The organism is Bacteroidales bacterium (assembly GCA_017521245.1).
Taxonomy (GTDB): domain Bacteria; phylum Bacteroidota; class Bacteroidia; order Bacteroidales; family G3-4614; genus Caccoplasma_A.
Window position 1 is genome coordinate 115,343 of sequence record JAFXDI010000009.1, and the last position, 46,722, is coordinate 162,064.

Annotated in this window: 28 protein-coding genes (1 of these 28 running past the window's edge); 17 read left to right on the plus strand and 11 right to left on the minus strand. The window is 39.9% G+C overall.

Features of this window, described 5'->3' with window-relative positions:
- Together IKK64_02650 and IKK64_02655 are read right to left on the minus strand one after the other, a co-directional pair.
- Positions 1 to 654 carry the 5' portion of a permease-like cell division protein FtsX gene (locus tag IKK64_02650; protein ID MBR4118962.1) on the minus strand. Its footprint begins 228 nt before the window's first position, so 654 of the gene's 882 nt are visible here — the first part of the coding sequence; it begins with the start codon at positions 652 to 654; the stop codon falls past the left edge of the window.
- 186 nt (positions 655 to 840) lie between these two features.
- Positions 841 to 2,040, minus strand: coding sequence for a hypothetical protein (locus IKK64_02655; protein MBR4118963.1), 1,200 nt, complete (start codon positions 2,038 to 2,040; stop codon positions 841 to 843).
- A gap of 166 nt (positions 2,041 to 2,206) precedes the next feature.
- On the opposite strand from IKK64_02655, the gene IKK64_02660 reads away from it, so the two are divergent.
- The 6 genes from IKK64_02660 (at position 2,207) to gyrB (ending at position 13,489) form a co-directional block, all read left to right on the plus strand.
- The gene (locus IKK64_02660; protein MBR4118964.1) at positions 2,207 to 3,562 is read left to right on the plus strand and encodes an NAD(P)/FAD-dependent oxidoreductase; all 1,356 of its coding nucleotides are present in this window, start codon (positions 2,207 to 2,209) and stop codon (positions 3,560 to 3,562) included.
- Positions 3,563 to 3,798: 236 nt separating this feature from the next.
- On the plus strand, positions 3,799 to 5,082 hold the full coding sequence (gene metK / locus IKK64_02665; GenBank protein ID MBR4118965.1) for a methionine adenosyltransferase: 1,284 nt from the start codon (positions 3,799 to 3,801) through the stop codon (positions 5,080 to 5,082).
- Positions 5,083 to 5,111: 29 nt separating this feature from the next.
- Positions 5,112 to 7,256, plus strand: a complete 2,145-nt coding sequence (locus IKK64_02670; GenBank protein ID MBR4118966.1) for a cation:proton antiporter — start codon at positions 5,112 to 5,114, stop codon at positions 7,254 to 7,256.
- 10 nt (positions 7,257 to 7,266) lie between these two features.
- Positions 7,267 to 10,455, plus strand: a complete 3,189-nt coding sequence (locus IKK64_02675) for a hypothetical protein (GenBank protein MBR4118967.1) — start codon at positions 7,267 to 7,269, stop codon at positions 10,453 to 10,455.
- 6 nt (positions 10,456 to 10,461) lie between these two features.
- On the plus strand, positions 10,462 to 11,325 hold the full coding sequence (locus IKK64_02680; protein ID MBR4118968.1) for a hypothetical protein: 864 nt from the start codon (positions 10,462 to 10,464) through the stop codon (positions 11,323 to 11,325).
- 214 nt (positions 11,326 to 11,539) lie between these two features.
- Complete coding sequence (gene gyrB / locus IKK64_02685) at positions 11,540 to 13,489, plus strand: DNA topoisomerase (ATP-hydrolyzing) subunit B (GenBank protein MBR4118969.1); 1,950 nt, start codon at positions 11,540 to 11,542, stop codon at positions 13,487 to 13,489.
- 86 nt (positions 13,490 to 13,575) lie between these two features.
- On the opposite strand, the gene ade is transcribed toward gyrB, so the two are convergent.
- Both ade and IKK64_02695 read right to left on the minus strand, forming a co-directional pair.
- A complete protein-coding gene (gene ade / locus IKK64_02690) occupies positions 13,576 to 15,150 on the minus strand; it encodes an adenine deaminase (GenBank protein ID MBR4118970.1) in 1,575 nt (524 codons plus the stop codon).
- An 89-nt stretch (positions 15,151 to 15,239) separates the two neighbouring features.
- Complete coding sequence (locus IKK64_02695; GenBank protein MBR4118971.1) at positions 15,240 to 17,213, minus strand: glucosamine-6-phosphate deaminase; 1,974 nt, start codon at positions 17,211 to 17,213, stop codon at positions 15,240 to 15,242.
- A 301-nt stretch (positions 17,214 to 17,514) separates the two neighbouring features.
- On the opposite strand from IKK64_02695, the gene IKK64_02700 reads away from it, so the two are divergent.
- From IKK64_02700 to IKK64_02725, 6 genes are all read left to right on the plus strand, one after another.
- Complete coding sequence (locus IKK64_02700) at positions 17,515 to 18,324, plus strand: glucosamine-6-phosphate deaminase (GenBank protein MBR4118972.1); 810 nt, start codon at positions 17,515 to 17,517, stop codon at positions 18,322 to 18,324.
- 36 nt (positions 18,325 to 18,360) lie between these two features.
- Positions 18,361 to 19,371 carry an NAD(P)-dependent oxidoreductase gene (locus IKK64_02705; protein MBR4118973.1) on the plus strand — a complete coding sequence of 337 codons (1,011 nt, stop codon included), beginning with the start codon at positions 18,361 to 18,363 and terminating at the stop codon, positions 19,369 to 19,371.
- Between the two features lie 47 nt (positions 19,372 to 19,418).
- Positions 19,419 to 20,984: an L-aspartate oxidase gene (nadB, locus tag IKK64_02710; protein ID MBR4118974.1), complete on the plus strand. Its 1,566-nt coding sequence runs from the start codon at positions 19,419 to 19,421 to the stop codon at positions 20,982 to 20,984.
- A gap of 255 nt (positions 20,985 to 21,239) precedes the next feature.
- Complete coding sequence (locus IKK64_02715) at positions 21,240 to 23,108, plus strand: type IIA DNA topoisomerase subunit B (GenBank protein MBR4118975.1); 1,869 nt, start codon at positions 21,240 to 21,242, stop codon at positions 23,106 to 23,108.
- The gene (gene coaD / locus IKK64_02720) at positions 23,092 to 23,541 is read left to right on the plus strand and encodes a pantetheine-phosphate adenylyltransferase (protein MBR4118976.1); all 450 of its coding nucleotides are present in this window, start codon (positions 23,092 to 23,094) and stop codon (positions 23,539 to 23,541) included. The genes IKK64_02715 and coaD overlap by 17 nt, the downstream gene beginning before the upstream one ends.
- A gap of 10 nt (positions 23,542 to 23,551) precedes the next feature.
- Positions 23,552 to 25,165: a S41 family peptidase gene (locus IKK64_02725; protein ID MBR4118977.1), complete on the plus strand. Its 1,614-nt coding sequence runs from the start codon at positions 23,552 to 23,554 to the stop codon at positions 25,163 to 25,165.
- Positions 25,166 to 25,221: 56 nt separating this feature from the next.
- Here IKK64_02725 and IKK64_02730 read toward each other — a convergent pair whose 3' ends face one another.
- Both IKK64_02730 and IKK64_02735 read right to left on the minus strand, forming a co-directional pair.
- Positions 25,222 to 26,337 (minus strand): endonuclease/exonuclease/phosphatase family protein, encoded by a 1,116-nt coding sequence (locus IKK64_02730; protein ID MBR4118978.1) that lies wholly within the window; start codon positions 26,335 to 26,337, stop codon positions 25,222 to 25,224.
- Between the two features lie 3 nt (positions 26,338 to 26,340).
- Positions 26,341 to 27,054 (minus strand): rhomboid family intramembrane serine protease, encoded by a 714-nt coding sequence (locus IKK64_02735; protein MBR4118979.1) that lies wholly within the window; start codon positions 27,052 to 27,054, stop codon positions 26,341 to 26,343.
- A 213-nt stretch (positions 27,055 to 27,267) separates the two neighbouring features.
- Between IKK64_02735 and IKK64_02740 the strand changes: the two genes are divergently transcribed.
- A complete protein-coding gene (locus IKK64_02740) occupies positions 27,268 to 27,540 on the plus strand; it encodes an HU family DNA-binding protein (GenBank protein MBR4118980.1) in 273 nt (90 codons plus the stop codon).
- Between the two features lie 233 nt (positions 27,541 to 27,773).
- Here the strand turns inward: IKK64_02740 and IKK64_02745 are convergent, their stop codons facing one another.
- From IKK64_02745 to IKK64_02765, 5 genes are all read right to left on the minus strand, one after another.
- A complete protein-coding gene (locus tag IKK64_02745; protein MBR4118981.1) occupies positions 27,774 to 29,300 on the minus strand; it encodes a peptide MFS transporter in 1,527 nt (508 codons plus the stop codon).
- 30 nt (positions 29,301 to 29,330) lie between these two features.
- Positions 29,331 to 29,759, minus strand: a complete 429-nt coding sequence (locus tag IKK64_02750) for a SufE family protein (GenBank protein MBR4118982.1) — start codon at positions 29,757 to 29,759, stop codon at positions 29,331 to 29,333.
- A gap of 11 nt (positions 29,760 to 29,770) precedes the next feature.
- Positions 29,771 to 30,766, minus strand: a complete 996-nt coding sequence (locus tag IKK64_02755) for a M28 family peptidase (GenBank protein ID MBR4118983.1) — start codon at positions 30,764 to 30,766, stop codon at positions 29,771 to 29,773.
- A 4-nt stretch (positions 30,767 to 30,770) separates the two neighbouring features.
- Positions 30,771 to 32,534 (minus strand): membrane dipeptidase, encoded by a 1,764-nt coding sequence (locus IKK64_02760; protein MBR4118984.1) that lies wholly within the window; start codon positions 32,532 to 32,534, stop codon positions 30,771 to 30,773.
- Positions 32,535 to 32,801: 267 nt separating this feature from the next.
- Complete coding sequence (locus IKK64_02765; protein MBR4118985.1) at positions 32,802 to 33,809, minus strand: aspartate-semialdehyde dehydrogenase; 1,008 nt, start codon at positions 33,807 to 33,809, stop codon at positions 32,802 to 32,804.
- Between the two features lie 239 nt (positions 33,810 to 34,048).
- Between IKK64_02765 and IKK64_02770 the strand changes: the two genes are divergently transcribed.
- The 4 genes from IKK64_02770 to IKK64_02785 form a co-directional block, all read left to right on the plus strand.
- Complete coding sequence (locus IKK64_02770; protein MBR4118986.1) at positions 34,049 to 34,741, plus strand: succinate dehydrogenase/fumarate reductase cytochrome b subunit; 693 nt, start codon at positions 34,049 to 34,051, stop codon at positions 34,739 to 34,741.
- Positions 34,742 to 34,764: 23 nt separating this feature from the next.
- A complete protein-coding gene (locus tag IKK64_02775) occupies positions 34,765 to 36,714 on the plus strand; it encodes a fumarate reductase/succinate dehydrogenase flavoprotein subunit (GenBank protein MBR4118987.1) in 1,950 nt (649 codons plus the stop codon).
- A gap of 6 nt (positions 36,715 to 36,720) precedes the next feature.
- Positions 36,721 to 37,476, plus strand: a complete 756-nt coding sequence (locus IKK64_02780; protein MBR4118988.1) for a succinate dehydrogenase/fumarate reductase iron-sulfur subunit — start codon at positions 36,721 to 36,723, stop codon at positions 37,474 to 37,476.
- Between the two features lie 384 nt (positions 37,477 to 37,860).
- Positions 37,861 to 46,722, plus strand: an 8,862-nt coding sequence (locus tag IKK64_02785; GenBank protein ID MBR4118989.1) for an InlB B-repeat-containing protein, incomplete at its 3' end; no start/stop codon positions are given.

Here is a 46,722-nt window from a genome sequence, read left to right on the forward strand (position 1 = left end):
ATTTTTGATAATAAAAGGTCTTCTTATAAAAGAGGGAGTAGCACCAACAAGTTTCATAGTGCGAATAAGAAAACGCTTAGAGTATATCATCAAACGAATAGTGTTGCTGATAAGAGCAAACGAAATAACCATCAAAAGAGCCGAAATTGAGAGAAGAATAATCTCGGCCTTACGCAAATTATCGTTAATAACCTGAATAACATCCTTTTGGCAAATAACCTCCGAAACAATATTACTATACTGTTTAATATCAGCCTCAATCCAAGCAAGCGAGTCGGTCGAAGCATATTCAGCCGAAAGTTTAACCTCTATCGAAGATTGCAAGGGGTTAAAACCTAAAAGATCTTCAGGATTCTCACCAAGTTCAAGTTCCAACTCTTTAAGAGCATCATCCTTGGATATAAACTGAACAGCCTTAACATAAGGAGCCCTATCCAACTCTCTTTTAACATCCTCAATACCACGTTTTGAAGCAGAATCTTTAATAACAATGGTAAAACCCATATTCTCTTTAATATGCTTAGTAAGTTGAGTGCCAATTATCGAAAGCGACACCACAATACCCAAAAGAAACAACACAAGTGAAATACTAATAGTAGAAGTTACTTTAGCATTCCAGAACGATATTTTATGTTTATTTGACTTTTCTCCCATTATCATTAAATAGTTGTTGAGATAAATATTTTTATAAAAAGGGCATACTAACCCAAATTTTTTGCAAAAATAAAAAATAATTGCGTTTTTTCTTCAAAAAACCTCTAAAACTTTTACCACTTATGCACATAAAAAAAAGAGGTAAAGCCAAAGACCTTACCACAATTCATATAGTTAAATTAGTAATTACTCGCAAATAACCTTTACAACCTCATTGTTTACTTTAACCATTATCACTCCTTTAAGTGTTGTTGGCAATTGTATTTGAACCGAACTACTATTGTAAGTACCAGAAGTTATAACCTTACCTGTTATGTCATAAACCTCAACAGAGTTAATACCATCAGCATTCTCAATATATAGCACCCCATTTGAAACGTATGCTTTGGTGGTGCTCTTCTCTATGGTGCTCTCCTCAATACCTGTTACGGCATCTTTTAGAATAATTCTTGTAAATGAGTTATTCTCAAATTTGCATATAGCATCATCACTCATTAATACCCAAACAATGTTGTTGTCGCAAACGATTGAGCGAGCCTCGTGGTAGCCATAACAGTTCCACCACTTAAAGTCCTTGCCATCATATCGTAACAAGTAGTGCGATGATGTAAACCACACATTACCATCATCATCAATATCACTGCCAAAAAAATGAGCGGCAGGAATATTACTATCAGTGTCGTGCCAATAGCGAGTATGATTATGGGTTGAAGTATCGTAGTAGTATATCGCATCCCTAACAGAATACCATATATTGTTGCTCTTATCAATAGTTATTGACGGAACAAGAGTTGTGCCTTCTATAACACTTTCGCAATATGTATTACCGTTTTTATGACATAAAAGAGTATTGTACTCTCCGTAGATAAGAATCCATAGATTGTTATTGCTATCAAACTCCATATCCATTATGGTGGGTTGCATAGTTGGAGAGTATGTATCAGGAGTATTATATCCAGCAGGGTATTCATTATATTGAGGTCCGGTATAATATCCACCAGCCGACACCCATATTGAATCGTTACAATCAAAGGCAAAGGCATATCTCACATAATCATCTTTATAAACCCCTTTACGATAATATGTTTTACCATCTTGATAATAGTAAACACCTTTATTCTTTACCGAAAACCATAACTTATTACTTTTGTCAATAGCAATGGAGTGGATAACATCTTCTGTGTCAATTCCCAGCTCTCCACACGCATTATATGCTTTATCCTCCTCCTTATTGTACTTTACAATGCCCTTACTCGTTGCTATCCAAAGGTGTATGCCATCATCAGCAATTCTGTTAAAATAGACTGAGGTATCTAATGACTCTCCTCTTGTTGGCAACAATAAAAGAGTTGATATAATTAATAAAAGTAAAAATTTTATCTTCATTCTTTTGGGTGTTTATAAATGCAAATATAGTTATATTCGGATTAGATTCCAATTATATTAAAAAAACAAGAATGAATGTAAAACTATTTCTTTGCTAACTTTAAAATTTTTATATTTGCAACACTTAAAATAAATCTTTTGTTTTTCTACATAAAAGAGGTTGTGTATGAGTGTAAATATTCCACAGAGCAGTAAAAAGCGAGTTGTAATTGTAGGAGGAGGTTTTGGCGGACTATCTCTCGCAAAAAAACTTCGCAATTCAAATTTTCAGGTAGTATTGGTCGATAAAAATAACTATCATCAATTTCCACCACTCATATATCAAATAGCCTCATCGGGAATTGAGCCAAGCAGTATATCCTTCCCTTTTAGAAAGATATTTCAACGCCGTAAGGACTTCTATTTCAGAATGGCAGAGGTACGCTCAATATTCCCTGAACATAAAATAGTACAAACCTCAATAGGTAAAATATCGTACGATTATCTTGTGTTAGCAGCCGGAACAACAACAAACTTTTTCGGGAATAAATCTATCGAGGAGAATGCAATCCCCATGAAAAATGTAAGCGAGGCAATGGGATTGCAGAATGCCATATTATCAAACTTTGAAAGAGCATTAACCTGTTCAAATGAGGTTGAACGACAAGAACTCCTCAACATCGTGATTGTTGGAGGAGGAGCAACAGGCGTTGAGATAGCAGGAGCATTATCGGAGATGAAAAATTTTGTAGTTCCAAAAGATTACCCTGATTTGCCTAAAAGTCTTGTAAATATCTATCTGATTGAGGCAGGAGAGCGACTATTATCATCAATGAGTCGCGAGAGTTCATTAAGTGTCGAAGACTTTCTGCGAAGAATGGGAGTGAATGTGTTGCTCAACAAAATGGTAACAGAGTTTAAAGAGAATAAGGTCTATTTAAAAGACGGTAGCACAATAGCAACACGCACCTTTATATGGGTGAGTGGAGTGGCAGGGGTTAAAATAGACAATATGCCTAAGGAGTCTATTGGCAGAGGCAACAGAATAGAGGTTGATGCCTATAACCAAGTAAAGGGTATGAGCAATGTCTTTTGTATAGGCGACCAGTCCCTTATGCTTGAGGGTGACGAAAATTGGACGGGAGGGCATCCTCAGTTGGCACAAGTAGCAATACAGCAGGGCAGTTTATTAGCCGCAAACCTCAAAAGAATGGAGGAGGGTAAGGCACTTAAACCATTTAAATATAAAAATTTAGGCACTATGGCAACCGTAGGGCGTAATCGTGCAGTTGCCGAGTTTAAGAAAATTAAAATGGCAGGTTTTGTAGCATGGGTAATGTGGTTGATAGTACATCTTCGCTCAATATTAGGAGTCAGAAATAAGATAATAGTATTCTACAATTGGGCAATAAACTATTTCACATACGGGCAGTCGCTTCGCCTAATTCTCTATCCCAAAAAAGCAAAAGAGGTAATGGACAGAGAGGAGCGTTTGGCTTCGTTACATTGGGGCGAGGATTTAAAAACTTTGCCCAAGGATTAAACCTTGTAGTTAAAATAGTGTTAAATACTATATTTTTAACCATTTATAATAGGTGTAATTCCGCAAAAAATAACTACCTTTGCAGAAAATAGACAAAAGGGTGAAGGTTTGCCCTTTTGTTTTGTAAAATTTATGTATAACGTGGAGAGATTTGACTGCTTGCAACCACTCGAAAAAATGCTAAAAATATTTATTGCTGCAAGACCGAAAATCTCCCAATTAAATCAATAAAAATAATGGGTTATCTATTTACATCAGAATCGGTATCAGAGGGACATCCCGATAAGGTAGCAGATCAAATATCAGACGCACTTCTTGACGAATTTTTGGCTCAAGATAAAAATTCAAAAGTAGCATGTGAAACATTAGTAACAACAGGTCAGGTTGTTATAGCAGGAGAGGTAAAATCAAATGCTTATATCGACTTGATGGATGTCGCACGCCGAGTTATAAACCGCATAGGATACACCAAGAGTGAGTATAACTTTGATGGAGATTCATGTGGAGTATTCTCTGCAATACACGAGCAGAGTGCAGATATAAACAGAGGAGTAGAACGCAATAGCGACATAGAGCAAGGAGCAGGAGACCAAGGAATGATGTTTGGTTATGCAAGTAACGAAACCGATAACTATATGCCCCTATCGTTAGACCTGTCACACAAATTGTTGATTGAACTTGCTGCAATACGCCGTGAGGGGAAAGAGATGAGATATCTTCGCCCCGATGCAAAGAGTCAAGTAACAATTGAGTACGACGATAACAACACCCCATTGCGAATAGATACAATAGTAGTATCAACACAGCACGATGAGTTTGTAAAACCGGGGCAAACCATCACACAAGAGCAAGCCGATACTGAAATGTTGGCACAAATCCGCAAAGATGTTGCCGAAATATTAATACCTCGAGTAGTAGCAACCTTGCCCGAGCGAGTAAAACTATTGTTCAAAGATGATTATAAACTGTATGTAAATCCCACAGGAAAATTTGTAATTGGAGGTCCTCACGGAGATACAGGTTTAACTGGTCGTAAAATAATTGTTGATACCTACGGTGGTAAAGGAGCGCACGGAGGAGGAGCATTCTCAGGTAAAGATCCCTCAAAAGTTGACCGTTCGGCAGCATACGCAGCACGTCACATAGCAAAAAACCTTGTTGCGGCAGGAGTAGCCGATGAAGCATTAATACAACTATCCTATGCCATAGGAGTAGCTGAGCCGATAAGCGTATATGTAAATACATACGGAACAGCAAAGAGTGGTTTAAAAGACTCTGAAATTGCGGCAAAAGTAAAAGAGATATTTGACCTTCGCCCATACGCAATAGAGGAGCGATTGAAATTGAGAAACCCCATATACGAAGAGACAGCAGCATACGGACACATGGGACGAGAGCCAAAGACCGTAGTCAAAAGATTTACCTCTCGCTATACACAAGAGATAGTACAAGAGGTAGAACTCTTCACATGGGAAAAACTCGATTACGTAGATAAAATCAAAGAGCAATTTAATCTATAAGGCAACACCCTGTTTTTGAGGGAAAGTATATGGATTGGAGTTTTATAACATCACAATTACCGTTAACAAACTCGGCACTAATATTTTTTATAGTGTTGACCATAATTCTTTTTGCCCCAATTATATTAGACCGCTTACACATTCCACACATAATAGGACTAATATTCTCGGGAATGGTAATAGGTCCGCACGGATTTAATCTGCTCGAGTACGATGCAAGTTTCGAGATTTTTGGTAATGTAGGACTACTCTATTTAATGTTTCTTGTAGGGTTGGAGATGAGTATCTCCGACTTTAATAAGAACAAGAAACGGGGTATAAGTTATGGAATAATAACCTTTCTGATACCACTGCTTTCGGGTTTGGCAGTATCGCACTATATACTGGGTTTGAACTGGATAGCATCAACATTGCTGTCAACCATATATGCTTCGCACACATTAATATCGTTCCCCATTGTAACCCGATATGGAGTAGCAAAATCCCGCTCTGTTTCAATAGCCATTGCAGGAACAGTAATTGCAGTTATAGTTGCATTGACAACAATGGCGGTGATAATAGGAATAGCCGAAGGTGGAGTAGGAGCCTTATATTGGATAAAGTTTGCAGCAGGAGTGATAATCTATGGAGCAGCCATAATATACATCTATCCTCGTCTTACACGTTGGTTTTTTAAGAAGTACAACGATAACGTATCTCAATTTATCTTTATCCTGTCGTTGGTTTTTGCTGCGGCATATCTTGCCCAATTGGTAGGCTTGGTAGGAATAATAGGAGCATTCTTCGCAGGAATTATCCTAACTCGTTACATACCTGCTGTATCGCCCTTGATGAATAGGTTAGAGTTTGTAGGAAACGCACTCTTTATCCCCTACTTTTTGATAGGAGTAGGAATGATGATAAACCTGCGAGGATTTACCTCATGGCATAGTATATGGGTAGCACTACTTATGACGGCAGTAGCCATAATATCAAAGTGGGTGGCGGCATATATAATGCAAAAAATCTTCCGATTGAACTCTTCCGAAGGTCGTATGCTATTCGGACTGAGCAGTGCAAAAGCGGCGGCAACATTGGCAGTAGTTCTTATAGGATATGAGATGCAACTCTTTGATGCCTCAATACTCAATGGAGCAATTTTGATGATATTAATCTCATGCACAATAAGTGCGTTGTTCACTGAACGTGCGGCAAAAGAGATAGCACTATCATCAATGAGCGAGGAGGAGAATCCCCAAACCGAGAAACTGCCACAAAAGATATTGGTCTCAGTCTCAAATCCCATGACGGCAGACCTCTTGGTAAATATGGCAATGGTGATGAAGAATCCAAAAGTAAAGCAACCGCTATACTTCTTGAATGTGGTAAATGAGGCACGTCACGACAATCCTGCATCGGCCAAAATATCAAACAATCTGCTCACTCACGCATCAAAGATAGCGGCGGCAGCCGACATTCAGGTAGAGACAATCACCCGTTTCTCAATGAACGTAGCAAGTGGAATAGTTCATACCATGAAAGAGAAAGGCATATCAGAGTTGCTTATAGGTATTCACCATAAGGCAAACATAGCCGACTCATTCTTTGGCTCAACAACCGAGGCAATACTTAAAGGAACAAACAAAACAGTACTTATTGCAAAGAGTATAATACCAACAAATACCCTTACCCGAATAATAGTATATATACCCGAGAAAGCCGAATACGAAACAGGATTTGGAACGTGGGTAAGCCGAGTAGCAAACATGGCAACCCAATTGGGATGCAAAACCATATTCTATGGTCATCACGATACCTTAGGGCAGATAAAGGGCAGACTAATACGCAAAAAACAGAACATCCGTGCTGAGTATCATATAATGGATAAGTGGAACGATATATTAATGCTGACGGGAGTTGTCTTAGAGGACGACCTCTTTATCGTTGTATCGGCACGACAAGCATCGGTATCATACTCGCCCAACTTAGACAAATTGCCATCGTTCCTGTCAAAATATTTTGCCAATAATAACTTGGTAATATTGTACCCCGAGCAGTTTGGAGAGGTGGGGGATGTTACATACTTTAGTGATCCATTGTCAATATCGGTGCATCAAAACCACGCCTATACAAATCGTATAAAGAAATATTTGACCTCACTCTTTAAGTCCTCTCGAGCAGGAGAGTTACAATAAAACAGATACTATGAAAAGAGGCGTTATAGTCATACTCCTTCTCTATTTACTAATAAATACCCTCCCCATATCGGCACAAACAGGGTACGGAGGAACACCTCCGAGTTGGAATATCCCAAAATCAAAACTAAAATCACAAGAGGAGTTAAAAACAAATATAATATCCAATCCCTTCACCATTGAGCAACTCTTAGAAGATGAACTACTGAGCCAAGACCTGCCCGAAAGAGTAGGAATAAATCTTGCCACCCAACTATCACTAATTGAAGATGGCGAGTGGAGCAACATAGGGGGTGGCGAGAGAATATGCAGGCTAAAGATTGCATCACCCAAAGCAACGGCAATATCGGTATATTACACAAAGTTTAAGATACCTCAAGGGGCAAAACTCTATATATATAACGCTGACCATACCCACTTGTTAGGAGCATATACCTCACAGACCAACCCCACAGGAGGCGAGTTTGTAACCGAGTTTGTAGCCGGAGACAATCTGATATTTGAGTATGTTCCATCAACATCACAAACAGAAGCACCGCAGATTGATATTGAAAAAATATGCTACGGATATAAAAACTTAAAGGTCTCAACCTCAGAGTTAATAAGCTGTATGGTTGATATTATGTGTAGCGAGGGAGATATGTGGCAAAAAGAGAAAGACGGAGTAATAAAGATGGTAACTCCCATAGGAAACTACACATACCTATGCTCGGCAACATTTTTGAATAACACCTCAGAAGACTTTACCCCATACATATACACCGCCTTTCACTGTTTAGAGGGAGACGGAAAGGTGGCCTCCGAGACAGAATTACAGCAGACACTCTTCTATTTTAACTATGAGGCAACAGAGTGCGGGAGCAGCGAAGTAAAAGAGACAAAGGCATTAACAGGTTGTCACTTTTTAGAGGGAAAGAGTTTAAATAGTCGTGAAGGATTAGACCAAGCACTGCTATTGTTACGTTCCAGCCTTCCCACATCATTAACTCCCTATTTTAACGGATGGGATAGGGGAGTTACACCACCTAAGTCGGGAGTATCTATTCATCATCCAAAGGGAGCGGTTAAGAAAATATCAACATATATCTCGCCGGCAGTTAGTGACACTTGGCCAAGCATAGGAACAGGAGAGGGCGTAAACGGTTACTGGACAGTTGAATTTACATCCACAGCAAACGGATTTTCGGCAACCGAAGGAGGCTCATCAGGCTCACCCCTATTCAATCAGAACAAATTGGTAGTAGGCTCATTAACAGGCGGAAACTCTTCGTGTTCGCACCCCACAGGCTCAAACTATTATGGCAAGTTACAACGTTTCTGGAAATACATATCCCCCTATCTTGATCCAACCAATAGCGGAGCATTAACACTAAATGGTATTCGCAAAGGCGAAATAGTACCTGCACCAAGAGCATTAAACGCAAAACTTGTCAATGATGCAACAAAAGTAGAACTTACGTGGTTACCATTAGAAGAACAACCCTCAAACTATATAGTATATCGTAATGGCGAGATAATTGGGCACCCCACCTCAAATAGTTTTGTCGATGAGGGAGTCTATACAGGCAAGCACACCTATCAAGTGTCGGCATACTATTCTGATAGTGATTATGAGACAGCCAAAAGCAATCAAACTATCATAGCAAAGCATCCGGTAGTAACCCCCAATATAAGCAATGTAGAACGAATATCAGAAGATGATTTAGTATTAGACTGGACAATACCTCAAAGTGAACAAACAATATTCTGGGGCAATAAAAGAGCGGTGCGAAAATTAACCTTTAAGACCTCGCCCCCGCTATATTTAGGGCAAATGTGGAGTGAGTCTGACCTCTCGGGAATGGATGGTTATGTAATTAAACGAATTAAAACAAATTGCTTTCCTGATGTAAATTACACCCTTTATATCAGGCAAGGAGCAAACATATATACACAGCAACTCTCACCCTCAGCAACAGAAAATGAGACAGAGATAACACTTGACAAAGAGTTTGTTATAAATAGCAAAGAGCCACTCTATTGCATGTTAAGAGTAAACTCTGGCTCGGGATATCTGATAATGACAGACGGAGATAATATAGTAGAGGGAAAAGGAAATGTAGTATCTATAAATGGCTATGATTGGCAGAGTGCCGACACAAAAGGGAACATCTCCATAAAAGCAGTCATCTCTCCACCCTCAGCAACGTTTAAGGGGGTAGAAGATGTATCTGACTTCAACCATATCGAGGTATATTCATCACAGCCCGTAACCTTTATTCCGCCCAAAGAGTATAACCTATATCGCAATAATGAGTTGGTAGCAACACTATCGGGAAAGGTCGCAAAATATACTGACCAGAACCTTATACAGGGTAAAAACTATGAGTATAAATTAGAGGCGGTATATACCGATGGAGAGAAACTTATAAGTAGACCCTATAATTTTTATTTAAGCGACAAGAGTTACACCGCACAAATAGAGGAGTTGATGGCAAATGGAGAGATACTTGCCCCCTCAATGCGTAACCAATACAACTATGCAGTCACATGTTCAAACGATTTTGTAGATATAGAGGTTGTTGCTAAGAACAACGGAACAGTTATTATAGCAGGCGATGAGCAATCGCGTTATATAACAGATATATTGCCGGGCGGAAAATATACCGTTCCAATAACAATAATATCTGAGAGCAATGAGAGTCGTGCAGAGTATCAACTAAATATATATAAGTTACCCCACGATGTAATCATAAAACGTTGGGATGATGTACTCGCAATAGTAAATAACCCCGAGAACAACGGAGCCTTAAATTTTGTTGAATATGAGTGGTATATGAATGGCGAGAGGTTGCCCTATACAACACCCTATATATCACTGCCCAAAACAGCCAATGCCCAAGATCAGTTCTCGGTAAAGGTAAAAACAGAGGAGGGAATAGAGTTGGAAAGTTGTGAAATGAGTTTTGAACCAGCAGGAAGCAATCTAATCCTATATCCTGCAATCGTAGAGCAGGGCGGAAGCGTGACAATAAACATAACAACCCCTGAGCCATGCAATATAACCAGTACCCTTACAAATAGCACAGGACAAGTGCAACCGCTTACATTAAAAGCAGGAGATAATGTAATAGAGGCACCCCGAACATCGGGAACCTATATAGTTAATATCCAGCTCTCAAATGGAGTGAATAAGAGTCTTAAATTTATGGTAAAATAGCAATTTATGAGAAGGCGTTTATTAACATTGATGCTGCTGATATCTTTTATATCACTCCTTTCGGCTCAGAATATACGAAACAATATTACGTTGGAACTGACAGGAGGAGCATCCCCATTTGCCTATAAAACCAATCTCGGCGACAGAAAAGGTATGGCAGGAACATCGGCAGCAATAAAATATCACTATAACCTTGACTGGAATTGGAGTATAGGATTGGGAGCAGAGATAAAAATGTATCAGTCATCTGTGCGTTTCGATTCATTCTCTGATAGTTATCAAACATCGGCAAACTCTCTAATATCAGGCGGAGCAGATATAATGACATTCTCATACAGCTATAAAAACTTAGAGGAGCGACAGAGAGCATTATACATAAACATTCCAATATATGCACAATATAGGTTTGATAGTGGCGTATATCTTAGGTTAGGAGCCAAAGTGGGAGTCCCTGTAAAAAGTGGTAGCGAAATATATTTTGAACAACTCACAACAAAAGGATACTTCTCTTATGAGAATATAACATACGAAAACCTTCCACAGCATGGATTTGGAACATACTACGACACAGAGGTTGACAAAGAGTATGATATGAGAGTAAACGCCTCGATATGTGCCGAAGCGGGATGGACTTGGGAGTGGAGCGAACAATATATCCTCTATTTAGGAGTACATGGAGAGTATGGCTTGTGTAACCTATATAAACAAAAACTCCTCACGCCTCAATTACAGTACCAAAACGGAGAGTTTAACTACACACCAATATGGAGTGCCAATATAGCAGGTAACAGCGAAAGAGTACCAATCGCAGGCAACAGAGTAGGAAGTTTTGCCATAGGTTTGGTAGTGCGATATTCATTTGGCTTTTAGATATAAACAGATAAATTAGACACACAAAAAAAGATTAAATGGAGAGGTATATTTTTTGAAAATCATACCCTCTGTTTTTTTTGTAATTTTGCAATAAATTTTGTATCTTTGTAAGAGATATAAAGTGAGTCATTTTTAATAGAGAGGCAAACCTCTGTTATTAACATAACCTACATTAAGACTCATAAAACAAAGAACTTAATTTTAAACAAAAATGTCAGAAGAAAAACTTGATAACAACGAAAACTATTCGGCGAGTAGTATTCAGGTGCTTGAAGGATTAGAGGCAGTACGTAAACGCCCTGCCATGTATATTGGCGATATAAGCACAAAAGGATTGCACCACCTTGTATATGAGGTAGTGGATAACTCAATAGATGAGGCTCTTGCCGGATATGCAAGCAATATATACGTAACAATTAACGAAGACAACTCTATAACCGTTGAAGACGACGGACGTGGTATCCCTGTTGATATGCACGAGAAAGAGGGAAAATCGGCACTTGAAGTTGTATTGACAGTATTACACGCAGGAGGTAAATTTAACAAAGACTCATACAAAGTATCAGGAGGATTACATGGAGTGGGAGTATCTTGTGTTAATGCCCTATCAACATACCTAAGAGCAGAGGTGCGTCGTAATGGAAAGATACACGTACAGGAGTACTCTAAAGGACACCCACAAACCGAGGTTCAAGTTGTAGGCGATACCGATAAAACAGGAACAATAGTAACATTCTTGCCCGATGATACAATCTTCACAGATACAGTATATCAATTTCAAATATTGGCAGGTCGTTTAAGAGACTTGGCGTTTTTGAATGCAGGAATACATTTGACCTTAACAGACAAACGCGAAATAGATGCTGAAGGAAACGCAAAGTGCGAGCATTACTACTCGGCAGACGGATTAAAAGAGTTTGTTCAATATGTAGATAGTTCAAAAGAGCATCTGTTTGAAGATATAATCCATATCAACACAGAGCGTCAGGGAGTACCAGTTGAGGTTGCTATGACATACAACACCTCATACAACGAAAACCTCTTCTCGTATGTAAATAACATCAATACCATTGAGGGAGGAACACACGTAGCAGGATTCCGCAGAGCATTAACACGTACCCTCAAAAAATATGCCGAAGACTCTAAAATGTTAGAGAAGGTAAAGGTAGAGATTAGTGCAGAGGACTTCCGCGAGGGATTAACAGCCGTTATCTCTGTAAAAGTTATGGAGCCTCAATTTGAGGGACAAACAAAGACCAAACTTGGAAATAGCGAGGTTAGCGGAGCAGTAGATGTAGCAGTAGCAGAGACGTTGAGTAACTTCCTTGAGGAGAATCCAAAACAAGCAAAGATGATTGTTGATAAAGTTGTACTTGCAGCACAAGCACGTCATGCAGCACGTCACGCACGTGAATTGGTACAACGCAAATCACCCCTTTCAGGAGGCGGACTTCCCGGTAAGTTGGCAGACTGTTCAAAACGCGATCCTCAACTATGTGAGATATTCCTTGTGGAGGGAGACTCAGCGGGAGGAACAGCAAAGAGCGGACGCGACCGTAACTTTCAGGCAATCCTGCCACTACGTGGTAAAATCCTGAACGTTGAGAAAGCAATGCACCATAAAGTTCTTGAGAGTCAAGAGATACGCAACATATATACAGCATTAGGAGTAACAATAGGAACAGAAGAGGATAGCAAAGAGGCAAACATCAGCAAACTACGTTATCACAAGATTATTATCATGACCGATGCCGACGTTGACGGAAGCCACATTGCAACATTGATTATGACCTTCTTCTTCCGCCATATGCGTCCATTAATTGAGAATGGATACCTATATATAGCAACCCCACCACTATATTTGTGTAAAGCAAAAGCAGGAAAGGTGCAAGAGTATTGTTGGACCGAGATGCAACGTGAACAATTCTCTCTAAAATATAACGGAGAGATAACAACACAACGTTACAAAGGTCTTGGAGAGATGGACGCACAACAACTCTGGGAGACAACAATGGATCCGGAGAATCGTACACTTCGCCAAGTAACAATTGAGAACGCCGCTGAGGCAGACAGAATATTCTCAATGTTGATGGGAGAGGATGTACTACCACGTAAAGAGTTCATCGAGAAGAATGCAACATACGCGAATATAGATGCCTAATTGAGACTAACACAGATATATTAAACAACAAATGCGGTGTGTCAATTGACATACCGCATTTGTTTCTATTAGGGGTAAAACCTTTATTACACAAACTTAAACTTATCTACATCAAAAAGCCCCTTAGAGGTTAGTTTAAGAGCAGGAATAACCGGAAGAGACATAAATGCCAAAGTCATAAGAGGAGAGGTAAGAGAGCATCCCAGCTCTTTAATCTTGTTGTGAAGAATCATATACTCTTCCGATACCTCATCAATAGATTTGTTCGACATCAATCCCCCCACCGGAAGAGGAAGAGAGAATATCTCTTTACCATCCCAAACAGCCATACCGCCTTTCATCTCTACAATAGCATTAACAACCTTGGCTATCGACTCATTATCAGCCCCGGCAACAATAATATTGTGGCTGTCGTGACCAACCGTTGAGCCAAATGCACCACACCTTAAATTTAAACCCTCAATAAGAGCAGAGGCAGGTTTAGCCCCCTTTTCGTATCGGTTATAACAAATAATCTTATTTAATCTGTCTGTAACATCGTTAATGGAAAGGTGCTTTGTGTAGAGCGAATTCTCAACAATACCAATAATATGGTTATAGTCAGGCTCTGAAATATCCTCAATCTCTATACCCTCAGCCTCAAAACTATTTACGCACTCATCAGAGAGGAAGTATCCAAGAGCAGAAACCTTCTCACCCTTAATATACGAAGCCTCAACCTTAAAATCCGCTAAGTTGTTTACAACAATAAAATCAGCATCATCACCCTCTCTTAACAAACCAAGAGGCAAAGAGTAATGCTCAACAGCATTCAGAGTAGCCGCTCTTAATACATTATATATATTGCATCCGCTTTTAACAGCCTCTTTAACCAGTCTGTTAATGTAGCCCTTTTTAAGGTCGTAAGCCTTATAGTCATCGGTACATAAAAGCACAGAGTTAGGGTATTTATCAATAAGAGGCATAAGAGTGTCTAACGATTTAGCCGAGCTGCCCTCGCGTATCTGTATCATCATACCTTCAGCAATCTTCTCTTCCGCCTCTTTAAGAGTCACCACTTCGTGGTCAGTAGAGATACCCATCTTTACATAATGTTTAAGTCCCTCACCCGATAAACCGGGAGCGTGACCGTCAATAGGTTTGCCAACAGCCTTAGCAGCCTCCAGTTTAGCCACCACTTCGCAGTTTTTATACAATACGCCGGGAACATTCATCATTTCGCTAAGAGCAATAAATCTGTCGCTCTTTATAAGTTCAGCAGTTGTAGAGGCATCAATAACAGCACCGGCAGTATCAAAATCAACAGCAGGCACGCAAGAAGGCAGAGAGTAAAATATCCTCATAGGAGATTTATCGGCACATCTGCACATATAGTCCAACCCTTCTAATCCACACACATTAGCAATCTCGTGGGGGTCGCTGACCGATGCCAATGTCCCATGATTTAGAGCATTCCTGCCAAACTCAATAGGGTTTAGCATCGAACTCTCAATATGGCAATGCGAGTCAACAAATCCGGGCATAATAAAACATTGCGAGTTGTCTATATCGCCGTTTCCTCTCTCAATAGAAGAGATTTTTCCCTCCTTTATGGTTATTGTGGCAGGATAAACCTCTTGACGGTGAACATCAACCAAATTGCCACTTATTATATATTCCATATCTCTTTATAAATTACCTGTAACTGCAAGAGGGTGCTTCAAAACAATTTTGACACACCCTCTCTGTATATTATATAACTTTTAGTGAATTATCTAATAGGATGATATTCCACAAACGCCTCAATAGCCTCATACGAAGCCAATCCCAATTTAGAGTATAGTTCGGCAGTAGCTTTGTTTCTATCCTCGGCACGTTGCCAGAACAAACGCTCATCATTACCAAGGAATGGAGCATTCTCCATTTGCGATTGGTGTTTAAGAATTGAGTTACGTTTTTGTCTAAGTTCCTCAGGACTGATAGGCACAGCCATCTCAATGTAGTCAATATCCCACTCAGCCCAAGCACCGCGATACATCCACACTTTACAATTCTTCATCCACTCCTCATCTTTAACTTCGTCAATAGCCGCAAGAACAGCATCCAAACAAACGCGGTGAGTTCCGTGTGGGTCTGCAAGGTCACCGGCCACAAACATTTGGTCGGGCTTAACATCAAGAAGAAGTTTCTTGACAATATCAACATCTGCTCTTCCCAAAGTACCCTTTTTGATAGTACCGGTCTCATAGAAAGGAAGAGCCAAGAAGTGAACATTCTCAGGTTTAACACCAACGTACGAACATGCAGTGCGAGCCTCAGCTCTACGAATCATACCTTTCATATAACGAGCCTCAGGAATATCCATATCGCCATCCTTTTTAGCGACAACCGAAGCAGTGATAGCATCAAGACGCTCTTTAATACCGGGAGTAGCAAACTCAAACTCCTCAGCAATGCTATTCATAAGCATAACATAACGCATCATATCCTCATCGCCAACAGCAATATTTCCAGAAGTCTCATAGGCAACGTGAACATCGTGTTTCTGATTTACCAAACGTTGAAGAGTACCACCCATTGAGATAACATCATCATCGGGGTGAGGGCTGAATACGATAACCTTCTTTGGATAAGGTTTGGCTCGTTCAGGGCGATAAGTGTCATCGGCATTAGGTTTACCTCCGGGCCAACCGGTAATAGTGTGTTGAAGGTCGTTAAATATTTTTATATTAACCTCGTAAGCCGATTTATACAGAGCAAGTAACTCGCTTAATCCGTGGTCGTTATAATCTTTGTTGGTAAGTTTAAGGATGGGTTTGCCGGTAACGTGACACAACCAGACAATAGCTCTGCGAATAAGTTGGTCTGTCCACTCGCAAGAAGATACCAGCCAAGGTTTGCTGATACGAGTAAGTTTCTCGGCAGCCGCAAGGTCAACAACAAAACGAGCATGTTTTACAGTTTGCAAGAAACTAGCAGGAACAGCATCATCAACAGGTCCCTCAACAGCCTTTTTAAGACTCGAAGCAACCTCCTCGCCCCAACCAACAACAAAAGTCTCTTTTGCATTCAATAGAGTAGAGATTCCCATTGTTATAGCACTTGTAACACCCTTATCGTTAATCTGGAAAACTTTTGAAACAGTATTTTGAGAATCTTTACTCAAAAGCATTAAACGGGTAGTAGAACTCAACTGAGAACCGGGTTCATTAAACGAAAGAGCCCCGGCACGACCAAGTTCAAGAAGAGTAATATCTAAACCACCAAGTTTAGCGATAGTCTCTTCGTATTGTTTGCAAAACTCAAAAACATTATCTGAAGCCTCAGGAGAGAATACATTCTCGGGGTTAATATCAACTTTGTCAATAAATATCTCTTTTAAGATGCTCAAAGAACTCTTTTCACCCTCAATGGCAGGATAAAACTCTGCAACGTTAAAAATAATAGTCTCAGCAAAACTAAAGCCATTAGCTTTGTGCATCTCCACCAATTCGTTATAAACCGAGTGAGTACCTAATCCCCAACCAAGAGCCATAACGCATTTGCGGTTTTCAGCATTACATTTTTCAATAATAGCGGCAATCTTTCTTGCCACGTGAGCAGCACCACCATCGACACTCTCAAATACCTCGGTATAAACCTTCTCAAATCTTGTTAAAGCGGTAAGTTCAAGAACATTATCAGGAGCATAATATCTCTTGGGAACTCTATCCAATTTAATTTGAGAACTTAAATTTGTTTTCATAATTAAAAATTTTAGTAATAGTTTTATCAATATAATTTGCCACATCGTGCAACAAACAAAATTATATTTTAAAAAAATTAATTCAAAACTTTTTTGAAATAAAATTAATTAAAAGGATTAAAAAAATGAGAAATAAAAAATTTAATCTAAAATTAAAAAAATAGTGTATAAAATATCCCTCTCTTTAAGATTTTAATTTATACCTTTGTAAGTCAAGTGTACTTAACTTAGGCAAAGAAGTACGTAAAAGATTGAAGATAGATAAAACATAATATTAACAACCATAAAAAATTAAACAATTATGAGACTTATTATTCAACCCGATTACGCAAACGTATCGCAATGGGCAGCAAACTATGTAGCATCACGTATTAACGCATTTGCTCCAACAGAGGAGAAACCATTTATTTTAGGATTACCAACAGGATCATCACCTCTTGGAATGTACAAAGCACTTATTGAGTTGAACAAAAAAGGAGTAGTATCATTCAAGAATGTAATAACATTCAATATGGATGAGTATATAGGATTACCAAAAGAGCACCCACAAAGTTACCACTCATTTATGTGGAACAACTTCTTCAATCACATTGACATTAAACCGGAGAATGTAAACATTCTTAACGGAAATGCCGAAGATCCCGAAGCAGAGTGCAAAGCATACGAAGAGAAGATAGCAAAATTAGGAGGAATTGACCTATTCTTAGGAGGTATCGGACCTGATGGACACATTGCATTCAACGAGCCGGGCTCATCATTAACATCACGCACAAGAATTAAAACTCTTACAACAGATACAATCATTGCAAACTCTCGATTCTTTGACAACGATGTAAACAAAGTACCTAAAACAGCATTAACAGTAGGAGTAGGAACAATTATGTCGGCAAAAAGCGTTTTGATTATTGTAAACGGACACAACAAAGCACGTGCCCTTAAACATGGAGTAGAGGGAAGCGTATCTCAAATGTGGACAATCAGTGCATTGCAACAACACGAAAAGAGCATCATAGTTTGTGACGAAGATGCAACAGCTGAGATAACAGTAGGAACATACAAATATTTCAAAGATATTGAAAAAGATAATCTAAATCCAGACTCTTTATTATAAGATAATAGAAAAGAAAATAGAATAGTTTTAACCCGTATAATGAGAAAAAAGATATTAATAACAGGAGCAGGAGGTTTTATAGGGAGTTATTTAGTAGAGGAGGCCCTAAAACAAGGATTTGAGGTTTACGCAGGAGTACGAGCCTCAACAAACCTTGAATATCTGCAAGATGAAAGAATAAATTTCATAACCCTGAATTTTGCAGATAAGGGACAACTTACAAAAGAGGTGGAGGCGTTCGTTCAAGCAAATGGGAAATGGGACTATATTGTTCACAATATGGGCATAACAAAAACATTAGACCATTTTATGTTTGACAAAATAAACTTCACATATCTCAAAACATTTGTTGACACTCTGATAGCAACCAATAACGTACCTGAGAAGTTTGTCTATATGAGTAGCCTGAGTGCTTGGCGTTCCGACACAAAAGAGTTATATCATATCGATGACAAGGAGCACCCCTATCCCTCTTCGGCATACGGAAGAAGTAAATTCAGAGGAGAGCTCTATTTACGCTCTCTAAAGAATTTCCCCTTTGTAGCAATGCGTCCCACAGGAGTGTACGGACCACGAGAGAAGGACTATTTTGAGATGATAAAACTCATAAAATGCGGGTTAGACATAACAGTAGGATTTGAACAACAATATCTAACATTTATATATGTAAAAGATTTGGTAAAAGCAGTATTCCTCGCCCTCGAAAAAGGACGCGATGGCGAGGGATACTTCCTGACCGACGATGTAGAGTATTACACACAAAAAGATTTCAGAAAGTTAGTCTCAAAAGCACTTGGAAAGAAATTTGTATTGCCCATAACAGTACCATTAGGGCTGGTCAGGATGGTGTGTAATATGAGCGAAAAATTTGCAAATAGCAAAAAAGTACCTGTATTAAACAGAGATAAATATCAAATACTAAAACAGAGAAACTGGACCTGCGACACATCAAAAGCCAAAACCGATCTTGGCTACGCAGCCGATTACAACCTTGAAAAAGGAATAAATGAGTGCATAGCGTGGTATAAAGAGAATGGCTGGTTATAGTAATCAGGAAAAAGATTACATAAAGTTGCCGCATAAAAAATGCTTTTATGGTTAGCAAATATGATTTTTTGGTAATAGGTTCTGGAATAGCCGGAATGAGTTTTGCCTTAAAAGTAGCAGAAAAAGGCAGGGTAGGAATAATATGTAAAACAGGCATCGAGGAGGCAAACACCTTTTATGCACAAGGAGGAATAGCATCGGTAACAAAACCCACCGACAACTTTGAGAAACATATTGAAGACACCCTAATTTGTGGAGGAGGATTGTGTAACCGCCAAGCAGTAGAAAAAGTAGTCAGAGAGGCTCCTGCTCAAATTGAGGAGTTAGTAAATTGGGGAGTAAATTTTGACCGGGATGAAAAGGGCGGCTTTGACCTTCATCGCGAAGGAGGACACTCAGAGTTTCGTATACTTCATCACAGAGACAACACAGGACAAGAGATACAAGACAGCCTCATAAGAGCAATAAAACGTCACCCAAAAATAGAACTCTTTGAGAACCATTTTGCAGTAGAGTTGATAACCCAACACCATTTAGGGCAAGAGGTAACACGTCAAACCCCCGATATAACCTGCTATGGCGTATATGTACTTGACCAAAAGAGTGGAAAAGTAAAAACATTCCTGTCAAAAACAACCATAATAGCAACAGGAGGAGTTGGAAACGTATATAAAACCACCACCAACCCAACAGTAGCAACAGGCGATGGAATAGCAATGGTATATCGTGCCAAGGGCGAGGTACAAGATATGGAGTTTATCCAATTTCACCCCACAGCACTATATAACCCCGGTGAGCGTCCAAGTTTCTTGATAACCGAGGCAATGCGCGGATATGGCGGAGTATTGCGAACAAAAGATGGCAAGGAGTTTATGCAAAAGTATGATGAACGCAAATCACTTGCCCCACGCGATATAGTAGCCCGAGCAATAGATAACGAGATGAAGATGCGAGGAGAAGATTGCGTATATCTCGATGTAACCCACAAAGATGCACAAGAGACACGCGAACACTTCCCCAACATATACAGCAAGTGTCTGTCATTAGGAATAGACATCACAAAAGATTATATCCCCGTAGCACCGGCGGCACACTACCTATGCGGAGGAATAAAAGTAGATTTGAATGCCTGTTCATCAATAAAAAATCTATATGCCTTTGGCGAATGTGCATGCACAGGACTGCATGGAGGAAATCGTTTAGCATCAAACTCACTCATCGAGGCAGTAGTATATGCCGATGCAGCAGCACGTCATGCCACAGAAGCAATAAAAAACATCACACTTCGAGAGGATATACCTGATTGGAACGATGAAGGAACAACCCAACCAGAGGAGATGGTATTGATAACCCAGAGCCTAAGAGAAGTAGAGCAACTAATGTCGGCATACGTTGGCATAGTGCGTTCCGACTTACGTCTGCAAAGAGCATTAGACCGATTGAACATCCTATACAAAGAGACCGAGAACCTGTTCCAACGATCAGTAGTAACAAGTCAAATATGCGAGTTACGCAATATCATAAACGTAGGATACCTTATAATTAAACAAGCAATGGCTCGTAAAGAGAGCGTAGGATTACACTATACCATAGACTATCCGCCAAAGGGATAGTTATCAGTAGTTAGTTAACGAACATACGTTCGTTGAATCAGCTCACGCCCGGCAAAATTTAAGAAAACTTATTTTGCCCTCGCTTAATAGCAGAATAGTCGGCCATCAGTTATTAGTTACTAAAATGAATTAACAATAATGGGGTGCATAAAAAATGCACCTCTTTGTTGTTATTTTATAAAATAAATCCCTTTCAAAACCAAACAATTCGCTAAAAATTTGTATCTTCGCAGTTAAGCAAATTTTATACCCACTATGGCAGAAGAAAACGAAATCAAAAAGCAAGAAGTCAGTTACGATGGAGAAGATATTAAAACTCTCGATTGGAAAGAGCATATACGCCTGAGACCGGGAATGTATATCGGAAAGTTGGGCGATGGCTCACACTCCGATGACGGAATATATGTACTTCTAAAAGAGGTAATGGATAATGCCATAGATGAGTATATGATGGGCTTCGGTACTCAGATAGAGGTGAACATCACTGAAAACCGCGTTGAAGTTCGCGACTATGGTCGAGGCGTTCCCCTTGATAAGGTAAAAGATGTATCATCAAAGATGAATACAGGAGCAAAATATGACTCAAAAGCCTTCAAAAAATCGGTAGGATTAAACGGAGTAGGTATAAAAGCAGTAAACGCACTATCAACAAACTTCAGAATAGTAGCTTATCGCGATGGAGAATGCAAAGAGGTAGCCTATGAAAAAGGCTCAGTAGTAGTTGATGCACCAATAGTCCCCACAACCGAGAAGAACGGAACATTAGTACAGTTTACTCCCGACAATGATGCCAAGATATTCGGCAACTACACATTTAACGAAGAGTATGTAGAGAACCTTCTGAAGAACTACTCATATCTAAACAGCGGACTATCAATATATTTGAACGGACGTAAGTTCTACTCAAAAGGAGGACTGTTAGACCTTTTGAACGACAAGATGACAGCCGAGCCACTATATCCCATAATACACCTCAAGGGCGATGATATAGAGGTTGTGATAACACACTGCGACCAATATGGCGAGGAGTACTACTCATTTGTAAACGGACAACACACAACACAAGGAGGAACACACCTGTCGGCATTCCGCGAAGCAGCAACACGCACCATAAAAGAGTTCTTCAATAAAAACTTTGAGTTCTCAGATATTCGCAACGGAATGGTGGCGGCGGTGAGCATAAAAGTAGAAGAGCCGGTATTTGAATCGCAAACAAAAACAAAGTTAGGCTCAAAAGATATGGGACCTGACGGGCCAACAATAGGAAAGTTCCTGAACGACTTCTTGAAGAAAGAGTTGGATAACTACCTTCACCGACAAACCGAAACAGCCGAACTGATGCTAAAAAAAGTACAAGAGTCGGAGAAGGAGCGTAAGGCCATAGCAGGAGTAACAAAGTTAGCCAGAGAGCGATCTAAGAAAGCCAATCTGCACAATAAAAAACTAAGAGACTGTCGTATCCATTTAAGCGATACAAAAGGTGAAGATCGCGAAAAATCAACACTTTTCATAACAGAGGGAGACTCAGCATCAGGCTCAATAACAAAGAGTCGTGACGCACTAACTCAGGCAGTATTCAGTTTGCGAGGAAAACCCCTGAACTCATACGGACTAACCCGAAAAGTAGTATATGAGAACGAGGAGTTTAACCTGCTACAAGCAGCCCTCGATATAGAGGACGGACTTGAAGGCTTACGTTACAACAGAATAGTAATAGCAACCGATGCCGATGTTGACGGAATGCACATAAGAATGTTGCTATTAACATTCTTCTTGCAGTACTTCCCCGAACTTGTAAAGAAAGGACACGTATATATATTGCAAACACCACTCTTCAGAGTACGAAACAAAAAAGAGACATATTACTGCTACACCGAAGAGGAGCGATTGGCAGCAATGGAGAAGGTAGGAGCACACCCCGAGATAACCCGATTTAAAGGACTTGGAGAAATCTCAGCCTCAGAGTTTGCAACCTTTATAGGACCCGATATGAGGCTCGATCCAGTAACCCTGAACAAACAAGACTCAGTATCAGAAATGTTAGAGTTCTACATGGGTAAGAACACAATGGAGCGTCAGAATTTTATCATAGATAACTTGGTAACAGATGAAGAACTCTCATAAGACACTACTCTTTCCCGGAAGTTTTGATCCCTTTACCATAGGGCACAAATGGGTAGTAGACAAATCCTTAGAGATAGCAGATAAGGTAGTAGTGGCAATAGGTGTAAACGAGAATAAAAAAAGAACATTTGCCGTTGAAGATGTAGCGGAGAAGATAAAAAAAACTTATGCACAAAATCCACGTGTTGAGGTAGTCACATATAAAGGCTTAACCATTGACATAGCAAAAGAGGTAGGAGCCGCAGCAATAGTCAGGGGAGTACGCTCAACCATCGATTTTGAGTATGAGAAGAACATAGCCGACATCAATCGCGAGTTGTCGGGCATAGAGACCATACTCCTGTTTACCCACCCAACACTATCGCACGTAAGTTCATCAGTGGTACGCGAATTAAACCATTTCGGGTACGACATATCAAAATATATACCATAACAAAACAACTATGAAAAAGATACTATACCCCATATTGCTATTGTTTATAATACAAGGAGCATTTGCACAGTTAAACCAAACCGAAGGCTCAAAAAAACTATCGTTGGTAAACTATGCCATAAACAACCTCTATGTAGATACAGTAACCGAGTCGCGAATAGTAGAGGCAGGAATCAGAGCAATGTTAGAAGAGTTAGATCCGCACTCGGCATATCTCACAGCCGAAGAGGTGCAGGAGAGTAACGAAGAGTTAAACGGAAACTTTGATGGAGTAGGCATCCAGTTTATGATGCAAAAAGACACCTGTTATATAATACAAACCATAGCAGGAGGACCATGCGAAAAGGTAGGCATATTAGCAGGAGACAGAATAATATTCATCAACGACACCTTAGTAGCGGGGCAGAAAATGACCGCCAACGACATAAAAAAACGCCTGAGGGGATTGAGGGGAACAACAGTAGATGTGTTGATAAAACGAGCAGGAGAAAAAGGTCTGTTGCCCTTCCGCATAACACGCGATCAGATACCAGTACATAGCGTAGATGCCTCATATATGGTAGCAAAAAATACAGGCTATGTAAAGCTAAGCCGATTTGCAGCCACAACCTTCGATGAATTTGTAGAGGCAATAGTACCAATGATACGTCTGAACCGTATGAAGAACCTCATAATTGACCTTCAAGGCAATGGCGGAGGCTATCTGTCGGCAGCCGTTGGATTGTGTAATATGCTGTTGGATGAAGGAAATATGATAGTATATACACAAGGAAGAAATGCCCCACGCCAAGAGGAGTTTAGTGGCGAAAAGGGAGTATTTCGTGAAGGCAAGTTAGTGGTGCTTGTAGATGAAGCATCGGCCTCAGCCTCAGAGATACTTTCAGGAGCAGTACAAGATTGGGACAGAGGAGTAATAGTAGGACGCCGTACCTTTGGAAAGGGATTAGTACAACGCCCACTACAAATGCCCGATGGCTCAATGTTGCGACTAACAGTAGCAAAATACTACACCCCAACAGGCCGATCAATCCAACGCTCATACAGCGAAGGCAACAAAGCATATCGCAACGACATATTAGACCGATACAAACGAGGCGAAATGATATCGCCCGATAGCATCCACTTTGTAGATTCGTTAAAATACACCACACTGAAAAACGGCAGAACAGTATTTGGAGGCGGAGGAATAATGCCCGACTGTTTCATACCCCTTGATACAAGCAACTATACCGATTATCACAGAGATATAGTAGCAAAAGGAATAATGCCACAATTAGCAGCAGAGTATTCCGAGAAGAACAAGCAAGAGATACTCTCCCTTTACCGCCGCGAGAAAAACTTCATAGAGGAGTATCAGGTAAGCGATTCACTAATGACACAACTCACAAACTTGGCAACCCAAGAGGGAATAGAGTATAAAGCAGAAGAGTACGAAACCTCAAAAGAGTTGATGACCTTGCAAATGAAAGCCCTTATAGCACGAGACCTATACGAGCAATCATCATACTATAAAGTGATAAACACAGGAGCCAACCCTGCCCTCGCACGAGCATTAGAGATAATAGCAAACGATGAGGAGTATAACGCACTACTCGGGAACAAAGTAAAAGAGAAGAAGAGGTAGAGTTATAACCAAACAAAAAACAATAAAACCAATAACCGAAAGGCTATTGGTTTTATTTATTTAATCTCAAAAGTAGTAATAATAGGGTAGTGGTCCGAAGCCTTAATACTCTTATCAATCTCAGTATGCAAAGGATATAGACCCTTACCATAAAGCATATGGTCAATCCTGAAATAGAATTTATCGGCGTGATAAGTAATATTAGGGCCAAAGCAGTTATCAATGTAAGCATCATTAAGATTGCCCCTAATTTTGTTGTAAGTATAAGACTGTTGCGTATCGTTAAAGTCGCCACAAACAACAATATAGTCATCAATACCTTTAATGTAGTCGGCAACAATATCAGCCTGTTTAGCCCTTCTGCGCGAAGCATTGGCAATCTTTCTGACAATCTGGCGTTTAACATCGCCCATCAACTCCTCCGATTTAGATATATTCTCAGTCACATAGTTAAACAAAACCCTGTCATCAGAAGAGAGTCTGTTCGATTCAAGGTGATTAACAACAAATTTTATAATCTTACCCTTAACATCAATGCTGAAAATTATAGAGCCGTTAGTATTCTTGGGCGATATAATAGGCGTAGCATCAACAATAGGGTATTTAGATAAACAAGCCAATCCCGACTCATAATAACTATTATCGTTAAGGAACACCTTTTTGTATGTATAGTTCTCTCTGAAAGCCTTATCCAACTCCGGCTTGCGAAGCGAGTTTAAAGCCTTACCCATAGCATACTCCTGAAGGCAAACAACATCAGCATCTTGCCCATTAATATACTCAATAATAGGATTAGGTTTATCCTTAGTATGAGGGTGCATTTTAGCAAAACAACAAGTATTATACGAAAGCACCTTAATAGTGTCGCCACCCTCATATTCGTTATCAGTAACATTCAGAGGAGAGTATCTATAAATAGCCCCCCAAGAGAGAGCAAACACCGCAACAGATATAAAAGCAATTTTATTTCTTTGAACAAGCCAGAATATAAAAATAGCAAAGTTCACCCAAATAAGCACATGAAATCCCAGCGAAAGGTAAGCCGAGTAGTGCATATAGTTAGGCGAAATATGATTACTATATGCCGACAGAATTAGAGCCACTCCAGCAATGGAAGTAACAATAATGCCAATATACTTATAAATAAGTTTAAGAAGTTTAACTATAAACATAAACTAAAAATATGGACCTCCACCAATACCCTTCTTACGCCAGTAAAGAATTAGAATTAATCCAAACAACATACCGCCCAAGTGAGCAAAGTGAGCAACATTATCCCCTGTCGCACCGGCAACGCCAAAGAAAAGTTCAATAATACCATAGAAGGCAACAAAATATTTTGCTTTAATAGGAATTGGGATAAACATCACAAACATCTCTGCATTTGGGAAAAGCATACCAAACGCCAATAAAATACCAAACACAGCACCCGAAGCACCAATAGTATTAAGCATATTGGTATAAACATCAACAGGCACATTAACCATAGTGCCGTAAATAGTCTCGGCAGGCAGATATTCCTGACCGGCAACCGACAGCCACCAGACAAGTTCCTGAATAAGGCCTGCCCCAATACCGGTAGAGATATAGTAGAATAAGAATCTCTTTGCCCCCCAAATAGACTCAAGCGTTCTACCAAAGATAAAGACCGAGAACATATTAAAGAATACATGCCCTATTGAGTTAGGATCATGCATAAACATATATGTAATAAACTGAGCAACATTAAACCCCTCGGAAGTAATGTAGTGCAAGCCCAAGTAATCGGTTAAGTCAAAGTTGAACTTACTTCTTAAAACAAAAGTAGCCAGCCATAACAAAAAGTTAATTATAATAAGGTTTTTTGTAACGGTTGGTATAGATGAAAAAAACGAATTCCCTTTAAACATATATTGGTTAAAATTACAAATGCGAGAACAAAAGTAACTAAAATTTTGCTTATAACATAAAACCCAATATTATCATAGCAAAAAAAATGAAAAATTTTTTTAAAAAAAGTCATCTAAAACATTGCTAATTAATTTTATATGCCTATATTTGCATCTGTTAAGGGAGCAATATCACTCCAAAATATAAATAATTATTTTTAAAAGTAAAGCTTTATGAACAAATCAGAATTAATTAATGCTATTGCTGAGAAAGCAGGCTTATCAAAAGTTGACGCTAAAAAAGCATTAGAGGCATTCACAGCTACAGTTGAAGAGACATTAGTAGCAGGTGACAAAGTTGCTTTAGTAGGTTTCGGAACATTCTCAATCAACGAGAAAGGTGAGAGAACAGGAATCAATCCTAAAACTAAAGAGGCTATCAAAATTGCTGCTAAAAAAGTTGTTAAATTCAAAGCTGGTGCTGAACTTGCTGAGAAAGTAAAATAATAAGACTTTAGCATTTTAACAAAGAACGAGAGGTTGTCACTCACAAGTGGCAACCTCTTCTTTTCTGTATATAGAACTTAATTTGTATAAAGAGCTTAACCAATAGAAGGCAGGCAAAAAAAAGGATGAGAAATTTACACTCCTCATCCCTGATATTTTTATCTAATAAAAGTTTTAGTTCCCTAGTAATCCTAGTCAACTATAGCAAGTTCAACAAACGAATGTTTGTTAACTTACTTAGTCGCTTTCTCCAAGCGTTTCATCATAGCAAACATAAACAGAGCCGAAATCAAGCAAAGCACAATGAATACGCTCCAAACCAACCATAATGGCAGGCCACCCCAAAGGAAACCACCAACAGCAACAAGCATGTTACCCAAAGCAGTTGAAACAAACCAGCCACCCATCATCATTCCTTTAAGTTTAGGAGGTGCAACTTTCGATACAAACGAGATACCCATTGGCGATAGCAACAACTCAGCAAAAGTAAGCACGAGGTAAGTCGAAATCAACCAGTTTGAAGATACCAACACAGGCTCCTCACCGGCAGCAACAGCAGCCGCTTGAGCATCGGGAGTAGGCAAGCCTAACGAGCCGATAGCAATAACAGCAAAACCGGCAGCAGCCACTAACATACCGTAAGCAATTTTACGGGGAGCAGAAGGCTCTTTTTTCTTTTTAGCAAGAGAACCAAAAATAGCCAACGAAACAGGAGTCAAAGCAACCACATAGAATGGGTTAAATTGTTGGAAGATAGGAGCGCTAATGCTAATAGAAGCATTTTCAGCACCAACATATCTATACCCCAAGAATGCTAACACAGCGGCAAAAATAACACCTGATATAGATTTACCCTTAGCAGTAGCACTTTGGAAGAACGAGAACGCAGCATAAACGCCAACAATAATAGCAACCAAGTTCCACACGTCAAACAACATACTTTGAGGACCTTCGGCACTCTTCACGTTAAACTCGTTAGCAAAGTAGGTAAGAGCCAAACCGTTTTGGTGGAAAGCCATCCAGAAGAAAATAACAACAGCAAACACTAAGCAAAGAGCAACAACGCGCGCTTTAGTCTCTTGAGGAGTAAGATTATCCTCAATCTTAGCATCACCAGTTTTTCTCGCACCACCCTCAACGTGACGGAAAGTAGGACGGAAAATGTAATAGATAGCAATCGACAACACCAACGAAGCACAAGCCACCGCAAAAGAGAAGTGGTAAGCATCGTTCGAAGAGTAACCTAAACTCTCCATAGCCCACTCTTTAATCTCAACGGCAGCAGTAGGAGCAAACAAAGCACCAATGTTTATAGCCATGTAGAAGATAGAGAAAGCCGCATCGCGTTTATCTGCATATTTAGGATCATCATAAAGGTTACCCACCATAACTTGCAGATTACCTTTAAACAGACCAGTACCAAGACTGATAAATATCAAGGCAAGCAACATCACCACCATAGCAACAGTCTCGCCACCAAGAGGGAACGAAAGAAGCAAGTAACCCAAGAACATAACCATAATACCGATGGTTACCATCTTGCCAAAACCAAATTTATCGGCCATAATACCACCAATAAGTGGCATAAAATAAACTAAACCTAAAAAGGTACTGTAAATCGCTCCTGCAACACCAGCATCCAAGCCAAAGTTCTCACGCAGGAACAGAGCAAACACAGCCAACATAGTGTAGTAACCAAAACGCTCACCAGTGTTAGCAAGTGCAAGGGCAAAAAGCCCTTTGGGTTGATTGTTAAACATAGTAAAATAAAGTTTTTAAGTTAATATAAATTATATGTTATTTTTAGTATCAAAAGCCAAAGCGTATAGTTTCATCTGTTTAACCATTGAAGCCAAACCATTTGAGCGAGTAGGCGAAAGATTCTCTTTTAGCCCAATCTTCTCAATAAAAAAGAGGTCGCTCTCCAAAATCTCTTTAGGCGAGTGTCCCGATAAAGTATTAATAAGCATAGCCACAATACCCTTCACAATCAGAGCGTCGCTATCCCCTTTAAAAATAATATTTCCGTCAACATAGTCAGCCTGAAGCCACACCCTGCTCTGGCAACCCTCAATAAGATTAGAGTCGTTCTTAAACTCTTCGGCAAGAGGCTCAAGCGATGAAGCCATATCCATAATCAAAGAATACTTATCCATCCAATCCTCAAAACCCTCAAACTCCTCAATAATCTCCTCCTGTATCTCGTTAATACTCTTCATTTTAATTAGAATTATTCGTTATAAATAACCTCCATAACAGTCTGTCCAACAGCCTTCATAGTCCCTTTGTCAATATTTCTCATATCATCCTTGACCGTATGCCAGTAAGGGGGAAATCCGGTCTCAGAGTCAGCATCGTAAGCAATAATATCAACGCAAGGAATACCATACATATTAATATAGTAGTGGTCATCAATAACAGTACCACCATTCTTCTTAGGGAAAAGATTACCATATCCCAAACTCTCCGCCTTATCCCAAACCTTCTTTACGATATGCGGAGCAAAGTGCATCGACACCTGTTCGTATGGAAACTCGCTACCCTTTCCACTCACCATATCGAGCAAAATACCATAATCCGCTCTGTATCCCCTGATATGCGGATTCATAGCCCAATATTGCGAACCCAAAGCCCAATCGTGTTCCACCATCTGCTTACCCTTATAAAAATAGGGAGTACCATAATCTTCGGCATCAAAAAAGATAACATCCACACCAATATTGGCAGGCTGTAACCCAATCTGACGAGCAATCTCCAGCAGAACACCCACCGAAGCAGCACCATCATCCGCTCCTGCAATCGGTCTCTTATGGTTAGCCTTATCCTCATCATAATCGGCATAAGGTCTGCTATCCCAATGAGCAAACAGTAACACACGCCGCTCTTTCTCAGGTGCAAAACTACCAATAATATTGGTAATATTCAAATATGAGCCATCATAAGCCATAACCTTACCACGTTGCAAGGTAGTATCAGCACCAAACCTGTGCAACTCATTAGCCAAAAAAACGGCACACTCATCATGCTCCTTAGTGTTGGGGATTCTAAACCCAAAGTCCAACTGTTTTTGAGTAAACAAATAAGCACTATCCGCCTTAAAATCAGGAACATTAACCAACGGCTTATTACTCTTGGAATCAATAACCTTAGCCTCGGCACCCCTCTCTTTACAACAGCAAACACCAAGCATCAGCAATGCCGAAATAAAAAACAATCTGTATCTCATAAAATTATTCAGCAATCTTTTCAACTACATCTAAAACACGCAAAAAGTTCTCGCCCCAAATCTTTTTAAGGTCAAAATCGCTATAACCACGTCTAATAAGTTCGCAAGTCAAGTTAATAACCTCGTTAGCCGCATTACAACCGGGAACACCGCCACCGCCATCAAAGTCGGTACCAATACCCACATGATTCAACCCCACCAGTTTAACAACGTGGTCAATATGGTCGGCAATAGTCTTAACCGAAGCAATACCATCATCATTCAAAAAGTGGTCATAAATACAAATCTGCATCACGCCACCCTTCTTGGCTAACGCAACAATCTGCTCGTCAGAAAGGTTGCGAGGATGATTACAAATAGCCCTGCACGAAGAGTGCGAAGCAATAATAGGAGCCTTGCTCAACTCCAAAGCATCGTAGAACGACTTCTCGTTGGCATGCGACAAATCAACCATAATACCCAGTCTGTTCAACTCAGCAATAACCTCCTTGCCAAACACGCTTACGCCATTATGCTCACCATTACCCTTAGCCGAATCACAAATATCATTATCCCCGTTATGGCAAAGCGTCAAATAGATAATACCCCTCTCTTTATAATATTTCAAAAGAGAAATATCCTTGCCAATACCATAACCATTCTCAATACCAACAAAAATGCCCCTCTTGCCCAAATCCTTAGCATAAAGCAACTCATTTCTGTTACGCACCTGAACAGCGTGATAAGCCTCATCAATTTGGCGTAAAAGTTTATCAATAATACCCTTACACTTATCAATAGCACAATTTAATCCCTCATCAGAACGCTCCTCCTGCTTAATATAAGCCACCATACACGAAGCATCCAAGCCGCCATCAATCATACTTGGGATATTAGTCTGTACCCTCAAATCGCGGTCAGCAATATTCACCCCCTCATTAAAAAACATAGGAGTATCACAATGCGAGTCTAACGACAGAGCCCACTTATGAAAAGCCTTGGCCTTCCTATAAATATGAGCCTCATTAGAGAGCCACCAAAAAACAAGCAACTGCCTATCCAGCCCCTCAGCCGCCATAGGCTCAGGATGCCATTGCACACCCAAAACAGGATAAAAAGGTTTCTCAATACCCTCAATAACCCCATCCTCCGAGCGAGCATTAACAATAAATCCGGGTGCAACCTCCATAACAGCCTGATGATGAAACGAGTTAGTCATCAAACTATCACACTCAAAGATGCTTCTAAGAAGCGAGTTATCCACAATCTCCACCCTATGAGTAGCAACATCTCTCGCTTCACACTGCGAGTGTGTAATAGGAGTAGAGAAGTGTTGTTTCGCAATATCCTGATAGTTCTTGCCACCGCACGCCACATTAATAACCTGCATACCCCTACAAATACCAAGTAGCGGAATTTGGCGTTGCATAGCAATGTAGCAGAGAGCCATCTCTTGTCGGTCACGTTCCTCATTAGGAGTACCCACCTCAGGGAGAGCCACCTCGCCAAGCAAGTCGGGCGAAATATCCCCGCCACCGGTAAGCAAAATACCATCGCACAAATCACAAATCTGCGAGAGCAACTCCAAATCAGCAAAACCGGGAATAATAAGAGGCACGCACCCGGCCTTAACAACCGAGTTGATATAAGCATCCGCCACACGCGAAGTCCCCTCAGCCCTGTTGGCACTAATACCAATCACAGGCTTCGAATACACCTCATTGCGATAGTCAATACACCCATCGCACACCTCAAAAACCTCCCTAATCTTGTCAGGAACCTGCACCATAAAAATATTACTATTTTAGTATAAAACAAACAGATAGGATAACCTCGTTTCCTAAGTTATCCTATTTGTTTTAAATCATTATCTCATTATTAGTCCAATAAAAAAATCAACCTTAGTTCTAACAAATCTGCGAGTAAGCGAACACAATACAAAATTTATTTGTGTATTGTTGAGCGAGAGCAAGTTCAACAAACGAATGTTTGTTAACCAACAACTACCCGCAGGGTGGCGTTAGCCAACAGCCAACAACTAACAACTTAAAAAGCGCTAAACCGCATTATTTTTAATAAGGTACTCCGCAATCTGAACAGCGTTCAAAGCAGCACCCTTTCTAATTTGGTCGCTAACGGTCCAGAAAGTCAAGCCATTCTCATCAGCCAAGTCCTTTCTGATACGACCAACATAAACAGCATCCTTACCAGCCATATCCAAAGGCATAGGATAAATCTTTTCGTTAAGATCATCCATAACAATCACGCCCTCAGCCTTCTCAAAAGCGGCACGAGCCTCATCAACCGAAATAGGACGCTCAGTCTCCACCCAAATACTCTCCGAGTGAGCGCGCATAACAGGAACCCTCACACACATAGCACTCGTTTTAACATCAGAGTGCATAATCTTGCGAGTCTCGTTAAACATCTTCATCTCCTCCTTAGTATAAAGGTTGTCAGTATAAACATCAACCTGCGGAATAACATTATAAGCAAGTTGGTAGTAGAACTTGCTAACAGTAGGCTCTTCGCCTCTTGTCAATTGAGCATATTGCTCAACAAGTTCAGCCATAGCGGCAGCACCGGCACCACTGGCAGCCTGATAAGTAGCAACCCTCACACGTTTAATATGCGAAAGATTCTCAATAGCCTTCAACGCCACCACCATTTGAATAGTAGTACAATTAGGATTAGCGATAACATTTCTTGGACGAACCAAAGCATCAGCACCATTCACCTCAGGCACCACCAAAGGCACATCCTCATCCATACGGAAAGCACTTGAGTTATCAATCATAATAGCACCATATTTAGTAATAGTCTTCTCAAACTCTTTCGAGATACCGGCACCAGCCGATGTAAAGGCAATATCAACACCCTTAAAGTCATCATTATGTTGCAACTCTTTAACAGTATATTCCACACCTTTAAAAACATATTTCTTGCCGGCACTACGAGCCGAGCCAAACAAAACCAATTCATCAATAGGGAAATCTCTATCGGCAAGCACGCGAAGGAACTCTTGTCCCACTGCACCACTTGCACCAACAATAGCAACTTTCATAATCTTTATAAAAAATCTAAGTTTATAAACAAAAATAATAAATAAAATGTATAATAACTGCCCATAAAGTAAAACACCGTAAGCAGAAAATCAACATAACACTCGCAAAATTAAAACAAATTGGCAGAAAAGCACCAAATAAAGTCAAAAAAAACTTTAAATATTTGAATAAATACATTACATTTGCATATCCGAAACATTTTAAATAATCAATTATATTAACTAAACTCAAAAAACTTATGTGGTTAAAAGATTCATCTATCGGGAGAAAGTTGATAATGAGTATCTCAGGACTTTTTCTCGTGTTGTTCCTAACATTCCACTTAGCAATGAACTTTGCGGCAGTGTTTAGTGCAGATGCCTATAACGCAATATGCGAGTTCTTGGGAGCAAACTGGTATGCATTAGTAGGAACACTTGTATTGGTAGCAGGATTTTTGGTACACATTGTGTATGCCTTTATCCTAACCTTGCAAAACCGTAAGGCTCGTGGAAACGACCGTTACGCAGTAACAGCACGCCCCAAAGGCGTAGAGTGGGCATCACAAAACATGTTGGTGCTAGGAATCATCGTAGTATTAGGATTAGTTCTACACGCATGGCAATTCTGGGCAAAAATGCAATTAGTAGAGTTGCAACACATGGCAGGAATGGATGTAGATACAAGTTTGGTAACAAACGGAGTGTACTACATTGAGCAAGTATTCAGCAATCCAGTTTACTTAGTACTATACTTAGTATGGTTTGCAGCAATCTGGTTCCACCTAACACACGGATTCTGGAGTGCAATACACACAATCGGTTGGAACAATCTAGTATGGATGAACCGTTGGAAAACCATTTCAAACGTCTTCTCAACAATCATCTGTTTAGGATTTGCATTCATCGCAATCTGGTTTTTCATACAAAGTAATTGCAGTTGTGTAGGATAAAAAACAATTAAAAAACAACAGATATGGCAGAAATAAAAATAGATTCAAAAATACCCGAAGGACCATTGGCAGAGAAGTGGAGCAACTATAAAGCACACCAAAAACTAGTCAATCCTGCCAACAAACGCCGTTTGGATATCATAGTAGTAGGAACAGGACTTGCAGGAGGTTCAGCAGCCGCAACACTTGGCGAGATGGGCTTTAACGTATTAAACTTCTGTATCCAAGACTCACCTCGCCGTGCGCACTCAATTGCAGCACAAGGAGGAATCAATGCAGCAAAGAACTACCAAAACGATGGCGATAGCGTATATCGTTTGTTCTACGACACAATCAAAGGAGGTGACTATCGTGCACGCGAAGCAAACGTATATCGATTAGCAGAAGTATCAAACAATATCATCGACCAATGCGTAGCACAAGGCGTACCCTTTGCACGTGAATACGGAGGCTTATTAGACAACCGTTCATTCGGAGGAGCACAAGTATCACGTACCTTCTATGCAAAAGGACAAACAGGACAACAACTATTGTTAGGAGCCTACTCATCACTAAGCCGTCAAGTAGCAAAAGGCACAGTAAAACTATACACACGCTACGAGATGTTAGACCTTGTAGTTATCGATGGACGCGCAAGAGGAATCATAGCACGTAACTTGGTAACAGGTGAGATAGAGCGTTTTGGAGCACACGCAGTAGTAATAGCAACAGGAGGATACGGAAACACCTACTTCCTATCAACCAACGCAATGGGAAGCAACGGAAGTGCAGCAATGCAATGTTACCGCAAAGGAGCATACTTTGCAAACCCAGCATTTGCACAAATCCACCCAACATGTATCCCAGTACACGGCGAGTTCCAATCAAAACTAACATTGATGTCAGAGTCATTACGTAACGACGGACGCATCTGGACACCCAAAAAGAAAGAAGACGCCGAAGCAATACGAGCAGGAAAACTAAAACCAACACAAATAGCAGAAGAAGATCGCGACTACTATTTGGAGCGTCGTTATCCAGCATTCGGAAACCTAGTACCCCGTGACGTAGCATCACGCGCAGCAAAAGAGCGTTGCGATGCAGGATACGGAGTAGGAGCAACAGGATTAGCAGTATATCTCGACTTCTCATCAGCAATCCAACGCTTAGGAAAAGACGTAGTAGCAGCACGTTACGGAAACCTATTCCAAATGTATGAGAAAATCGTAGATGACAACCCATACGAAACACCAATGATGATCTATCCCGCAATCCACTACACAATGGGAGGAATCTGGGTAGATTACGAACTAAGCACATCAATACCCGGATTATTTGCCATCGGAGAAGCAAACTTCTCAGATCACGGAGCAAACCGTCTTGGAGCATCAGCGTTGATGCAAGGATTAGCCGATGGATACTTTGTATTACCATACACAATACAAAACTACCTGTCAGACCAAATCTCAGTGCCACGCATAAAAACTGACGCACCCGAGTTTGATGCAGCAGAAAAAGATGTAAAAGCACGCATCCAAAAATTGATGTCAATCAAAGGAAAACGCTCAGTAGATTCAATCCACAAAGAGTTAGGATTAATCATGTGGGATTTCGTAGGAATGGCACGTACCAAAGAGAGTCTTGAAACAGCTTTAGTAAAACTAAAAGCTATCAAGAAAGAGTTCTGGAGCAATGTAAAAATACCTGGAGCAGCAGACTCACTCAACACAGAGTTGGAGAAAGCATTACGCGTAGCCGATTTCATAGAGATAGGCGAACTAATGGCAATGGACGCACTAAACCGCAACGAGTCATGTGGAGGACACTTCCGTGAAGAGTTCCAAACAGCCGAAGGCGAGGCAATGCGTCAAGACGACAAATATATGTATGTAAGTTGCTGGAAGTACGAAGGCGAAGATGCAGAGCCAACACTATTAAAAGAAGAGTTAAAATACGAAGCAATAAAAGTACAACAACGTAACTATAAACAATAATCAGGTATGGACAAGACAATAAATATAACACTAAAAGTATGGCGTCAAAGAGGTCCTAAAGAACCCGGAAAATTTGAGACATACAAACTAAACAACATATCTACCGACAGTTCATTCCTTGAAATGCTCGATATCCTGAACGAACAACTCGTAAATGAGGACAAAGAGCCGGTAGTATTTGACAACGACTGTCGCGAAGGAATCTGCGGAATGTGTTCACTCTACATCAACGGTCACCCACACGGACCCGATTCAGAGATAACAACATGTCAATTACACATGCGCCGTTTCAAAGATGGCGATACAATCACCATAGAGCCATGGCGTTCAGCGGGCTTCCCTGTAATCCGCGACCTAATGGTTGACCGTACAGCATACGATAAAATCATTCAAGCAGGCGGATACATCTCAATCAATGCAGGAGGAGCACAAGATGCCAATGCAATACCCATTCCAAAACGCGATGCCGATTTAGCAATGGATGCAGCATCATGTATCGGATGTGGAGCATGTGTAGCAGCATGTAAAAACGGCTCAGCAATGCTATTTGTATCAGCAAAAGTAAGTCAATTAGCGTTGTTACCACAAGGAAAAGTAGAAGCAGCACGCCGTGCCAAAGCCATGTTGGCAAAAATGGATGAACTCGGATTTGGAAACTGTACCAACACAGGAGCATGTGAAGCAGAGTGTCCAAAAGGAGTATCAATCACAAACATTGCTCGCTTGAACAGAGAGTTTATCTCAGCAAAACTAAAAGACTAACAAAAATTTGTTAGTTATCAGATAAAAATGGTTGTCGCAAGGCAACCATTTTTTTTGTCTAATAAGTCCAATTAGCCTAATTAGTCCAATTAGTCTAATAACTAACAACTGACAACTAAAAACTATTTAAAATGTTAAAACAGAAAAAATTAACATTAAAAAAGACAAATAAACAAAATAAAGTTTTAACTTTGCAAAGCAAAGTGTACACATAACGGTACGCAATGTGGGTGTAGTTGGCTAAAAAAGTGAAATAGAATAGCATAACTATAAACTAAATTATAGAGATGAAAACTAACCTTACACCACTCCCTATTGGAGAGGGGTTGGGGGAGAGAATTAGAAAAGAAAACAATAAAAAAAATATTAATAAAAATTATAAGTATGAAGAAAAAACATTTTCTTTGGGCATTAACACTTGCCCTAATAGCGTTATTCACATTTCAAGACGCTTTGGCTGACTACTGTACATACAGTGGCAATATGAGAAGTAGTCGTAAAATGAATAGTTTTACTCTTACTGATGCGACTAATTCATTAACAGTGAGTTCAATTCAAACCTCAACAACTGATGCAGTCTATAAAGATAAAACATCTTCGGTATTCTCAACAACAAAAGGGTCAACCTTGAGATTCTCAGCATTAGATGTTACCGAATATACTTGGATGCATATTTACGTTTATATTGATTATGGAAATAATCAAACATTTAACACAACAGCAAATAATGACGGTACCGTAACTAATGATGAAGAAAATGAGGTATATGGAGATTTGGTAAGTTATAGCTGTTATGATGTAAATAATAACGCATCAAATCAAAGTTGGAAAAACATATTAGGGGAGACAGTCTCAAATAGTGGAAATGCTACAGTTTCAGGAGTCCCATCTTGGACATTGCCAGCCGATTTAGCAGCGGGAACATATCGTTTACGTTTAAAATCAGATTGGAGTAGTATAGATCCCTGCGGAACAACTAAATATAACAATGCCGACGAGCATACACCCACTGCATTAGGAGGATGTATCTGTGATATTACCATAAAAATTATAGCAGAAGAGCGAACAATATCAGTAAATCAAAATTATGAGCAAGCAGGAACAGTAACAGGAGGAACAACAGCAAGTGGAGACATCACTATAACAGCAACAGCAAATAGTGGATATGAGTTTGTAAATTGGACTTTGAACGGAGAAGAAGTATCAACTTCCGCAACATATACCGATATAACAGACGGAGACAAAACCTATACCGCAAATTTCCGTAAAGCACTTGGACATACAGGTTGGAGTGCAACCGCTGACGGATATGCAAATTCGGGTAATGATGGACCAGCATCATACGCTATTAACGACAACACCTCTAATTGGTGGCACTCAAATTATGAAAACTCTGGAGGTGGAGGTTCTACAACCTACACAATGCCTCACTATATTCAATTTAATTTAGGATCAGTACAATCATTTGATGCCTTTAATTATGTATCACGTACAGGATTAACTGCAGGAGGAACAGCAAACGGAAATATATCAACCTATAAGTTGTATATAAGTGATAGCGATATGACATCAAGCCTTGGAGATGGTTACGTTCCTACAAATGCAACTTTGATAAAAGAAGGAACATTTACTTATGACGGATCTTCATCACCTCTGAGTCACTTAGTAAAATTAGAAGAAACATATTCGGCTCAATATGTATTTCTATTAGCAACAGCCGCTATCAATAATGCAAACTTTGCTGCTTGTGCCGAGTTTTATCTATACCAATACAATTTTGATGTAACTATAAATGTAGCGGCAGGAGAGGGAGGCTCAGCCGAAATAACAGCAGGAGGAAGCGGAACATCAGCAACCGTTTCATCAGGAGCATCGGTAACCATAACAGCAACACCAGCCGAAGGTTATGGCTTTGTAAATTGGACTAACTCAGCAGGAGATATAGTTAGTAACGATGCAACATATACATTTACCGCAACAACAAACGATTCCTATACCGCAAACTTTGCCCAAAAGATAATAGTTACAATAGCATCAAATGACGATGCTATGGGAACTGTACGTTTCAGTGAAGGCGAAGGAACTACAAAAGAGGTAGGAAGCGGAGCAACAATAACCATTATAGCAGAGCCCACATCAAATGCATATCGCTTTGTGCAATGGGAAGATGGTTCAACCTCTGCAACTCGTGAAATTACAAACATAACAGAGTCTGTAACATACACAGCAACATTTGCAGAGAGAGCCGTATGTACAGTAATAATTAATACCCCCGAGGTTGCAGGAGGTACAGTATCATATACAGTAAATGGCAATGAGCCAACAGGAACAATATATGAGGGCGATGAACTTGTATTCACTGCATCTGTGAATCCTGGTTATAAGTTTGTTCAATGGAGCAATGGCTCAACAGATAATCCATACACAGTAACTGCAACAGGCAATATAGATATTACTCCTGTATATGCTAAGATGTCGCAAGATGAGATGTATGCGGCAATGGCAAAACCAACATTTACAACATTTGGTAACCTTAAGAATACTCGTGGAGTGGAGATTCTTTCGGGAGCAAAAAAGGCACTACCTGGTGTAATAGACTTGTCGGGGCTTGCTTATGTTACCAATGGAAATCAAACAACTGATGGAAATATGGATAAGGTGCCAACGGGAGCAACAGATCCAATATATATATCTCCAGGTGCCGATTTTGATTTGAAACTGACAATTTATGCAGGAGCTTGGCACTATATGAAATTTTTCCAATATCATAATACCTTCCAGAACCAACAAGTGACTTATGGAACTTATGGAGCAAGTGACGCTGATGCTTCGGCCTTTTGGACTGATGTGGCAGCAGATAACACTGTAACATATGATCAAGATAGTTCAACAATAACTTTCCCAATAGAGTTGGGTGATGATGTTGTATCAGGCGATATTATAGTTCTAAGAGCAATGTCGTCGGGAACCGAAAATATGGAGGCAAATGGTTCATATGGCGAAGGTCTTTATCTTGATATTCTATTCTATGTTGTAGAACCTGAGGTATCAGTAACAGCCTCTCCTGCCGAAGGAGGTATAGCAACAGCAAATGGAGGTACAGCAACATTCACTTCTGAGATAGGAGCAACCGTAAATCTTAATGCACAAGCAAACGATAGTTATGGCTTTGTAAATTGGACAATGGATGGCAACGAGATTGCTACCGATGCCGAAACTACCGTTGTAGTGGCTACCCAAGCACCAACCTATACCGCAAACTTTGCAAGGTCGTATAGAGTATCAATTGCTTCGTCAGATGAGACAATGGGTACAGTATCATTCTTGAATGAAGAGGGTGTAACAGAGAAAGAGGTTGCCGAGAATAGCGAGGTTACTGTTGTTGCAACACCTGCATCAAGTGCATATAAATTTGTGGAGTGGAGCAATGGTGTAACAACAGCCGAGCAAACAGTAACAGTTACTGCAGACTTAGAACTTACAGCAACCTTTGTGGCAAAAACAGAATACACAGTAACAATTCCACAAGTTACAGGAGGTTCTGTTTTATGCACAGTTGGTGGAGAAGAGGTAGATGCAATCTATGAGGGTGATGAGGTAACATTGACTGCTACTCCAGCAACAGGTTATGAGTTTGTTCGTTGGACCGATGAGAACGGAACATTAATATCGGCAAATAACCCATATACATTTACAGCAACTGCCAATATAACCATAAAGCCTGTATATGAGTCAGTGCCTGTTGAACATGATTTGTTCAATACAAGTAATACAGGAGGAACATATCCTCATCGTATTCCAGGTATCGTAAAAACAAGTACAGGACGTTTGATAGCTGTTGCAGCACGCTTGGTTTGTGGAACAGACCCTGGATACGGACAAGTTGATGTTGTGTGTCGTACCAGCGATAACAACGGAGAGAACTGGAGCGATATTAGAGATGTTGCGGTAGGAACAGGAGTAACATCAGCAACAGAGAACTACTTTGATACAGCATTTGGAGACCCAGCTATTGTTGCCGACAGAGAGAGTGAGGAGGTTGTAATTATTGCCGTAGCAGGATGTACAGTATATAACAACTCGGCTACAACCCGAAGCAATCCAAATAAAATTGCTTTAATCCGCAGTATAGACAATGGAGAGAACTGGGACGATCCAATTGATATAACAGAGAATGTTTATTCACTGTTTGATAATGGAAACCCAATTGAATCGGCATTCGTTGCAGGAGGTAAAGTATTCCAAAGCCGCATAGTAAAGAAAGGTAACTACTATCGTTTGTATGCAGCAATGTGTGCAAGACCAAATGGTAACCGTGTAATCTACTCTGATGACTTTGGTCGCACTTGGAAACCACTTGGCGGAGAGTTTGCATTACCCGTTCCTGGTGGTGATGAGCCAAAATGCGAGGAGTTGCCTGATGGACGTGTAATAGTTTCGAGCCGTACATCGGGAGGTCGTATCTATAACATATATACATACACCAATACAGCAACAGCGGCCGGAAGTTGGGGAACCTCTACAACATGTACATTCTCATCAGGAAGCAATGCAACAAACGGAGAGATTTTAGTTGTTCCTGTTGTACGCAACAGCGATAGTAAAGAGATGTATTTGGCTTTACAATCACTTCCTGCATCAACTTCAAGAGAAGATGTAACTATCTATTACAGAGAGTTGACAGAGTTTGAGGATATGAACAGCGTTGCAAACTTTGCATCGGCATCGGCATGGGACGGAAGTTATAAGGTAACTGATGAAACATCGGCATACAGTTCAATGGATTTGCAAGCCGATAATAAGATTGCGTTCATATATGAGAAGAACTATACATCTTTTGGAACAGCACAAAATCCAATTTCAACTTGTTTCCCAACAGGATCAGGAACTCACGGTGTTGACGGATATGATAACACATATGTAGCCTTTAACTTGGAGTATATAACCAACGGAGCATATAGTGTTAAAAACAATATAAACCGAGGTGCTATCGTAAAAGAGTATCTAACCTCGTTGATTGAAAGTTCAACCGTTTCAGACGATGTTAAAACCGAGTTGAATACAAAAGTGGAGGCTATGGGCGATAATCCAACTACTACAGAAGTAGATGCTATATATGCAGAGTTAAACAAAGATCCATGGGATGGTAAAATTGTAACATTTACAAACATTCAATCAAATGGAGACCAACGAGCGTTATATGTAAATAATAGCATATTGTCGTTAGGAACAACAAGTCAAACAGCCGAGAGTTTGGGAGAATCAGCACAATTCTTATGTAAAAAAGAGGCGAGTGGCAAATACTCATTTAAGAATATTGCCACAAACGAATATATGATATGGCGTGCAACTGATGGATCAGAGTCTTCATATAACAGTAATAAAGGAACTCTCTCTTCATACAATGCAACTTATTGCGATTGGACTTTAAAAGATACACATTCAACAAAAGCCAATACTTACTGTATGGTAGGTAAACGAAGCAACGGCACAGACGATGGATCTTTATGTGTTGCACAATCAAGTGGAGCTTTTGATTCATTTGATGCCACTCCTATTTGTGGAACTCATACTAATGGTAGCAATTATAGTAATGTATATTATATTAATATAGTAGAGTTAAATGTTGAACAAATAATTACTACCGCACAAACACTAATAAGCAAAACAGGAGTAGGTTATCCGGCAGAAAACTCTACTGCTCGCACAACATTGCAAAGTGCAATTAATGCGGCGGAGGCTGATCCAAATTCAGAAAACGGAATGGCATTGCAAAATGCAATAGACGCTTACTATGCATCAACAGACGTTGAGATGCCCACAGCAGGAACCCTCTACTCATTTATAGTAGGTCATGGCAATAGCAAATATTACATATACAACAACAACGGTACATTGGCAATTGCTTCATACACCGAAGGTACTACAGTGTTACCTGCAACAGCAAAATTCCTATGTGAAGTTTCAGGAAATTACTATATGTTCCGCACTTCAGACGGAAAATATATGGCATTCCCACCACATAATACGGGAGATTTTAATGATGTAAGCCCCGATGGTATAGAGGATGCAGCAAGTGATAAAACAAAATTCTCAATTGCCAAGTTATACAACAATATTAATGCAGATGTAACTGTCTCTAACCAAGATTTGTTTGGAAATGTATATCTAACAGTTCTTTTAAGAGGTACTCCAAAAACAGGAAACAACGCAGGAACTCCTCAAAGCGGAGTAATTGTTGTTAAAACTACAGAAGGAATATGGGACGGAGCAAACAAACCTTATGATAATGGAACATTCTCTTCTGCAATAAGTGTTATACCACAAGAGATTGGTGAACGCACAATAGCAGTTGCAGTATCATCATCTGATACTGGCAAAGGAGAGGTTGCAATTGAAGGAACTGATGAAAAAACAATAACAACATCTGAAATAGTAACCGTAAAAGCAATAGCAAACGAAGGCTACAAATTTGTTAAATGGACAATTGGTGATGTTGAAGTAGGCACCGATGCAACATATACCGATGCAACATCAGGCGATAAAACATATACTGCACATTTTGCTCCACTTTCAGCAACAGATAAATATGCACTTATTGAAAAACCTCAATATTCTACAGTAGGAAATGTAAACTATATAACCAATGCCGAGATTTCAGAAAACTCAATAGGAGTAACCCCAGGTGTTATCGATCTATCAAAAATTCCTTCTGTTACAGGTTCAAACTATACACGCCAACGAGGAGTAACAGATGTTATTGAGGCAGAAGCAGGAGCAGATATTTATTTGACATTAACAATTGCTATCAATTGGGGAGGAATGAAATTCTATCAACTCAACAAGGGCAATGAAGAGAAGAAAGTCTACGGATTTTATGGTCCTACTGCTGCTGCAAATGCTGAAAAATTCTGGTCAGATATTGAAACTGCATCACAAACAGATAATGGAATAATAGTAGAAAAAGATCAAAATAAAGTATCATTCCGATTCACATTTGCTAAAGAGGATGTGCAGGAAGGAGATATTGTTGTAATCAGAGCAATGTCTGCTAACGCCGAAGTAACCTCTCCTAATTCTTCTACATTAACAGAAGGAACATACATCGACTTCCTATTTGAGATAGTAGGAGAGGCAGTTCCACACACTGTAAAAGTAGTAGTTACACCTTCAGAGGGAGGTAGTGCAACAATAAACGGTGAGGAGAGAACTCAAATTGAGGCATCAGGTATTGTAAGCCTATCGGCAACACCAAAAGAGGGTTACCGTTTCTTGAGTTGGACAGACAACAACGGAAAATTAATATCAGAAAATGCCGACTTTACAAAACCAATAGTTGCCGATACAACATATCGTGCAAACTTTGTAAAAGTATGGGATGTAACTGCTACCTCAAACAACCAAGAATGGGGTACAGTAACAATAGATGGTAAAAACAGTGAAGGAAGCGTAGATCATGCCACAACAATCACACTTATTGCAAAACCTACCACAGGTGGTAAATTTATACATTGGACATTGAATGATGAGCCTATTTCAACACAAAACCCATTCAAAACAACTATCCTTAAAGATGAGGAGTATCAGGCAGTATTCGAAAAAGATTATCCTGTTGTTAAATTGAAATATGTACAATATGTAAACCAACTGAACCGCTACTTGAAATCTGTTACAGCCGTAGCGGGAGGCTTAACAACTATAGCATTTGATGCAACAAATGAAATATCTCTACCACGTGTCGATGCTGAGTATTCAGCCTATGGTAATGGAGGCAATTCAACACCAGTACCTACCACAACAGGAGCATTGATTGATAAGACTGCAAACCCCATTAAAGTTAAACAAGGAACAGAAACTATCGCTTTAACCTTTAAGCAATGGTCAGGAGAAATGGTTAATGGAATTCAAGAAAATTCTCTGCCTGAGTTGAGTTATACACAACAAGCCATATTTGTGGATTGGAATGGCGACAAGGATTTTGCTGATGCAAATGAGGCTTATGATAAGAGTAGTGATCTTGAAAATGACAATACTTTTGCAGCGGCAGAGGGATATACAAGAAGCATTACTGTGCCTCAGGGTGTTCAACCGGGAGTTTACAGAATGAGAGTTGTATATCATCAGCCAGTAGACGCATATACATCAGATTGGAGAGGCGATTTCACAGAGGCAACATCTGCCAACATAGTTACAAACGGAAAAGTATATGACCTTGCCATTGAGATTGTTGCCGATGAAAATTACATCACCTTTACAGCTCCCGGAGGAACATATTTTCAAATGGGAGAGACTGCCGATGTAACATTGTCATATCCGGTTGAAGGCACAAAAATATATTATACAACCAATGGTTTTGATCCTGATGAAAACTCAGCAGTTATAGATAACGAAGGTACGGTTGCATTGAATACATTCAACGAAGGAGTAGTAACCATCAAAGCAAGAGCCTATAACCCAGAAAACGGTTTGTTCTGTTCACCAGTGTATTCGGCAGCATACAATATATCATCGAATTACACATACACATCTGGATCGTTTCCAAAAACAACCTATAATGCTAATACAACAACAATTGTTGGAGCGGCAATATCAAACGGAGTGGGAATTGAAAACGGAACTATAAACCATGATTTTGAACAAGGTCAGGAAACCGCAACAACCCCAATCTCTGTTGCTGCTGATGCTACATTTAATTTAGATGTAACCTTAAATTTGAAAAGGTATGGAATCAAGATCGTTAGAATTGATTTCACAGAGAGTGGAGCAGCAGGTTCTATCGTAAAAGAATATATAGGTTCTAATGCAGATGAAGTAAATGCAACCAAGTTTGAGGAAGATTTAGGAACCGCAGGCTATGAATTTACAAACGAAGGAGACCAATATACAGTATCTATACCTGTATCAATTAAAAAAGATGGAGAGCCTGAGTTGTCAGAAGGATCGAGTGTAGCATACAGGATTCTTGTAACAGCGAAATCTGGACAAAATGCTCTTCCCTTGGATTATGGCGATGGAGAGTATGTTGATTTTATGTTTAACGTACAACCCCAATCATCAATAACAAAATTGGCAGGAACAGCAACTAAAGATTTGAATATTACAGTAAAAACAACCGATGCTTGTTACTTGCAAGTTGGAGGATACTCTCAAAACTTACCTGAGGCACAAACATTGACTATCCCTGCATCGTTGAATGCTGCGGGAGAGATGGATATTCAAGTAGTAGGAGCAGAAATTGAGAAGATG

Bases quoted from the DNA above. Each gene is read 5' to 3' on its own strand.
- IKK64_02655 (MBR4118963.1), bottom strand. From the start codon at position 2,040: ATGAAGATAAAATTTTTACTTTTATTAATTATATCAACTCTTTTATTG.
- IKK64_02750 (MBR4118982.1), bottom strand. From the start codon at position 29,759: ATGAAGAGTATTAACGAGATACAGGAGGAGATTATTGAGGAGTTTGAG.
- IKK64_02730 (MBR4118978.1), bottom strand. From the start codon at position 26,337: ATGTTTATAGTTAAACTTCTTAAACTTATTTATAAGTATATTGGCATT.
- IKK64_02735 (MBR4118979.1), bottom strand. From the start codon at position 27,054: ATGTTTAAAGGGAATTCGTTTTTTTCATCTATACCAACCGTTACAAAA.
- metK (MBR4118965.1), top strand. From the start codon at position 3,799: ATGGGTTATCTATTTACATCAGAATCGGTATCAGAGGGACATCCCGAT.
- IKK64_02780 (MBR4118988.1), top strand. From the start codon at position 36,721: ATGGACAAGACAATAAATATAACACTAAAAGTATGGCGTCAAAGAGGT.
- nadB (MBR4118974.1), top strand. From the start codon at position 19,419: ATGGTTAGCAAATATGATTTTTTGGTAATAGGTTCTGGAATAGCCGGA.
- IKK64_02745 (MBR4118981.1), bottom strand. From the start codon at position 29,300: ATGTTTAACAATCAACCCAAAGGGCTTTTTGCCCTTGCACTTGCTAAC.
- gyrB (MBR4118969.1), top strand. From the start codon at position 11,540: ATGTCAGAAGAAAAACTTGATAACAACGAAAACTATTCGGCGAGTAGT.
- IKK64_02670 (MBR4118966.1), top strand. From the start codon at position 5,112: ATGGATTGGAGTTTTATAACATCACAATTACCGTTAACAAACTCGGCA.
- coaD (MBR4118976.1), top strand. From the start codon at position 23,092: ATGAAGAACTCTCATAAGACACTACTCTTTCCCGGAAGTTTTGATCCC.
- IKK64_02725 (MBR4118977.1), top strand. From the start codon at position 23,552: ATGAAAAAGATACTATACCCCATATTGCTATTGTTTATAATACAAGGA.
- IKK64_02680 (MBR4118968.1), top strand. From the start codon at position 10,462: ATGAGAAGGCGTTTATTAACATTGATGCTGCTGATATCTTTTATATCA.
- IKK64_02770 (MBR4118986.1), top strand. From the start codon at position 34,049: ATGTGGTTAAAAGATTCATCTATCGGGAGAAAGTTGATAATGAGTATC.
- IKK64_02660 (MBR4118964.1), top strand. From the start codon at position 2,207: ATGAGTGTAAATATTCCACAGAGCAGTAAAAAGCGAGTTGTAATTGTA.
- IKK64_02760 (MBR4118984.1), bottom strand. From the start codon at position 32,534: ATGGTGCAGGTTCCTGACAAGATTAGGGAGGTTTTTGAGGTGTGCGAT.
- ade (MBR4118970.1), bottom strand. From the start codon at position 15,150: ATGGAATATATAATAAGTGGCAATTTGGTTGATGTTCACCGTCAAGAG.
- IKK64_02700 (MBR4118972.1), top strand. From the start codon at position 17,515: ATGAGACTTATTATTCAACCCGATTACGCAAACGTATCGCAATGGGCA.
- IKK64_02675 (MBR4118967.1), top strand. From the start codon at position 7,267: ATGAAAAGAGGCGTTATAGTCATACTCCTTCTCTATTTACTAATAAAT.
- IKK64_02695 (MBR4118971.1), bottom strand. From the start codon at position 17,213: ATGAAAACAAATTTAAGTTCTCAAATTAAATTGGATAGAGTTCCCAAG.
- IKK64_02775 (MBR4118987.1), top strand. From the start codon at position 34,765: ATGGCAGAAATAAAAATAGATTCAAAAATACCCGAAGGACCATTGGCA.
- IKK64_02765 (MBR4118985.1), bottom strand. From the start codon at position 33,809: ATGAAAGTTGCTATTGTTGGTGCAAGTGGTGCAGTGGGACAAGAGTTC.
- IKK64_02755 (MBR4118983.1), bottom strand. From the start codon at position 30,766: ATGAGATACAGATTGTTTTTTATTTCGGCATTGCTGATGCTTGGTGTT.
- IKK64_02715 (MBR4118975.1), top strand. From the start codon at position 21,240: ATGGCAGAAGAAAACGAAATCAAAAAGCAAGAAGTCAGTTACGATGGA.
- IKK64_02740 (MBR4118980.1), top strand. From the start codon at position 27,268: ATGAACAAATCAGAATTAATTAATGCTATTGCTGAGAAAGCAGGCTTA.